The 56929-nt window shown below is 68.1% G+C and carries 50 protein-coding genes; 17 read left to right on the top strand and 33 right to left on the bottom strand.

What is annotated here, in order from left to right; all coding sequences use genetic code 11:
* Window positions 1-132: 132 nt before the first annotated feature.
* The gene (locus AC1PME_RS00250) at window positions 133-810 is read left to right on the top strand and encodes a hypothetical protein (RefSeq protein WP_481096945.1); all 678 of its coding nucleotides are present in this window, start codon (window positions 133-135) and stop codon (window positions 808-810) included.
* A 107-nt stretch (window positions 811-917) separates the two neighbouring features.
* Here the strand turns inward: AC1PME_RS00250 and AC1PME_RS00245 are convergent, their stop codons facing one another.
* The 10 genes from AC1PME_RS00245 to AC1PME_RS00200 all read right to left on the bottom strand — a co-directional run bounded on the left by AC1PME_RS00245 (window position 918) and on the right by AC1PME_RS00200 (window position 13449).
* The gene (locus AC1PME_RS00245; protein ID WP_481096944.1) at window positions 918-1376 is read right to left on the bottom strand and encodes a T6SS immunity protein Tdi1 domain-containing protein; all 459 of its coding nucleotides are present in this window, start codon (window positions 1374-1376) and stop codon (window positions 918-920) included.
* Window positions 1377-1446: 70 nt separating this feature from the next.
* Window positions 1447-1710: a hypothetical protein gene (locus AC1PME_RS00240; protein WP_481096943.1), complete on the bottom strand. Its 264-nt coding sequence runs from the start codon at window positions 1708-1710 to the stop codon at window positions 1447-1449.
* A 91-nt stretch (window positions 1711-1801) separates the two neighbouring features.
* Window positions 1802-2368: a hypothetical protein gene (locus AC1PME_RS00235; protein ID WP_481096942.1), complete on the bottom strand. Its 567-nt coding sequence runs from the start codon at window positions 2366-2368 to the stop codon at window positions 1802-1804.
* A 124-nt stretch (window positions 2369-2492) separates the two neighbouring features.
* Window positions 2493-2729 carry a hypothetical protein gene (locus AC1PME_RS00230; protein WP_481098167.1) on the bottom strand — a complete coding sequence of 79 codons (237 nt, stop codon included), beginning with the start codon at window positions 2727-2729 and terminating at the stop codon, window positions 2493-2495.
* Between the two features lie 231 nt (window positions 2730-2960).
* Entirely contained in the window at window positions 2961-3302 is a 342-nt protein-coding gene (locus AC1PME_RS00225; RefSeq protein ID WP_481096941.1) for a hypothetical protein, read from the bottom strand.
* An 8-nt stretch (window positions 3303-3310) separates the two neighbouring features.
* Window positions 3311-3616 carry a hypothetical protein gene (locus tag AC1PME_RS00220; protein ID WP_481096940.1) on the bottom strand — a complete coding sequence of 102 codons (306 nt, stop codon included), beginning with the start codon at window positions 3614-3616 and terminating at the stop codon, window positions 3311-3313.
* Between the two features lie 166 nt (window positions 3617-3782).
* The gene (locus AC1PME_RS00215) at window positions 3783-4478 is read right to left on the bottom strand and encodes a DUF1963 domain-containing protein (protein WP_481096939.1); all 696 of its coding nucleotides are present in this window, start codon (window positions 4476-4478) and stop codon (window positions 3783-3785) included.
* A 718-nt stretch (window positions 4479-5196) separates the two neighbouring features.
* Window positions 5197-5844 (bottom strand): hypothetical protein, encoded by a 648-nt coding sequence (locus AC1PME_RS00210; protein ID WP_481096938.1) that lies wholly within the window; start codon window positions 5842-5844, stop codon window positions 5197-5199.
* A 598-nt stretch (window positions 5845-6442) separates the two neighbouring features.
* Window positions 6443-10231: a LamG-like jellyroll fold domain-containing protein gene (locus tag AC1PME_RS00205; protein WP_481096937.1), complete on the bottom strand. Its 3789-nt coding sequence runs from the start codon at window positions 10229-10231 to the stop codon at window positions 6443-6445.
* A gap of 443 nt (window positions 10232-10674) precedes the next feature.
* Complete coding sequence (locus AC1PME_RS00200) at window positions 10675-13449, bottom strand: TonB-dependent receptor (protein ID WP_481096936.1); 2775 nt, start codon at window positions 13447-13449, stop codon at window positions 10675-10677.
* A gap of 296 nt (window positions 13450-13745) precedes the next feature.
* Here AC1PME_RS00200 and AC1PME_RS00195 point away from each other — a divergent pair, with 296 nt between their 5' ends.
* Window positions 13746-14768, top strand: coding sequence for a PfkB family carbohydrate kinase (locus AC1PME_RS00195; protein ID WP_481096935.1), 1023 nt, complete (start codon window positions 13746-13748; stop codon window positions 14766-14768).
* Window positions 14769-15372: 604 nt separating this feature from the next.
* Here AC1PME_RS00195 and fabV read toward each other — a convergent pair.
* The 3 genes from fabV to AC1PME_RS00180 form a co-directional block, all read right to left on the bottom strand.
* Window positions 15373-16578 (bottom strand): enoyl-ACP reductase FabV, encoded by a 1206-nt coding sequence (fabV, locus tag AC1PME_RS00190; RefSeq protein WP_481096934.1) that lies wholly within the window; start codon window positions 16576-16578, stop codon window positions 15373-15375.
* Between the two features lie 635 nt (window positions 16579-17213).
* Entirely contained in the window at window positions 17214-17846 is a 633-nt protein-coding gene (locus AC1PME_RS00185) for a response regulator transcription factor (RefSeq protein WP_254459729.1), read from the bottom strand.
* Entirely contained in the window at window positions 17843-18940 is a 1098-nt protein-coding gene (locus tag AC1PME_RS00180) for a sensor histidine kinase (RefSeq protein WP_254459728.1), read from the bottom strand. Before AC1PME_RS00180 ends, AC1PME_RS00185 begins: the two co-directional genes overlap by 4 nt.
* Window positions 18941-19163: 223 nt before the next feature.
* Here AC1PME_RS00180 and AC1PME_RS00175 point away from each other — a divergent pair, with 223 nt between their 5' ends.
* The 3 genes from AC1PME_RS00175 to lldD all read left to right on the top strand — a co-directional run bounded on the left by AC1PME_RS00175 (window position 19164) and on the right by lldD (window position 21858).
* Window positions 19164-19745, top strand: coding sequence for a methyltransferase family protein (locus tag AC1PME_RS00175; RefSeq protein ID WP_254459727.1), 582 nt, complete (start codon window positions 19164-19166; stop codon window positions 19743-19745).
* Window positions 19746-19879: 134 nt separating this feature from the next.
* The gene (gene lldR / locus AC1PME_RS00170) at window positions 19880-20680 is read left to right on the top strand and encodes a transcriptional regulator LldR (protein WP_481096933.1); all 801 of its coding nucleotides are present in this window, start codon (window positions 19880-19882) and stop codon (window positions 20678-20680) included.
* Between the two features lie 14 nt (window positions 20681-20694).
* Window positions 20695-21858 (top strand): FMN-dependent L-lactate dehydrogenase LldD, encoded by a 1164-nt coding sequence (gene lldD / locus AC1PME_RS00165; RefSeq protein ID WP_481096932.1) that lies wholly within the window; start codon window positions 20695-20697, stop codon window positions 21856-21858.
* Window positions 21859-22154: 296 nt separating this feature from the next.
* On the opposite strand, the gene ku is transcribed toward lldD, so the two are convergent.
* Together ku and AC1PME_RS00155 are read right to left on the bottom strand one after the other, a co-directional pair.
* Window positions 22155-23141: a non-homologous end joining protein Ku gene (ku, locus tag AC1PME_RS00160; protein WP_481096931.1), complete on the bottom strand. Its 987-nt coding sequence runs from the start codon at window positions 23139-23141 to the stop codon at window positions 22155-22157.
* Window positions 23141-23536 (bottom strand): hypothetical protein, encoded by a 396-nt coding sequence (locus AC1PME_RS00155; protein WP_254459723.1) that lies wholly within the window; start codon window positions 23534-23536, stop codon window positions 23141-23143. The genes ku and AC1PME_RS00155 overlap by 1 nt, the downstream gene beginning before the upstream one ends.
* A gap of 163 nt (window positions 23537-23699) precedes the next feature.
* Here AC1PME_RS00155 and AC1PME_RS00150 point away from each other — a divergent pair, with 163 nt between their 5' ends.
* Window positions 23700-23996: a hypothetical protein gene (locus tag AC1PME_RS00150; RefSeq protein WP_481096930.1), complete on the top strand. Its 297-nt coding sequence runs from the start codon at window positions 23700-23702 to the stop codon at window positions 23994-23996.
* Between the two features lie 135 nt (window positions 23997-24131).
* Here the strand turns inward: AC1PME_RS00150 and AC1PME_RS00145 are convergent, their stop codons facing one another.
* From AC1PME_RS00145 to adh, 3 genes are all read right to left on the bottom strand, one after another.
* The gene (locus AC1PME_RS00145; RefSeq protein ID WP_481096929.1) at window positions 24132-24521 is read right to left on the bottom strand and encodes a DUF779 domain-containing protein; all 390 of its coding nucleotides are present in this window, start codon (window positions 24519-24521) and stop codon (window positions 24132-24134) included.
* The gene (adhP, locus tag AC1PME_RS00140) at window positions 24521-25549 is read right to left on the bottom strand and encodes an alcohol dehydrogenase AdhP (protein WP_254459720.1); all 1029 of its coding nucleotides are present in this window, start codon (window positions 25547-25549) and stop codon (window positions 24521-24523) included. The genes AC1PME_RS00145 and adhP overlap by 1 nt, the downstream gene beginning before the upstream one ends.
* A gap of 128 nt (window positions 25550-25677) precedes the next feature.
* Window positions 25678-27207, bottom strand: a complete 1530-nt coding sequence (adh, locus tag AC1PME_RS00135) for an aldehyde dehydrogenase (protein WP_254459719.1) — start codon at window positions 27205-27207, stop codon at window positions 25678-25680.
* Between the two features lie 243 nt (window positions 27208-27450).
* Between adh and AC1PME_RS00130 the strand changes: the two genes are divergently transcribed.
* Window positions 27451-29346: a sigma-54-dependent Fis family transcriptional regulator gene (locus tag AC1PME_RS00130; protein WP_481096928.1), complete on the top strand. Its 1896-nt coding sequence runs from the start codon at window positions 27451-27453 to the stop codon at window positions 29344-29346.
* A gap of 299 nt (window positions 29347-29645) precedes the next feature.
* Here the strand turns inward: AC1PME_RS00130 and AC1PME_RS00125 are convergent, their stop codons facing one another.
* Window positions 29646-31772, bottom strand: a complete 2127-nt coding sequence (locus AC1PME_RS00125; protein ID WP_481096927.1) for a TonB-dependent receptor family protein — start codon at window positions 31770-31772, stop codon at window positions 29646-29648.
* A 131-nt stretch (window positions 31773-31903) separates the two neighbouring features.
* Between AC1PME_RS00125 and AC1PME_RS00120 the strand changes: the two genes are divergently transcribed.
* On the top strand, window positions 31904-33106 hold the full coding sequence (locus AC1PME_RS00120) for an amino acid aminotransferase (protein WP_307547475.1): 1203 nt from the start codon (window positions 31904-31906) through the stop codon (window positions 33104-33106).
* Window positions 33107-33319: 213 nt separating this feature from the next.
* On the opposite strand, the gene AC1PME_RS00115 is transcribed toward AC1PME_RS00120, so the two are convergent.
* The gene (locus AC1PME_RS00115) at window positions 33320-34804 is read right to left on the bottom strand and encodes an FAD-dependent oxidoreductase (protein WP_481096926.1); all 1485 of its coding nucleotides are present in this window, start codon (window positions 34802-34804) and stop codon (window positions 33320-33322) included.
* 50 nt (window positions 34805-34854) lie between these two features.
* Here AC1PME_RS00115 and AC1PME_RS00110 point away from each other — a divergent pair, with 50 nt between their 5' ends.
* From AC1PME_RS00110 to AC1PME_RS00085, 6 genes are all read left to right on the top strand, one after another.
* Window positions 34855-35340 carry a MarR family winged helix-turn-helix transcriptional regulator gene (locus AC1PME_RS00110; protein ID WP_307547471.1) on the top strand — a complete coding sequence of 162 codons (486 nt, stop codon included), beginning with the start codon at window positions 34855-34857 and terminating at the stop codon, window positions 35338-35340.
* A 119-nt stretch (window positions 35341-35459) separates the two neighbouring features.
* On the top strand, window positions 35460-36476 hold the full coding sequence (locus AC1PME_RS00105) for a class 1 fructose-bisphosphatase (RefSeq protein ID WP_481096925.1): 1017 nt from the start codon (window positions 35460-35462) through the stop codon (window positions 36474-36476).
* A gap of 281 nt (window positions 36477-36757) precedes the next feature.
* Entirely contained in the window at window positions 36758-37081 is a 324-nt protein-coding gene (locus AC1PME_RS00100; protein ID WP_307547468.1) for a hypothetical protein, read from the top strand.
* An 82-nt stretch (window positions 37082-37163) separates the two neighbouring features.
* The gene (locus tag AC1PME_RS00095) at window positions 37164-37676 is read left to right on the top strand and encodes a hypothetical protein (protein WP_481096924.1); all 513 of its coding nucleotides are present in this window, start codon (window positions 37164-37166) and stop codon (window positions 37674-37676) included.
* A 206-nt stretch (window positions 37677-37882) separates the two neighbouring features.
* Complete coding sequence (locus AC1PME_RS00090; protein WP_254459712.1) at window positions 37883-38146, top strand: hypothetical protein; 264 nt, start codon at window positions 37883-37885, stop codon at window positions 38144-38146.
* 349 nt (window positions 38147-38495) lie between these two features.
* On the top strand, window positions 38496-39203 hold the full coding sequence (locus tag AC1PME_RS00085; RefSeq protein WP_254459711.1) for a 2OG-Fe(II) oxygenase: 708 nt from the start codon (window positions 38496-38498) through the stop codon (window positions 39201-39203).
* Between the two features lie 113 nt (window positions 39204-39316).
* Here AC1PME_RS00085 and AC1PME_RS00080 read toward each other — a convergent pair whose 3' ends face one another.
* Window positions 39317-40402 carry a PA0069 family radical SAM protein gene (locus tag AC1PME_RS00080; protein ID WP_254459710.1) on the bottom strand — a complete coding sequence of 362 codons (1086 nt, stop codon included), beginning with the start codon at window positions 40400-40402 and terminating at the stop codon, window positions 39317-39319.
* 382 nt (window positions 40403-40784) lie between these two features.
* Between AC1PME_RS00080 and cls the strand changes: the two genes are divergently transcribed.
* From cls to AC1PME_RS00065, 3 genes are all read left to right on the top strand, one after another.
* Window positions 40785-42257, top strand: a complete 1473-nt coding sequence (cls, locus tag AC1PME_RS00075; RefSeq protein ID WP_481096923.1) for a cardiolipin synthase — start codon at window positions 40785-40787, stop codon at window positions 42255-42257.
* 99 nt (window positions 42258-42356) lie between these two features.
* Window positions 42357-42623: a hypothetical protein gene (locus AC1PME_RS00070; RefSeq protein WP_010340662.1), complete on the top strand. Its 267-nt coding sequence runs from the start codon at window positions 42357-42359 to the stop codon at window positions 42621-42623.
* 12 nt (window positions 42624-42635) lie between these two features.
* Window positions 42636-43388 carry a pyridoxine 5'-phosphate synthase gene (locus tag AC1PME_RS00065; protein ID WP_481096922.1) on the top strand — a complete coding sequence of 251 codons (753 nt, stop codon included), beginning with the start codon at window positions 42636-42638 and terminating at the stop codon, window positions 43386-43388.
* A 201-nt stretch (window positions 43389-43589) separates the two neighbouring features.
* Here the strand turns inward: AC1PME_RS00065 and AC1PME_RS00060 are convergent, their stop codons facing one another.
* From AC1PME_RS00060 to dnaA, 12 genes are all read right to left on the bottom strand, one after another.
* A complete protein-coding gene (locus tag AC1PME_RS00060; RefSeq protein ID WP_254459707.1) occupies window positions 43590-43997 on the bottom strand; it encodes an ExbD/TolR family protein in 408 nt (135 codons plus the stop codon).
* 311 nt (window positions 43998-44308) lie between these two features.
* Window positions 44309-44722: an ExbD/TolR family protein gene (locus AC1PME_RS00055; protein ID WP_010340665.1), complete on the bottom strand. Its 414-nt coding sequence runs from the start codon at window positions 44720-44722 to the stop codon at window positions 44309-44311.
* Window positions 44723-44725: 3 nt separating this feature from the next.
* A complete protein-coding gene (locus AC1PME_RS00050; protein ID WP_254459706.1) occupies window positions 44726-45151 on the bottom strand; it encodes an ExbD/TolR family protein in 426 nt (141 codons plus the stop codon).
* 40 nt (window positions 45152-45191) lie between these two features.
* Window positions 45192-45956 carry a TonB-system energizer ExbB gene (gene exbB / locus AC1PME_RS00045; RefSeq protein ID WP_254459705.1) on the bottom strand — a complete coding sequence of 255 codons (765 nt, stop codon included), beginning with the start codon at window positions 45954-45956 and terminating at the stop codon, window positions 45192-45194.
* Window positions 45957-46052: 96 nt separating this feature from the next.
* The gene (locus AC1PME_RS00040) at window positions 46053-46727 is read right to left on the bottom strand and encodes an energy transducer TonB (protein ID WP_254459704.1); all 675 of its coding nucleotides are present in this window, start codon (window positions 46725-46727) and stop codon (window positions 46053-46055) included.
* A 152-nt stretch (window positions 46728-46879) separates the two neighbouring features.
* Window positions 46880-48073, bottom strand: a complete 1194-nt coding sequence (locus tag AC1PME_RS00035) for a tetratricopeptide repeat protein (protein ID WP_481096921.1) — start codon at window positions 48071-48073, stop codon at window positions 46880-46882.
* Between the two features lie 159 nt (window positions 48074-48232).
* Entirely contained in the window at window positions 48233-49039 is an 807-nt protein-coding gene (locus AC1PME_RS00030; protein WP_254459702.1) for a M48 family metallopeptidase, read from the bottom strand.
* A 68-nt stretch (window positions 49040-49107) separates the two neighbouring features.
* Window positions 49108-49959 carry a CPBP family intramembrane glutamic endopeptidase gene (locus tag AC1PME_RS00025; protein WP_307547451.1) on the bottom strand — a complete coding sequence of 284 codons (852 nt, stop codon included), beginning with the start codon at window positions 49957-49959 and terminating at the stop codon, window positions 49108-49110.
* Window positions 49960-50037: 78 nt separating this feature from the next.
* On the bottom strand, window positions 50038-52500 hold the full coding sequence (gene gyrB, locus AC1PME_RS00020) for a DNA topoisomerase (ATP-hydrolyzing) subunit B (RefSeq protein WP_254459700.1): 2463 nt from the start codon (window positions 52498-52500) through the stop codon (window positions 50038-50040).
* Window positions 52501-52613: 113 nt separating this feature from the next.
* Window positions 52614-53714 carry a DNA replication/repair protein RecF gene (recF, locus tag AC1PME_RS00015; RefSeq protein ID WP_481096920.1) on the bottom strand — a complete coding sequence of 367 codons (1101 nt, stop codon included), beginning with the start codon at window positions 53712-53714 and terminating at the stop codon, window positions 52614-52616.
* 499 nt (window positions 53715-54213) lie between these two features.
* A complete protein-coding gene (gene dnaN / locus AC1PME_RS00010; RefSeq protein WP_254459698.1) occupies window positions 54214-55314 on the bottom strand; it encodes a DNA polymerase III subunit beta in 1101 nt (366 codons plus the stop codon).
* 274 nt (window positions 55315-55588) lie between these two features.
* Entirely contained in the window at window positions 55589-56929 is a 1341-nt protein-coding gene (gene dnaA / locus AC1PME_RS00005) for a chromosomal replication initiator protein DnaA (RefSeq protein WP_254459697.1), read from the bottom strand.

Here is a 56929-nt window from a genome sequence, read left to right as displayed (position 1 = left end):
CAGCAGTATCGAGCGAGGCCAACACTACGCTCCGCAGCGTGGAAGGCCCGCCACGTCCTCAGCCACCAACTCGCTCGCCACCGGTTCACCCACATTGGCCCACACTGTCGCCCCACCTTTGGAGCGACTCTGATGCACAAGACCTGGCTGCTCGCCTTGTTGGCGGTTCCCGCACTGGCCTACGCGGCACCGGACGAGGACACGGCGATGTGCCGCAATGGCGGCTTCCCCATGAGCACGGCCGGGTTCTCGCTCGCCAAGGTCGTAGTGCCGCGCCTGTACCTGCTCAACGACGACGACGGCTGCCCGGCCAAGGGCGAGGCCGCATGCCGGCAGCGCGCCTATGTGGTCAAGGACGACACGGTGATCCTGGCGCAGCGCCAGGGCGGCTTCGTCTGCGCGTTCTACCCCAACAAGGTCGGCGGCAGCGCCGGCTGGGTGGCGGCGTCCAGCGTGCAGCCACTGCCGGCGACGGCCGCACCGAAGCCGCAGGCCTGGGTCGGCCAGTGGCACGACGGCGACAACGAACTGCAACTGATCGCCAACGGCGACGGCACCCTCACTGCCAACGGCGATGCCTACTGGCCCAGCGCCAACCCGAGCCCCGAGGAAAGGCCCGGCGGCCCCAACCTGGGCGCCGTCACCGCACGCGGCTTTCCGGAAGGCAATCGGCTGGAACTCAGCGAGGACGACTGCAAGGTCCGCCTGCAGCTGGTCGGCGACCTGCTGGTGGTCTCGGACAACCTGCAGTGCGGCGGCGCCAACGTCAGCTTCAATGGTGTGTACCGGCGCAAAGCGGCGAAGCACTAAGGCGCGGCCTCTGCGGTTTTCGCGTTGCGTGTGATCCGGGCGGCGATGTGGTGCCGCCCGGGTTCTCACTTAGAAGATCGCGTCCCGCCGCGTGATTCCAGTTTGCGTCACAGACCCACGCTTTGCGCGACAAGCTCCGCAAAGACCCACACATCGCCCTTGTCATAGGTCTCGGGTGCTTCCGTTCCGCCCAGCGTCGGATACGGTTGCGGGATATAGATCTGCCCGGGCTTCAACGGGCCAAGACGCGCAGCGATCGCGCGGACGTGGTCGCCGCGCAACACGTACTCCTCGAAGCCCGCATCGCGCAGGATGGCCGCCTCGAACGCTGCGGTCGAGGCGTGCGCGCCGTACGACTTGCCCGCGGCCTTGAACGGATGCAGCACCGCGTAATCCTGGCTGGTCGGATCATGCAGAAAGAAGTGGCCGAGACTTGAGTAGCCGACCGCGACGGTATACGCCGGGAACGCGTCCGCCCACGGGCCGAGCACCTCGTGCGATTCCGGCGCAATCAGGTGATACAGCGGGACCTTGGTCGCGTCGGCGCGCTCTGCACTCTGGCTCATTGGAGACCTTGCTGCGATGGCGCGTCAGGATACCAAGCCACGCGCGTTCGCCTGCCGTCATCGTGTTCACCTAGACCTTGGCGACGGCGCCGTAGCACTTGGCCGAGCCATCCAGGAAGAACTGCACGTCGCGCGCCTCGCACCAGGCTTCCAGCTCGGCCTTGAACACCGGCCACAGATCGCGTGCCCATGCAGGTGCACTCTGCGCCCAGGCATGCTCGGTGGGCACGTAGACGGTCGGCACGCCCATCGGGAAGTCCAGCACGAACGCGCCACCCGGCCCGATGCAGACGAGTTCTTCCTTCCAGCGGGGTTGGAATTGGAATGTGGTCATGGGGCAGATGTTGATGGATCGATACCAACAGCGAGTTTGGCGGATCGAGACTATCCGTGCCGACATCTTCATTTTCTAGGCAATGGAGATGTCAGCTTCCACCTCTTGAGAAGATCACGATGTCGCTTGACGTGGCAATGACAAGCGTCTTGCCCGTGTACGAAAATCCACTAGCTCTCAGCTCGTACTCCGCACAGATCTTATGAAAGATCGCTGGCTTGCCGTATCGGGCGCCGTAGAGAGATGAAAAAGGCTCTACGAGAATGATCTCCCTGATGGGCCAGTCGAGGGTTACCAGTTCAATATGCCAACCATCGGATGTGCCTAACGGTAGACCTCCACCCATTAGGCCTGATGTGCGGATTTTCTTTCCCTGAAGTGGGCCAATTCCATTGGCCTCCAGGAACTCCTCTCCCTCATAGTTCTCCTCATAGTCTCGTGACACCTTCTGCCCGGCATCACAGTCGATGACTCCCCGCCCAGCGCTTGAAATGACAAGCAAGTACTCGGAGTCAATATCGAATCCGATGGAGTGCAAACCGCTAACAGCAACGGTCGTCACTTGGCGCCAAGGATGTGGCGGTTGTACTACCTTTAGTTTACGTAGCTGTTCCTTCAGCGCATCGAGATAACTGGTCGAGAGATGACTGGTCGACATGCTGTCTAGCCTTGATGCGAACTCGTACGGAGTACTGTCAGATTGGGGAAGTGTCAGGAGAGAACTGGGGTCAGAGTGCATTTTCAAGACAAGTGCACTCTGACTCTTTTTCCTAGACCGGTGATCAGACTTCTAAAGCATCACCGGAGTCGTTGTGCCAGCAGACGAAAGATGGTGGCTTTCCCGTATCCCGGAAGGAGGCGAGGGCTCGCTCAATCGTTGCGAGCGGCAGCGCCCATGAAGCTGGATATGAATCGACTTGGCCATTGGAAAGCCTGTATTCGATCGTTGCGTCAAGTGGACCCGAATAGGACGGATTGCGAGAACTGAAGCCTGGATCGTCAGGCGAGGGTAAGAACATAAGCCAGCCGATGTCGCCGTTGATGAGGGCGCAAAGAACCGCCCCATTTTGAGTCGATTCCCAGACCTCCCGAAAATTGGTGTGACTCAACATATGAGGGCTAACACCTGATTTTAAGCGTCGCCGCGACGCTGCTTATACTTGAATAAATGGTTACCCCGCAGGGCAGAAACTGGTTCAGAATGAACTTTCAAAGGAATCGCACACAAGAAAGTGCATCCTTCATTCGGATCACAGGTCATATAACGGAGCAGGTTCGACATATTTCCTACATTTCCGTCGATAGACGAGATAGGCCGAACCATTGAGGAACACCCAACACAATGCTGGAAACCAGTCACTGACTGCGACACGCGAGGCCGCCTCTACCCCCTGCGATGTGACCGCGTCCGGTCCCAATCCGTCCCGCAGGAACCAGGCGACGCAAAGCAGGTAGAGAAACGTCGTGGTCGTCGTGAACAGGGACAGCCACAACGCCAGGCGAGATGGGAAGACAATCGCCATGACGAAAGCAATGCCGGCGCACGCAACCAATACGAGCAATGCGATCACAGATACCTGTGCGACATCCATCGCGCCGCTCACCACTTCCCAAAGTAAGACGAAATGTCGAAGTAGACCTCGCGCTCCTCGCCGGAGGGCAGCACGATCGTGATGAGGTCCATGGCCGACGGTTCGAACAACAGCGACTGCGATTTGATGCGCGCGCCGGGGTAGTGCTGATCGAGCCATTTGCGTTGCGCCGCAATGCCTGCGCCTTCGCTATGCGCCGCGGACAGATCGACGGGACGGTCCGGCGACGCGCCGTCCCCATGTGCGACGGCCGGCCGCGGCGAGGGTGCGGATTGACATGCCACAAGACCCGCCAGCAGGACCAAAGAAAGCATTCCACACTTCATGTCACACCCCCTGATGTGATCAACCAAACAACTGGATCAGAGTAGACCTGTAGGCCCATTGCGCACAACAGCGTGCTTTCTGGCTAGGACTTCGCTTGATGCACCACCCGCTCAACTGCGCACTTGGTCCCGCAGCCTTCTCCGCCGAGCATCGCTAGTAGCATTGCCACGCAAGCGCCCACTCGTCCTCCTTCCCGGGCGCTGTCCCGCGGCCGAAGTAGCCGACGCCACCGTCGCCCCACATCCAGCGGCCCTTGTCCGTGGAGTCGATCTGGAAGACAAATTCCGGCGACGCGGGATGGCGCTTGAAAGGCGCCCAGAAGATCTCGGCCTGTATCAGCGTCGGCCATCCTCCCAGCTTGAAGCCATCCAGGTTCCGGAAGAGATCGTGGTAGCGCGCTTCGATGTCTGCTGGCAGATCCATCGGCGCATCCTCCCAGCACGGGTAGTCGTCATGAAAGACATGCGGCCGCATCGGAAATGCGCTGATAGGCGAATCGGTATTCCGTGGCGCCAACGGGACCAGTCCATCGAGGCGCTTGTAGGCCCGCAGACACCACCCTTCCCCGTTGGGCGTATCGACCGGGAGCGTATCGGGACCGATGAACACCGCAATCAGTGCGATATCCGCGAGGCGGGCCGGCCGCAGCGGCAGGTCGCTGACATTGATCTGACACAGCGCATGCATCGGCCGTCCCGCCGTCTCCGGCCATGCCTCGCCCGGCGCGCAGACGTTCACGCGACCGAACCAACTCGCCAGGGGATCGTCGGGCGGCCGGAATCCCCCGATCTCCAGGATGACACCCGAGCGGGCGAGTTGGGCTTTGAGGTCGTCAGCTGTCGTCGTCACGTGTGCGTCTTCCGCAACTCTCCAGGAAGCAGAGCATATGTTTTCGCAATTTCGGGCAGCAACCCTGCTGACGTGATGGGACGAAGAGAGTTTTCCCGATGCAGCTGCGACATCTTCCTCGCGATCACGCTCACCGCGGGGCAAGATCACAACCCGCTCTTCTTCGCGCAAGCAGAAGTGCAGCGTCTGGTCGATAGGAAAAGCCCGGGACTTCAGCCAGCAGCCATACGTGTCAAAAAAGCACGCAGGATTGAATAACAAAACGGTCACTTCCTTCGCGAGAAGCTTCGCAGCAGCGAAGGACTAGAGCTTTGGCTTGATCTGCTTCGATCATTAGATGCCCAACGCCTGAGTGAAGCCGTCTCGCGGAGCGGCATCGGCTTGAACGAACGGTTAGGCGGTGGTGAAGCATGGGCCGCGCTCCCGAGCACTACCGCCGAGAGCCGAGCATGCCATAGATCCCGGTTTGGCGCTTGCCGGAGGTAGTGGCCGATGGATGTGACCGGGGCCGAAGACAATGAGCGCGGTAGGGCAACGAAGCCGGAAGACGAAGCGAGTGGCTATTCGATGGCGGGAAGCGAGGAAGAATTGGGATAGAACTGGGGTCAGAGCGAAATTTAAAAGGTGCCGCACACAAAAAGTTTCCTCTGACCCTTGTTTTTTATTTTTTCCTAATTACCTACATCCCCTTTGTTCGCTCATAGACACAATAGTGATGTTAACCCTTAGCAGAAAGCTTGATTCCCAGTGTAAACGCGCATGCAACGAGCGCCACGATTGCTGTCAGTACGCTCCAAAGCTGAGCTGGCTTGACCGCAGCGAGAATCTGTCCAACCGTCATCTCAGAAGGAGTAATTTTTGCCGAAGCTTTCTTTGGGACGCACGATATTTTTTGTTTCCAACTTGCTAAAACGCCATTGAACTCGTTTGAGTGCAATGATGCAGCTATTGGCGTGACACGTTGTACGTACCAATCATAGCCATACTCAAGCAAACCCTCGCTTTTGATCTCGTGCGCGACAATCACGAACAAGGGGAGTCCCCGGCCATAGGAAAGTGCGGCCTCAATTTGATTCCAAGGAGTAGGCAGACTTATCTCTTTTAACTGCTTCTCCCTTGGACCATTTCGCATTTCAGTTCCATTGGGGAAATAGACGCGCTCAAGTGCAATCACAACCGTACCATGACATTTGTCAAGCAACTCCATGATGGTTTTAAGAGGTGCATCTGAGCCGAATGTGTTCCGACCAACGGTATGAGGGACAAGCCCTTCGCTACGAAGTCGATCTTCTACAGCGCGGACGAAAGCTTCCTGCTCTTCATTGGCAGTACCTCCTACGCTGACAAATATATCTAAACTGGTCATTTCGTAGTCTCCATCTACGAGAACCGGAGAACCGGGATAAGAGTGAATTTTCTAAGCGCCCAACTCAGAGAAGTGCAGTCCGCCCCCTAGATGGCCTATCAATTGCTCTTTGCATGTTTCGGCTTCTAACCTTATAGAAATTAAGACTTATGCCGTCGATATCTATTATTTGTGCTTGGGCTGCGGTAGCTACCACCCTTGTGCGAAGAGCCATGGCCCGACGAGTAATGGCCACCGTGACTGTATGTGTGATGTGCGCCAGACGCTCGAACCCGTGCATCCACGGATGTGACGGCCAGAAACATGGTGATTCCGGCCAGTACCGTGATGATCGAAACTCTGGTTAACATTAATTCCCCCTGAGATAATGTCGAGTTCTAGCTTCCCTGACGCGTAATGAGTATGCGCTGCACACCGCAAGCTCGCTCAGCCGTTTAATAGGGTCAGATGGGAGTCCCTTCCCCCAGATAGACGATCCCGTTGTAGCACGACGCAATCCGGTGCGCGGAGACAAATGTAAATTCTGTCCCGAGGTCGCCTCCTTGCGACAACGCCTGCCGTTATCGAAGGAAGTGCTGTTGGCTTATGCTCCGTTGGATCAGGGCAACTCAATCGCGTTGTTGCGCCGGGTCAGTTCGGCCACGTCGCCCTGGGTGACGATACGCAGCCGATCTCCCTTGGCGCTCTTTCCGCCCGGCACCACCAGCCGCACCACCGCCGTCCTCGGCTCCAGATCGCGCGGCGCGGCCATGGCTGGGAACACCGCCCGCGCCAGTTCCTTGCTACGCGCATCCTCCAGCACCACGAACCCCGCCGGTGCATCCACATGCCCCAGGCTATGCACGGTGACTTCGATAGCGTCCGCGGTCACCCGCACATCCCCACGCCCGATCCCCAAATCCGACCGCTGTTCGACCGGCACCGCAGCCGGCGTGACCAACTCGAACTCCATTACCAACGTCTGCCCGGCCGGGAACTCCACATCCACCGCCCCGCTCTTCTCGAACGCGAACTCGCGCGTGGCAGCCTTGCCATCGATCTTCCCATCGCCATCGCGATCCACACCCGCACGCATGCGCCACTGGCCCGCCGCGACATTCCACCCCGTCATCTGCGCCCGCTGCACCTTGCCACTGGTGTTGTAGCCGATGACGGTAAAGCGATCCTGCCGCGGCTTCGGCAGCAGCAGCGCCACCTGCACCGCACCTTCCGGGTCGGCGAAGCGCCAGCTGACGGTGTGGCCGGGGTAGGTCTGGTTGCGCTTGAGGGCGACGCCGCCGAGGCGGGCGCGCTGCAGGTTCACGGTGGGCGATTCGACGCGGTCGCTCCACCAGTGGCCTTCGGTGTTCATGTAGAAGGTCTGCAGCTTGTCGCGGGTCTCGGCGCGGTACAGGGTCTCCAGCCAGCGCGGGTCGCCGGTCTGTTCCCAGGCGACGTGGTGGGCGAAGTCCGGGACGGCGTCGGGGGCGGCGTCGGCCGCCGCCTTGGTCAGGCTGGCGCCCCAGCTGTCGCGCTTGCCGAGTACGTCGAGGAAGTTCTCGTTGAGCATGGACAGGCCGCCGGGGCCGGCCTTGGCGACGCGGTAGTCGATGGCCTTGAGATAGCGCGCGTCGCCGGTCCAGCGGTAGGCGGCCCAGAAGGTGTGCAGGGTGTCGGGGCCGCCGCTGCCGTCGAACAGGCTGCCGCCGCGGGTCTTGCCGGTGGCCCAGTGGATCTCGTTGGGCAGCGCCCACTGGCCCTGGGCGTCGGTGTAGGCGTGGGCCAGGTAGCCGTCGGCCAAGCCGGTGACGATGCGGCGGCTGTTGGGGTCGGCGTTGTAGCCGCCCAGCAGCAGCGCCGGGTGCAGGATCGGGAACGAGTAGGGTTTCTGCCACTGCCAGTTCGGTTCGCGGTAGACCTTGCGCCCGCCGAACCAGTTGCTGGCGAACAGCAGGTGGCCCTGCGGGTTGACCTGGATGATGGTGTCGAAGGCCTTCACCGTGCGCATCAGCCGCTCCACCGTCAGCGGGTCGCCCCAGTTGAGGTAGAGCATGGCGCTGTTGATGTTGATGCCCTCCTCGTAGGAATGCAGTTCGTCGGTCTCGATGGTGGAGAGGCCGTCGGTGAACATGCCGTTGCGGTAGTTGGCGTCGGACAGTGCGGTGAGCGAGGCGTTGAGCTTGTCCGGGTCCACGCCCATCAGGGCGACGCCGGGCCATTGCTGGGTGAGGTCGGAATCGTCGGAGATGCCGCCGCCGAAGTCGCCGTAATCCACCTGGCGCTGGTCGATCCACCAGTGGATGTAGCGACGCGTGGCCTTGAGGTCTTCCAGCTGCCAGAACGCCCAGCCCGGCACGCCCTTGGGCGGCTGCGGCAGTTGCACCGACAGCGGGCCCTGGTTGCCGTAGCTGATGTCGGCCCAGTACTGGCGGCCCAGCGCGTTGTCCGGGTCCACGCGCAGCAGGTCGTGGATGTCGGCATCCAGGCGCGCGTACAGGCGCTGGCGCTTGGAGGTGGTGTGTTCCTCGACCAGGAAGCCCCAGTTGTCCTTGACCTGGTTGAAGCGGTCGGCGATGTGTTCGGCCTTGGCCTGCTCGCGCGGCTTGAACAGCAGGCGGAGTTGCGCGCCGTCCAGCGCGCGCGCGTCGAAGCCCGGTGCCGCCGAGGCGATGCTGAGCATCAGGCTGTCGTCGCCGAGGATGCGGTCGCGCAGGTCCAGCCACAGCGTGCGCGCCTGTCCCGGCACGACCGAGACCGACACGTCGATCATGTCGCGGCCCGGCCAGATCGGATCCTTGACGCGGATGTTGAGCGGGATCAGGCCGTTGTGCGTGGCCTGCAGCTGCAGCGCGGGCAGGTCGATGGCGATGCCGTCCAGGCCGTCGTGCATGTTCTCCCAGCCGTACGACCAGCTGCGCATCAGCGGCTGCGCGGCCGGCGCATCGCCGAGATTGGAGGGAATGAGCACGTGCACGATGGGCAGCGGCGGCACCGCGGTCTTGTCGTCGGCGCGCTTTCGTTGCGGTGCCTTGGTCGGCAGCGCGACCACGGTGCTGCGCTCATCCGGCGGGTAGCGCCCGGCGATGTAGGCGCGCAACGCGGCGAGGTTGGCGTAGTCCGGGGCGATGTCGCTGCGCACGGTGTAGCGCAGCGTGGCGCTGGGGGTGGCCGGCTCGGCGCCGGCGCCGACGTCGTAGGCCCAGATTTCCTGGATCGGGGTTTCCTGGGCGACGTTGGTGAAGCGCAGGTGGCCGCCGCGGCGGCGCTCGAACTGATCGACGCTGCGTACGGTGCCCTGGGCGCGCGTGAACAACGGCGCAGGCGTGGCGCCATCGGCGGCATAGGTGGCCTGACCATAAGCGGCGCCGCGCAGTTCGATGCGGTTGAACGGTTCGTCGGGCAGGGCCAGGTCCAGCGCCTTGCCGCCTTCGACGTAGACGTTCCAGTCGGGCAGCTGAAAGTAGTCGTTGCGGCCGGGCAGGCGCGAGCGGTTGTAGACGCCGGGCCAGGTGGTCTCGGCGATGCCGTCGGTCGCCTTCCACATCCATTCCTTCAGGTCCTTGGCATCGGCGAACTCGACCTTGCGGATGCGCGTGGAGGGCGCATCCAGCGCCGGCGGGGCGCGGCCGTGGTCCCAGCCGAAGCGGTGCAGCCAGGCGCTGCGCGCGGCGCTGTCGGGCACGGCCTCGGCGCTGCGCGGTTCCTGTTGCCGGGCCAGCGCGGCGATGCCGGCCGCGTCGAGCATGCGGTCGTAGATGCGGATCTCGTCGAGGTCGCTGCCGCGCAGGAAGTTGTAGCGGCTCTGCACCTGGTGCGGCGCCAGCACGCGTGCGGCCAGGCCGAGCTGGTCCAGCGCGGCGTCGAAGTCGAGCGAGCCGCCGTCGGCGCAGGCCTGCGTGCAGTCCACGCGTGCGGCTTCCTTGCCGTCCACGTACAGGCGCACGCCGCGGGTCTCGTCCCAGGCGAACGCCAGGTGGGTCCAGGCGCTGGGCGCGGGGTTCTTGTCGAGCGTGAAGGAGACGCGGGTGCGCGCCAGGTTGGCGTCGGTGACGAAGGCATCGAAGCCGTGGCCGTTCCAGTCGATGCGCAGCCAGGCCATGTCCCAGCTGGTGTGGTCGGCGTAGCCGACGCGGAAGATCACGAACGGCGCTTCGCCCACCGGGGTGCGCGAACGCCAGAAGAACGACAACGTGCCGCGCTGGGTGTAGACGTTGCCGGGGGCGTTCCAGGACAACACGCCATCGTCGGCCCATTCGATCGCCTGGCCGGACACGCCGGTGGGGACCAGGGTGATCTTGTCGCGGAAGTTGGGCTGCGGGTCGCCGTGGGCGACGTCGGCGTCCAGGCCTTTGTCGGCGGAGACGCGGAAGAGGAGTTCGGGGGTGGCGGCTGTGGCGATCGCTGGCAAAGCGAGGGAGCACAGCAGGATGAAGCGGTGTGCAATGCGGCGCGTGCACTGCGTGTTGGAGGCGTATGAAGTAAAGCCTTGCCTTGTCGAACTGTGTCGGTGCAGCGCGTCGCGGCTAAAGCCGCTCCCACAGTGCAGTACCGCACATGTGGGAGCGGCTTTAGCCGCGACGCGCGGTGCCCGCACATGCGATGACGTGCGTACGAAGTCGATGGCTGTCAGGCATCGCATCGCATTTGCCTCCAGGGCTGCCATGCCCAGACACCCATTGCTGCCACACCACGCGCAGCGCGCATGGCGCTGCGGCACATTGCCTGTTTCATCTCGCTCCTTTGCGATCGGCGCGCACCATGCAGCGCGCGGCGATCTCCCTCCCCGGCCCGCGAGTATGCGGGCAGCGCGGGGTTGCCGATGCCGCAGCGCGGCACCGGCGAACGCACGCCTCAGAACTTGTAGCGCACCCCGATCGCGTACTGGCGGCCGGTCTCGCTGTAGGTCAGCGGCAGCTGCGCGCCGCCCGCGCTGGTCTGCACCCACTCGTAGTACGGCACGTTGGTCAGGTTCTGCCCTTCCAGGCTGATGTCGATCTTCTCGTCGATCTTGTAGGTCAGCTTGGCGTCGACGACATTGGTGCCGCGCATGCCGTGCATGTCGAAGCCGGTCTCGGTGGCCGGCACCTGGGTCAGGTAGCCGTCGCGGTGGGTCAGCGACACGCGGCCGCTGAAGCGCTCGCCTTCGTAGAACAGCGTGGCGTTGTACGCATTCTTCGACAGGCCGGTGAGGTCGGTGTTGAACGACAGCGCGCCGCTGCCGGTGACGTACTGGATCTTCGACTGCACGTAGGTGTAATTGAGCTGGGTGCCGAAATTGGCCCACTTGCCCGGCAGGAAGCTGAAGGGCTGGATGTAGTTGAACTCGGCGCCCTTCAACTTGCCGCCCGGCGTGTTGAGCGGCACGCTGAAGACGAAGTCGTCGCTGGCCGCCGCGCCGGTGCCGTCGAGCAGGCTGACCGGCAGGCCGCTGCTGGAATACGGGGCGATGGTGCGCGCGGTCTGCACGAAGCTGTCGATGTCCTTGTAGAACAGCGCCAGGCCCAGCATCGCGCCTTCCTGCAGGTACCACTCGAAGCCGAGGTCGGCGGTCTTGGCGCGGATCGGATCCAGGTTCGGGTTGCCGCCGCTGACCGTGCGCGCGCCGCCGGCCACGGCGACGGTCACGCCCGGGGTCAGGCTGCCCAGGCCCGGCCGCGTCATCACCTTGGCGGCGCCGAAGCGGATCAGGAAGTCCGGGGTGATCTCGGCGACCAGGTTCAACGACGGCAGGGTGTCACTGTAGTCGCGCTCGACCGTGGTGTTGATCAGGTTCGCGCCGACCAGGGCGTAGCCGGTGGAGGACTGGTTGGTCTTCACGTAGCGCACGCCGATGTTGCCGGAGAACGGGATCGCGCCGATGTCGAAGGCGAAGTCGCCCATCAACCACGCGCCGCGGTCCTTCTCTTCCACGCTGCGGGTGTTGACCGCGCGCTCGGCCAACGCCCAGGTGCCGTTGCCGCTGTAGATGTCCAGCGCATCGGCGATGCCGTTGAGGTCGGGCACGGCCCAGTTCGACGGCGTGCCCTCGATGCCCTTCAGCCCGGCCAGCGCGACCAGGTCGGTGGGCACGATGCGGTTGCCGGTGGCGAAGGCCGGCACGCTGGTCTCGGAGGCGCGGCGGAACTCCTTGGTGTCGAAGCCGTAGTTCTTGGCCAGCACGCCGCCCTTGAGGGTGAAGTTCGGGCCCAGGTTCCACTCGAAGTTCAGCGAGCCGGTGTCGAAGTCGTTGTTGGCCGACTGCGGGCGCATGCGCACTTCGGCCAGGGTCCAGCCGGTGGCGGCGGTCGGGTCGATGCCGTAGTTGAACACCGGCGAGGTGTAGCTGTTGCGGTAGTCGTAGCTGTAGCCGGCGACGTTGTTCTTGTCCATGATCACCGTGGTCTGGATCGGGTTCCGGTGCTTGGAACTGGAGGTGCCGATCTCGCCGGTGATCTTGAAGGTGTCGCTGAAACGGTGCTCGCCGCTCAGGGTGAGCTGCTTGAAGACCGTGTTCCACTCGTCGTGGCGGTTCTCCGAGCGGATGTCGACGTTGTCGAAGCGGCCGTACAGCAGCGCGCCGGAGGCCGGATCGACGTAGCCGTCGCGCACGATCATCTCCGGCTTGCCGTTCTGCGAGCGGCCGCGGCTGAAGCTGATCGCCTCGATGTAGTGCTCGTCGCGCTTGGCGTCGATCTTCGAGTACAGCCCGTCCAGCGAGAACTCGGTGCTGTCGCTGGGCTTCCACTGCAGCGAGCCGGTCACGCCCAGGCGGTTCTGCTTGTGCTCCATCTGCGTGTAGCGCGGGATGCGCGGGCTGAACACGTTGGCGCTGTTGGCCGCGGCGAACGGCGAGGTGGGGCTGTAGCCGTTGTTGCTGGGGCCGTTGGCCCAGCGCGTGGTGCCGCTGCCCTCTTCCAGCACCTGGCGCTCGGAATAGGCCACCGACATCAACGCGCCGAAGGTGCCGTCGGCCCAGGTGTTGGCGACCAGCGCGGCGATGCGCGGGTCGGCCTTCTCCGACATGCCGTTGTAGGTGGCCTGGCCGTTGGCGGCGAAGGTGAAGCCGTCGTAGTCGAACGGCCGCGCGGTGCGCAGGTCCACGGTGGCGCCCAGCGAGCCTTCTTCGACGTCGGCCGAGGCGGTCTTGCGCACCACCATCTGGGTGAACAGGTCCGAGGCGAACACGTTGAAGTCGAAGCCGCGGCCGCGGTTGGTGCCGCCGCTCTGGTCGCTGGCGCCAACCGTGGTCAGCGCCTCCATGCCGTTGATGCGCACGCGGGTGAAGTCCGGGCCGAGGCCGCGCACGGAGATGTTGCGGCCTTCGCCGGCGTCGCGGGTGATGACCACGCCGGGGATGCGCTGCAGCGACTCGGCCAGGTTGGTGTCGGGGAACTTGCCCACGTCCTCGGCGACGATGGCGTCGACCATGCTCTTCTCGGCGCGCTTGATGTCCAGCGCCTTCTCCACGCTGGCGCGGTAGCCGGTGACGACGACGGTATCGAGCTCGGTGGTGGCATCGGCGGAGGCCGTGGCCGGCGCCTGCGCCGGGGCTTCCTGCGCCTGCAGGGCGCCGGCCTGCAGGGCCAGGCCGATCGACAGCGCGAGCAAGGTAACCGGTGTCTTCCGGCGTTCGGTACGTGATTGCATGTCCTCCCCTCCCAAGGGTTACATGACGGCGTGGAACTGCGGGCGTTGTCGCGAATGACACCGCTAGTCAAAAACAACGTTAACAGTTGCGAAACATCGCGGCATCTTGCAGCGCAACAGAGTACCAACTCGCCCAAGGGTCTTTTTAGTCAATGACATAGCGCAGGATCGCGACCGCGGACAGTGGCGAAAGGCCTGGCTGCGCACAAAATGACACCGATGGTCAGTTCATCTGGCCGACGCGCGCGTTTCACGGCATGCTTGGCGTCCCTTCGGCCGCCCGGACCCGCCCCGCCATGACCGCATCCCGCTTCGTCTGCTTCGGCGAACTGTTGCTGCGCCTGGGCGCGCCCGGCCACGAACGGCTGCTGCAGACGCCGCGGCTGGAGGTGCAGGTGGGCGGTGCCGAGGCCAACGTCGGCGTGGCGCTGGCGCATTTCGGCCATGCCGTCTCCGTGGTCAGCGTGCTGCCGGACAACCCGCTGGGCCAGGCCGCGGCCGGCGAACTGCGGCGGCATGGCGTGGACACCGGCGGCATCCGCTTCGTGCCCGGGCGCATGGGCCTGTATTTCCTCAGCACCGGCGCCGGGCACCGGCCCAGCGAAGTCACCTACGACCGCGCAGGCTCGGCCTTCGCGCAGGATGCCGGCGACCGCCACGACTGGCCGACGCTGCTGCAGGGCGCGCAGTGGCTGCACCTGTCCGGGGTGACCCCGGCGCTGGGCGAGCCCGGCGCGGCGGCGGCGCTGGCCGCGGCGCAGGCGGCGCGCACGGCCGGGGTGCGGGTGTCGTTCGACGGCAACTACCGTCCCAAGCTGTGGGAGGCCTGGCACGGCGACGCGCCGGGCATCCTGCGACAGCTGCTGGCCCAGGCGGACGTGCTGTTCGCCGACCACCGCGACCTGGAGGTGGTGCTGGGCCACCGCTATCCGCAGGACAGCGTGCAGGCGCGGGTGGAGGCCGGCGCGCGCGACGCCTTTGCCGCGTTCCCGCAGCTGCAGACGATGGCCTGCACCCAGCGCGTGGCGCACAGCGTGGACCGGCACAGCCTGGGCGCGATGCTGCTGCGCCGCGACGGCGGCGTCGCGCACGCGCCGGCCGAGGAGCTGAGCGGCATCGTCGACCGCATCGGCGGCGGCGACGCCTTCGCCGCCGGCGTGCTGCACGGGTTGAGCCAGGGGTGGGACGACACCGCCACGATCCGCTTCGGCCTGGCCGCCGGCTGCCTCAAGCACTCGCTGCCCGGCGACGTGCTGGCGCTGAGCGAGGCCGAGGTGCAGGCCTGCGTGGGGGCGACGCGGTTCGATGTGAGGCGGTGAAAGGCCGGGATTGGGGAATGGGGAGTGGGGAATCGTAAAGGCGCTGGCGCTGCGGGTTTCGCGGCGCGGGGCAGCGCTGCGGTATGGAACCGACTCATTTCCCGACGCGGGTTTTGTCAACGCACGCATCGCCGCTTCGCTTGTCGCGGCTGAAGCCGCTCCTACAAGCAAAAGCTGCTGCAGGGATGGCTGGGGTCTTTGTGGGAGGGACTTCAGTCCCGACGCGGTTCGGTCAACGCGCGCATTGCCGCTTCGCCTGTCGCGGCTGAAGCCCTCGCCTACAGGGGAAGCCGCCGCACGGATGGCTGGGGTCTTTGTGGGAGGGACTTCAGTCCCGACGCGGTCTCGGCCAACGCACGCATCGCCGCTTCACCCGCGACCGGCAATCGAACGTTGGCGATGCGCGGGGCGAGCGCTATGGCACACATGTCGCTGCTTCGGTGGTGCGGACAGCGTCGCTAATCCACGGTACGGCCTTGGTCTGCCTCAACTGCACAGCCCTCGCCTGCCATCGCTTCGGCCACCACCAGAAAAGAAAACGGCCGACATCGCTGCCGGCCGCATCTTCTGTGCGGGATCAACACGACTCCCGAATCCCCGCCCCTCAGAGCTCCACGCAATCGAAGGTCACGTCCGGATCGACGTCGGCGTCGTAGTCCACGTCCTGGCGTTCGAAGCCGAACAGCTTGAGGAATTCGTGCTTGTAGCCGGCGTAGTCGGTGAGCTGGAACAGGTTCTCGGTGGTCACCTGCGGCCACAGCGCCTTGCAGGCGTCCTGCACGTCGTCGCGCAGTTCCCAGTCGTCCAGGCGCAGGCGGTTCTCGTCGTCGGTGGCGGCCGGCTGGCCGTCCTCGCGGTACAGGCGCTCGCGGAACAGGCGGTCGGCCTGTTCGATGGTGCCTTCGTGCAGGCCCTTTTCCTTCATGATCTTGTAGACCATGGAGATGTACAGCGGCATCACCGGGATCGCGGCGCTGGCCTGGGTCACCACCGATTTCAGCACCGCCACGTTGGCCGTGCCGCCCTGCGGCTGCAGGCGCGCGTGCAGGCGCTGCGCGGTCTGGTCGAGGTCGACCTTGGCCTTGCCCAACGCGCCGTGCCAGTAGATCGGCCAGGTGATCTCGGTGCCGATGTAGCTGAAGGCGACGGTGCGCGCGCCCGGGGCGAGCACGCCGGCGGCGTCCAGCGCATCGATCCACAGCTCCCAGTCCTGCCCGCCCATCACGGTGACGGTGTCGGCGATCTCCTGCTCGGTGGCCGGCTCGATCGAGGCTTCGATGATGGTGTCCTTGTTGGTGTCGATGGCGGTGGCGGTGTAGGTCTGGCCGATCGGCTTGAGCGCCGAACGCTTCACTTCGCCGGTGCTCGGCAGCTTGCGCACCGGCGAGGCCAGCGAATACACCACCAGGTCGACCTGGCCGCCCATGTCCTGCTGGATCAGCTCGATCACCTTCTCGCGCGCCTGATCGGAGAACGCGTCGCCGTTGATCGACTTGCTGTACAGGCCGGCAGCCTTGGCCTGCTTGTCGAAGGCGGCGGCGTTGTACCAACCGGCGGTGCCGGCCTTCTTGTCGCTGCCGGGCTTTTCGAAGAACACGCCGAGGGTGGCGGCGCCGAAGCCGAACGCGGCGGTGATGCGCGAGGCCAGGCCGTAGCCGCTGGACGCGCCGATCACCAGCACATTCTTCGGGCCATCGTGGCGCACGCCGCGCGCGCGCGTGGCGGCGATCTGCTCGAGCACGTTGCGCTCGCAGCCGAGCGGGTGCGTGGTGGTGCAGATGAAACCGCGGACTTTCGGATGGATGATCAACGTGAATTCCTCGTCGGCACAATGCCCGCGGCATCTTAATGTCTGCGGCGGGCATGCAGAAGTCCCGGCGGCAGCACACGGCAGGGTATGGAGCGTGTTTTGGGGGTAAGCGCGCGCGTTGGGGTGGCGTCGCGTCGCGACTGAAGTCGCTCCCACAAAGGGCGGCGTCGCGGCGGCGGAGGTGGTGCTAGCGCGAGGGGAGTGGCGCTGATCGGCGAGCCGCGCGCCGCGGCATCGGCTGTCGCGGCTGAAGCCGCTCCTACGAGCCATGCAACAACGCTGGCGTGGGGGATCGGCTCGTGTGGGAGGGACTTCAGTCCCGACGCGCTGTCGGTGATGGAGCGTGGTGTGGGGGTAAGCGCGCGCGCGTTCGGAGGGTGTCGCGTCGCGACTGAAGTCGCTCCCACAAAAGGCGGCATCGCGGTGGCGGATGCTGTGCTGGCGGGAGGGGGAAGAGCGCTGATCGGCGAGCCGCGCACCGCGACGTCGGTTGTCGCGGCTGAAGCCGCTCCTACGGTATGGGTACGGTGCCGCCGGTAAGACGGTGCCGCCATGTCGGATGGAGGCAGTGTGGGAGGGACTTCAGTCCCGACGCGCTGACGGCGGATGTCTCCGCGATACCGCCTGCGGGCGCATCAGATGATGCGCAAGGTGATCGCCTTGAGCACGGCGCGGGTGCGGTCGCGGGTGCCGAGCTTGTCGAGGATGGTGGAGACGTAGTTCTTCACCGTGCCCTCGGCCAGGAACACGCTGCGCGCGATCTCCTTGTTGGAGTAGCCGCCGGCAAGCAGGCGCAGGATCGCCACTTCGCGTTCGTTGAAGGTGTCGCGCGGGGCATCCTCGTCGCGGTAACGGTAGCGCGCGCGCACCGGGTCGGTGCTGACCGGCTGCAGCAGGGTCTCGCCGGCGGCCACGCGCGCGATCGCTTCGCGCAGATCCTCCGGCGCGGCGTCCTTCAGCAGGAAGCCCTGCGCGCCGGCGGCGGTGGCGCGCAGCAGCAGGTCGGACTCGTCGAAGGTGGTGAGCAGCAGCACCGGCGTGCGGTCGCCCCGCGCGCGCAGCTGCTGCAACGCCTGGATGCCGTCCATGCCCGGCATGCGGATGTCGCTGAGCACCACGTCCACCGGCGTCGCCGCCACCGCGTCGAGCAAGGCCTGGCCGTCGTCGGCCTCGCAGGCGACGGCGATGCCCTGGGTCTGCAGCAGCGCGCGCAGGCCGGCACGCACCAACACCTGGTCGTCGGCCAGGGCGATCCGCAGCGCGCTCACAGCGGCAGCCTCGCGCTCAACTGCATGCCGCCGTGCGGCGTGCGGCCCAGTTCCAGGCGCCCGTGCAGCGCCGCCAGGCGTTCGCGCATGCCGGCGATGCCGTTGCCTTCGCGGATGCGCTCGGCGCGGTGGCCGTCGTCCTCGATATCCAGGCACAGCTGCTGCCGGTCCTGGCCCAGGCGTACCCGCACGTGCGCGGCATCGGCATGCCGCGCGGCGTTGGTCAGCGCTTCCTGCACCAGCCGCAGCAGGGTCTCGGCCAGGTGCGGATCGGTGATGCGCAGCGCCGGGTCGATCTGCACCTGCAACTGCGGCCGCGGGAACGGCGCGGCCAGGGCGCACAGCGCCGTCTCCAGGTCCACGCCACGTTCGTCGCGCAGCGACTGCACCACCGCGCGGATGTCGGCCAGCAGCTCGCCGGACAGCCGCTCCACCGTCGCCACCTCGGCGCGTGGCGCCAGCGCCGGATCGGCCAGCAGCAGGCGCAACTGGATGCGCATGGCAGTGAGCTTGTGCCCGGCCACGTCGTGCAGTTCGCGCGCCAGGCGCAGGCGCTCGGCATCGCGGGTGCTGTCGGCGAGCAGCGCGCGGGTGGCCAACAGGTCGGCGTTGACCCGCGCCAGCGCCTCGCGCGCCAGCTCGGCGGTGCGCGCGTAGTGCGCGCTCAGGCCGGCGAAGGCATGGAAGCCGGCGTAGATCAGCGTGGTCAGCAGCGGGTGCCGGATCCCGGCGGCGGACAGCGCCAGGAACGTGCCCAGGTTGGCCAGCACGGCCAACAGCAGCACCTGCCGCGGCGGCCATTGCAGCGCCACCTGCGCGACCACCACCACCAGCAACACCGGCGCGGTGCCGACCTGCGGCTCCAGCCAGACCAGGGCCATCGCCGCGACGGCTTCGAGCCACAGCGCGGCATCGCGCCAGCGCGCGGGCAGATAGTGCGCGCCGAGCAGCGGCAGCAGGAACAGCGTCGCCGCGATCCAGCGCCAGGCCGCCTGGGCATGCGGCGCGAACTGGAACGACCACAGCACCGTGGCCACGGTCAGCAGCCCGGCCAGGCGCTTGGGCTCGATCAGGTCGCGCAGGAATCGGTTCATGCGGCCGATGCTGACCGCCGGCCAACCCCGCGGCAATGGGGCGGGCAAAGAAAGTGACTTCCGGCAGGCCGACGCGGTGACCAGCGGCCACTGCCGCGCCACCACGATGGCGGCACACTGCGTCCATGCCCTGCTGCGTCCCCGCCGATCGGCGCGCAGGATGGGCCCGGTTCATCCGCCCTGCCACGCAATGCGGCGTACCTGCCGCCACGAGGACGTCGCCATGCCCCTGACCCTGCACCATCCGGATCTGTTGTTCCTGCTGCTCGGCCTGGGCTGGGGCGCCTACGAACTGCTGCTCAGCCACCGCCGCCGCGCCGCCGACGGCGGCGCCCGCGACCAGGGCACGCTGCGCCTGCTGTGGCGCGTGCTGTACGCCGCGGTGGCGCTGGGCGTGCTGCTGTCGATGCTCGGCGTGTGGCGCTATGCGCCGCACCTGCGCGAACCGCTGCGCTGGCTGGCCTGTGCACTGCTGGCCGGCGGGCTGGCGCTGCGGCTGTGGTCGATCCGCGTGCTGGCGCGCTGGTTCACCGTCGACGTGACCATCCAGGAAGGCCACCGCCTGGTCCGCCACGGGCCGTACCGCTATCTGCGGCACCCCTCCTACACCGGCGCGCTGCTGGCGTTCTACGGGCTGGCGCTGGGCATGGGCAACGTGCTGTCGCTGCTGGTGATCGTGCTGCCGGTGACCTGGGCGTTCCTGCGCCGCATCCGCGTCGAGGAGGCGATGCTGACCCAGGCCTTTCCCGAGGAGTACCCGGACTACGCCGCGCACAGCTGGCGGCTGTTGCCGTGGGTGTGGTGAGTCCGCGCCGCTCGCCGCAGCCGTTAACTCCAATTGGTATTACCAATAATCGCAAGCATCGCGTTGAAGTGATTGACGTCGTCTGAGTTCAGGCGCCTAATGCCGCTGCATCGCTTCCCCCTCCGCGAATTGGTATGACCAAACGTTCCATCGCCACCAGCGCGCCGGCGGCCGCCGAGCCCCCTGCCCGGCTCAGCGACCGGGTCGCCGCGCAACTGCGCACGCTGATCGCGCAACGCGGCCTGGCGGTCGACGCGCGCCTGCCCGCCGAGCGCACCCTGGCCGCGGAACTGGGGGTCTCCCGCCCGGTGCTGCGCGAAGCCATCGCCCAACTCGCCAGCCAGGGGCTGCTGCGCGCGCGCGCGGGCGGCGGCACCTACGTGCAACGGCCGCCGACCCCGGAGGACCAGGTGGTGGCGCCGCTGCAGCCGTTCCTGCCGCTGCTGCACGCCGACCCGGAATACCGCTTCGACGTGCTGGAGGCCCGCCACGCCCTGGAAGGCGCCACCGCCTGGCACGCGGCGCTGCGCGCCACCGACGAGGACCGCGCGCGCATCGACGCGGCGTTCGAGGCGCTGCTGCAGACCCATGCGCAGGCCGATGCGGCGGCCCAGGCGCACGCCGACGCCGATTTCCACCTGGCGATCGCCGAAGCCACCCACAACCGCGTGCTGCTGCAGGTGATGCGCGGCCTGTTCGACCTGCTGCAGGCCAACATCTCGCAGAGCCGGCAGCAGCTGTTCGCCTCGCCGCGCATCTTCGCCGCCCTGCACGCCCAGCACCGCGCGCTGCGCGACGCGATCCTGGCCGGCGACCCCGAGCGCGCCCGCGCCGCCGCGCACGCCCACCTGGAATTCGTGCACAGCGCGCTGCGCACCCTCGACGAGGACGATGCGCGCCGCGCCCGCGCCTCGCGCCTGCCCTCCTCTCCCTGACCGGCCTGCCCCGCATGATCATTTCCGCTTCCACCGACTACCGTGCCGCCGCGCAGCGCCGGCTGCCGCCGTTCCTGTTCCACTACATCGACGGCGGCGCCTATGCCGAGCACACCCTGCGCCACAACGTGTCCGACCTGAGCGACATCGCCCTGCGCCAACGCGTGTTGCGCGAGGACATGTCGGCGCTGGACCTGCGCACCGAGCTGTTCGGCGAACCCCTGGCGTTGCCGGTGGCGCTGGGGCCGGTGGGCCTGACCGGCATGTACGCGCGCCGCGGCGAGGTGCAGGCGGCGAAGGCGGCGGCAGCCAAGGGCGTGCCGTTCACCCTGTCCACGGTGTCGGTGTGCCCGATCGAGGAAGTGGCGCCGGCGATCGACCGGCCGATGTGGTTCCAGCTCTATGTGCTGCGCGACCGCGGCTTCATGCGCAATGCGCTGGAGCGGGCCAAGGCGGCCGGCGTCACCACCCTGGTTTTCACCGTGGACATGCCGGTGCCCGGCGCGCGCTACCGCGATGCGCACTCGGGCATGAGCGGCCCCAATGCGCCGCTGCGGCGCATGCTGCAGGCCGTCACCCACCCGCGCTGGGCCTGGGACGTGGGCCTGCGCGGGCGTCCGCACGACCTGGGCAACATCTCCACCTACCGCGGCCATCCCACCGGACTGGCCGACTACATCGGCTGGCTCGGCGCCAACTTCGACCCGTCGATCACCTGGAAGGACCTGGAATGGATCCGCGAATTCTGGTCCGGGCCGATGGTGATCAAGGGCATCCTCGACCCGGCCGACGCGCGCGATGCGGTGCGCTTCGGCGCCGACGGCATCGTCGTTTCCAACCACGGCGGGCGCCAGCTCGACGGCGTGCTGTCCAGCGCGCGGGCGCTGCCGGCGATCGCCGATGCGGTGAAGGGCGAGCTGAAGATCCTGGCCGACTCCGGCGTGCGCAACGGCCTGGACGTGGTGCGCATGCTGGCGCTGGGTGCCGACGCGGTGCTGCTCGGCCGCGCCTTCGTCTACGCGCTGGCCGCGGCCGGCCAGGCCGGGGTGGAGCATCTGCTGACGCTGATCGAGAAGGAGATGCAGGTGGCCATGACCCTGACCGGCGCCAAGTCGATCGCGGCGATCTCGCGCGATTCGCTGGCGCAGGTGACGCGCGAGGCGATGGTCTCGGCGTAGGCCGCCGCTCTTCCTGAGCGGCGCGGCGCTGGCGTGTGCGGGTGGCAAGCGCGCGCAAGGAAGCAGGCGACCATCCCCGCCCTGGCTGTGACGCGACGGTGTCGAAGACGGGGCCATAGGCGCGCAACCATGGCTCCCGGGATTGGCATCGGCCCATTCACCGCCGATGCCGCACGGCGTGGCCCCGACGTCGCGTCAGGCGCCGCGCAACGCCACGGCAGCGGCGCGGCGGGCGAACACGACACGGCTGCCTGGGACAAGACGACGCACCCGGGCGCCGCCGTGACCCGCCTGCCCTACCCCGCCTTGCGCCGCGCCGGCGCCTTGCGCGCGGCCGGCTTGGCCTTGGTCGCCGCCGGCTTCGCGCGCGTGGCCTTCTTCGCCTTGCCGGCCGCCGCCTTGGCCGGCTTGGCCGGCTTGGCCGCCTTCTTCGCGGTCTTGCGCACCGGCACGCTGGCGTCCTGCCTGGCCGGCGTGCGCTTCTTGGCATCCAGGCTCTTCTGCAACAGCGACATGAAGTCGACCACGTTGGTGGCGGCGTCCTCGCGCTGCGGCGCCTCGGCGTCCTCGTCGACCTGGGTGGTGCCCTCCTGCGCCTCGATCCGCTTCTGGATCACCGCATGCAGGCGCTCGCGGAACTCGTCGTGGTAGGCATCGGGATCCCAGCGCCCGGACATCGAGTCGATCAGCTGCGCCGCCATCTCGGTTTCCTTGGCGCTGATCCGATAATCGGCGGCCTTGCCGCTGGGCAGCGTGTAGTCGTCCAGCTCCACCAGTTCCTGCGGATAGCGCAGCAGGATCAGCACCAGCGCGTCCTGCAGCGGCATCACCGCGGACAGATACTCGCGGGTGCGGATCACCACCCGCGCGATGCCGACCTTGCCGGTGTTGCGCAGGGTCTCGCGCAGCAGCACGTAGCCCTTCTCGGCCTTCTTGCCCGGCACCAGCACGTAGGGCTTCTCGAAGTAGCGCAGGTCGATCTCGGCGGCATCGACGAAGGCCTCCACTTCCACCGTCTCGTGGCTTTCCGGCGCGGCCGAGGCGATGTCCTGCTGCTCGACCACCACGTAGTTGCCCTTGCTGTATTCGTAGGCCTTGACGATGTCCTTCCACGGCACTTCCTCGCCGGTGTCGGCATTGACCCGCTCGAAGCGGATCGGGCGCTTGTCGCGCGCGTCGAGCATGCGGAAGTGCAGGTCGATCCGGCGTTCGCCGGACATCAGCGACACCGGCACGTTGAGCAGGCCGAAGGACAGCGTGCCGGTCCAGATCGGGCGCGGCATCAGTGCGGCTCCGCGCCGGTCGCCTGCGCCGGCAAGTGGTCCAGTGCCTGCCAGGCGTCCTCGACCACCTGCCGCGCCTGATCCCAGTCCAGCCGCGAGTCGCCGCGCACCAGGTCCCAGTGCGCGGCCAGCTCGCCATCGGTCTCGGCCTGCGGCCCGCGCGGCCAGCCGCTGGCGTGGGTCTGCAGGGCGAAGGCGTAGGCCGGGCACAGGTCGCGCCACGGCGTGCGATGGCGGGCACGGCGCTGGCGGTAGTCGGCCAGGCTGTAGCGGCGGTAGTCCGGCGCATCGTGCGGGCGCGGCGCCGCGCCACGGCGATGAGGCGGCGGGACGCTCGGCAACGGATCCAGATGGGCGTTGAACAGCAGCGGGTCGGGGCGGTCGCTGGGGCGCATGGCAAGGCTCCGGGCGGCAACGGCGGCGGGGGGGGATCGGCAGCAGTAGCGCCGGGGCCGTTAGCGATGCGTGACCGCGCCGTGCAGGGTGCGCGATTCGCAGTGGCTTCACCGCTGCGGGGGTGAACTGGACCTCCGCCGTACTTCCCTGGAGGAACCGGACATGTCCACGCCCACCGATCCGCTGCGCCACGCGGCGCCCATCCCCGGCGAACAGCGCGGCAAGCGCGAGACCCAGCGCAACGAAGACCGCGGCGCCGGCGACCGCCCCGAGACCATCGTCGAGCAGGAACCGCGCACCGGCGAAAACCGTCCTGCCCCGCAGGACACGCCGGTGCATTCCACCCCCGACACCGCGCACGCGCGGCACGCCGACGCCAACCAGGACGAAGCGCTGGAAGAGACCTTCCCCGCCAGCGACCCGGTCTCGCCGTTCGTGCCGGCGAAGCCGCCAAAGTGAGGCGACGGTATCGCCGCTGCGCGAAACACCTCCCCTGCCCTAGGAGCGGCTTCAGCCGCGACCGCGTCGCCACCGGGGCCACCCGTCGCGGCTGAAGCCGCTGCTGCGGCTGCATGCAGCCACCTGCGTCCGCGACTACACCTTCCCCGCCGCCTCCAGCGCGGCGTACTCGCTGTCCTCGAACAACCGCGAACGCACCAGGAAGCGCACGCCCTCGCCGTTCTCCAGCGAGAACATGCCGCCGCGGCCGGGCACGACGTCGATGATCAGCTGGGTGTGCTTCCAATAGGCGAACTGCGACGGGCTGATGTAGAACGGCGCCTGGCCGATCTCGCCCAGCAGCACGTCGCGGTCGCCGACGATGAAGTCGCCCTGCGGGTAGCACATCGGCGAGGAACCGTCGCAGCAGCCGCCGGACTGGTGGAACAGCAGCGGCCCATGCCGCGCCCGCAGCCGCGCGATCAGCTGCAGGGCCGGCAACGTCGCCAGCACCTGCGGCGGCGGTGCGGCAGCGGGCGCGTCCATCAGGCGGCCATGTCCAGCACGATGCGGCCTTCGATCTTGCCGGCATGCATGCGCGCGAACACATCGTTGATGTTGTCCAGGGTGTCGGTGGCCACCGTCGCGGCGACCTTGCCCTGCTCGGCGAACTCCAGCGACTCCTGCAGGTCCAGGCGGGTGCCGACGATGGAGCCACGCACAGTCACGCCGTTGAGCACCATGCCGAAGATGTCCAGCGGGAACTGGCCCGGCGGCAGGCCGTTGAGCGAGACGGTGCCGCCGCGGCGGACCATGCCGATGGCCTGCTCGAACGCCTTCGGCGAGACCGCGGTGACCAGCGCGCCGTGCGCACCGCCGATTTCCTTCTTCAAGTACGCCACCGGGTCGGTGGTGCGCGCATTCACCGTCACCGTCGCGCCCAGGCGCGTGGCCAGCGCCAGCTTGGCGTCGTCCACGTCCACCGCGGCCACGTTCATGCCCATCGCCTTGGCGTACTGCACCGCCATGTGGCCGAGGCCGCCGATGCCCGAGATCACCACCCAGTTGCCGGGCTTGGTGTCGGTGACCTTCAGGCCCTTGTACACGGTGACGCCGGCGCACAGGATCGGCGCGACCTCGACGAAGCCGATGTGCTTCGGCAGATGGCCGACGTAATTGGCGTTGGCCAGCGCGTACTCGGCGAAGCCGCCGTTGACCGAGTAGCCGGTGTTCTGCTGCGTCTCGCACAGGGTTTCCCAGCCGCCCAGGCAATGCTCGCAATGGCCGCAGGCCGAGTACAGCCACGGAATGCCGACGCGGTCGCCCTCCTTCACATGGTCCACGCCGGCGCCGACCGCCACCACATGGCCCACGCCCTCGTGGCCGGGAATGAACGGCGGGTTCGGCTTCACCGGCCAGTCGCCTTCGGCCGCGTGCAGGTCGGTGTGGCACACGCCGCAGGCCTCGATCTTGACCAGGATGTCGCCGGCCTGGGGCCGCGGCACCGTCACTTCCTCGATCGCCAGCGGCTTGCCGAACTCACGTACCACGGCGGCTTTCATCGTCTTGTCCATTGCAACGCTCCTGAGAGAAAACGGGTGATGTCACCATCGCGCGACCGGCGACGGATTGCCTTGATCCAGATCAGTTGCCGGGCCAGGCGGGGACACGCCGCAGGCGTGCCGCCGCCCCGCCCCGCGCGTCAGAAAAAGCCCAGCGCCTTCGGCGAGTAGCTGACCAGCAGGTTCTTGGTCTGCTGGTAGTGGTCGAGCATCATCTTGTGGTTCTCGCGGCCGATGCCCGACTGCTTGTAGCCGCCGAACGCGGCATGCGCCGGATAGGCGTGATAGCAGTTGGTCCACACCCGCCCGGCCTGGATCGCACGGCCCATGCGGTACAGCCGCGCGGCATCGCGGCTCCACACGCCCGCGCCCAGCCCGTACAGCGTGTCGTTGGCGATCGCCAGCGCCTCGGCCTCGTCCTTGAAGGTGGTCACCGACACCACCGGCCCGAAGATCTCCTCCTGGAAGATGCGCATCTTGTTGTGGCCCTTGAACACCGTCGGCTTGACGTAGAAGCCGCCGGCCAGCTCGCCATCCAGCGCGTTGCGCTCGCCGCCGATCAGCACCTGCGCGCCTTCCTGCTTGCCGATGTCGATGTAGGACAGGATCTTCTCCAGCTGCTCGCTGGAGGCCTGCGCGCCGACCATGGTGTTGGGATCGAGCGGGTTGCCCTGCTTGATCGCCGCCACCCGCTTGAGCACCTTCTCCATGAAGCGCTCGTAGATCGATTCCTGGATCAGCGCGCGCGACGGACAGGTGCATACCTCGCCCTGGTTGAAGGCGAACAGCACGAAGCCTTCCACCGCCTTGTCCAGGAAGTCGTCGTCCTCGGCCATCACGTCGGCGAAGAAGATGTTGGGCGACTTGCCGCCCAGTTCCAGCGTCACCGGGATCAGGTTCTGGCTGGCGTACTGCATGATCAGCCGGCCGGTGGTGGTCTCGCCGGTGAAGGCGATCTTGGCGATGCGCGGGTTGCTGGCCAGCGGCTTGCCCGCTTCCAGGCCGAAGCCGTTGACCACGTTGAGCACGCCCGGCGGCAGCAGGTCGCCGATGACCTCCATCAGCACCAGGATCGAGGCCGGGGTCTGCTCGGCCGGCTTCATCACCACGCAGTTGCCGGCGGCCAGCGCCGGCGCCAGCTTCCAGCACGCCATCAGCAGCGGGAAGTTCCACGGGATGATCTGCCCGACCACGCCGAGCGGCTCGTGGAAGTGGTAGGCGATGGTGTCGTGGTCGATCTCGGAGATGCCGCCTTCCTGCGCGCGCACCGCGCCGGCGAAGTAGCGGAAGTGGTCCACGCACAGCGGCACGTCGGCGTTGAGCGTCTCGCGCACCGGCTTGCCGTTGTCCCAGGTCTCGGCATAGGCCAGCAGTTCCAGGTTCTGCTCGATGCGGTCGGCGATCTTCAGCAGCACGTTGCTGCGCTCGGTGCTGGAGGCCTTGCCCCAGGCGTCCTTGGCCGCGTGCGCGGCGTCGAGCGCGGCCTCGATGTCCTCGGCGTTGGAGCGCGCCACCGAGGTGAACACCTTGCCGGTGATCGGCGTGCTGTTGTCGAAGTACTGCCCGCTCTTCGGCTCCACCCACTTGCCGCCGATGAAGTTGCCGTAGCGCGACTTGAAGATGGACTGCGGATCGGTGGCGTGCGGCTTGGCGGTGCTGACGGCGTTCATCGTGTTCTCCTTCGACGGTCGGAAAGGACGGGCAGGGCCGTCCGGTAGCGGCATATGCGCAAGTCCGATGCCAGGTTTTGCGTGCTGCGCCGCGTCACGCGGTCGCACCGCGACACGCCGTCGCACCCCTGCCCGTTTTGCTGCGTCGCATCACATCTTTCGATTGCACCGCGCCAACGGATGTGCTGTTTATCGGAACACCCGTATCAACAGGTGTCGCAATCTGCGACAGCGGAGCCGGACATGGCGCAGCAACCTTCCCAACATCAACTCGGCCTGGCCCGCCGCGCGTTCTTCGAACGCGGCGGCGCGCCGGTGGGGCAGGTGCCCGACACCATCCTGCAGTCGTGGCAGCGCTGCCAACGGCTGGGCCTGGCCGCGGACGCGAAGCCGGCGATCGAGCCGCTGGAAGCCTCGCGCCTGCGCGCCCTGCGCGAGGCGCACGAGCGCCTGTGGCGGCTGGCCCGCGCCGAGTTGGAAGGCCTGGCCGGCGACGCCGCGGCCACCGGCAGCATCGTGCTGCTCACCGACGAGGCCGGTTGGATCCTCGACGCCGAAGGCAGCCCGCGCTTCCTCGACAAGGCGGGCAGGGTGGCGCTGATGCCCGGAGCGTGCTGGAGCGAAACCCAGGTGGGCACCAACGCGATCGGCACCGCCATCGTCGAAAGCCGCTCGGTGGAAGTGCGCGGCGGCGAACACTACTTCGCCCCGCACCAGATCCTCAGTTGCGCGGCGGCGCCGATCTTCGATCCGTACGGGCACCTGGCCGGCGTGCTCGACATCTCCGGCGACGCCAGCGTGCAGCACATGCATGCGCTGGCGCTGGCGCGGATGGCGGTGGCCAACATCGAACATCGCTACTTCGACGACGGCATTCCCGGTTGCGAGCTGCTGCGCGTGCACCACGACCCGGCGCTGCTCGGCACCGCGCGCGAAGCGCTGCTGGCGTTCCGCAACGGCCGCCTGGTGGCGGCCAACCAGGCCGGGCTGCGCCTGTTCGGGCTGGAGCGCCACGAACTCGGCCGCGCGCCCTACGAAGCGCTGTTCGAGGAACCGCTGTCGCGGCTGCGCCAGCAGGGCAGCGTGTTCGACCTGCAGGGGCGGGCGCTGCACGGACGCATCGACAGCCCGGCCGACGACCGCCCGCGGCGGCGCCCGCAACAGGCGCCGATCACCGTCACCGCGTCGCGATCCTCCGCGGCGGCGGCATCCGACGCACCGCTGTTCGACGCCGCACAGGAGCTGGCGCTGGAGCGCGCGTGCCGCGTGCTCGACGCGCAACTGCCGGTGCTGGTGCAGGGCGAGACCGGCACCGGCAAGGAAGTGTTCGCGCGCGAACTGCACCGGCGCAGCGCGCGCGCCGGGCGCCCGTTCGTGGCGGTCAACTGCGCGGCGCTGCCGGAAGGGCTGATCGAGGCGGAACTGTTCGGCTACGAGGACGGCGCCTTCACCGGCGCGCGCAAGCACGGCAACCCGGGCCTGCTGCGCCAGGCCGACGGCGGCGTGCTGTTCCTGGACGAGATCGGCGACATGCCGCTGGCCCTGCAACCGCGACTGCTGCGCGTGCTGCAGGAACGCGAACTGCTGCCGCTGGGCGGCGGCAAACCGGTGAAACTGGATTTCGCGCTGATCTGCGCCACCCACCGCGACCTGGACGCGGCGATGGCCGAACAGCGCTTCCGGCCCGACCTGTACTACCGCATCGCCCATCACTGCGTGCAGGTGCCGCCGCTGCGCGCGCACCCGGACCGGCGGGCGCTGGTCGGCGAGCTGTGGGCGCGGCTGGGGCAGGGCAGGCGCCTGACCGAGGCGGCCCTGGCGACGCTGAGCGCCTACCCCTGGCCGGGCAACCTGCGCCAGCTGGTGGCCTGCCTGCGCACGCTGGTGGCGCTGAGCGAAGCGGATGCGCTGGTCGATGCCGACGCCCTGCCGGCCTATCTGCCCGGCATCCGCGTGGCGGAGCAGGGCGGCAACGGCGGCGCGGTGATGCCGTTGCCCGATGCCGACCTCGACAGCCTGGCGCTCGGCGCCATGCGCCAGGCATTGGATGCCTGCGACGGCAATGTGTCGCAGGCCGCGCGCCGGCTGGGCATCAGCCGCAGCACGCTGTATCGGCGGCTGCAGTTGGGGACGCACTAACGGGGCGCGACGCCACGCTGGTTCCGGCGTTGGTGCGCGGCAAGCGGTCTCTGCCGATCTCCGACACTCTGGGCGTCAGCTGTCCTGCAGCCGCGACGAACAGCGCTTGCTGCTACCCGACCCTGTAAGGCGTCGGGACTGAAGTCCCTCCCACAGTGCACCCAGCCACGTATCGCAAGTCCCGGCTGAAGCCGCGTGTGTCGAAGCGGGTCTAGCGTTGTAGGTGAGAGCGGAGTGCGGCAGGTCGTGACGCGGACGAATGCAGCCCCTACAACGAACCGCCCGCGCGGACTTGCCGCTCAGTGCGGCAAGTCCCACTGCAACCCGACCGTGTAGCTGCGGTCGGGGCCGGGCTCGTAGTAGCGGCCGTTGCCGTCGTTGACGATGACCGAGCCGATGTAGCGGCGGTCGAACGCATTGTCGATGCGCGCGAAGGCGCGCAGGCTGCCGTGCGCGGTGGTCCAGCGCCGCGCCGCTTCCAGGTTGAGCAGCGCATAGCCGGGCGCGGCCTCGCTGGCCAGGTCGTTGACCACGGTGTCGCCGGCGGCCACGCCTTCCACCGCGAACTGCCAGGCGCGCGGCTGCCACTGCCAGCGCGCGAACAGTTGCTGCTGCGGCACGCCGGGCAGGCGCGTGCCGGCGGCCACCACCGCGGTGGGCGTGGCGCAGCCGCTGCTGGCGCAGGTCAGGTAGGCCTGGCGCACCGTCGCCTGCAGCCAGGTGTAGGCCAGTTGCAGTTGTGCGCTGTCGCCCAGCGGCAGGGTCAGGCTGGTCTCGGCGCCCTGGCGGCGGGTGCGGCCGATGTTGCGGTAGGTGCTGCGGCCGTTGGTGTTGCTGGCCACCGCCAGTTCGTCGTCGGTGCTGGCGCGGAACAGCGCCGCGTCCCAGCTGGCGCCGGCGGCGTTGCGCCACTTCGCGCCCAGTTCCAGGTTCTGGCTGCGCGCCGCGGCCAGGTCCAGCGCCAGGCCGGCGCCGCCGTCGCGGCGATAGCCCAGTTCGTTGAAGGTCGGCGTCTCGAAGCCGCGCCCGGCCGAGGCGTAGAGCCGCAGGTCGTCGGCGACGCGGAACACCAGCCCGGCCACCGGCGTGGTCGCGGCATAGTCGGTGCGGCCGCTGTCGTCGGGATTGCGGCCGACGATGTAGGCGTCTTCCGAACGGAAGCGCACCTGGCTGTGGCGCAGCCCGGCCAGCAGCGACCAGCGCTCGGCGAACTGCCACCAGGCCTGGGCGAACTGGTCCACGTTCTCCACCCGGTCCTGCTGGTCGCGGCGCAGGCGGCCCTTCACCCCGAGCGTGCTGCCGACGAAGTTCTCGTAGCCGGTGCGGTGCTGTTGCTGGCGGTCGGCATTGGCGCCGACGGTGAACTGGAACGGGCGGCCGCCCAGCTGGCCCTGCCAGGCCCAGCGCGCGTCGAGGCCGCCATAGTCGCCGTCCAGGTCGATCACGCCGCCGGCGTTGAGCGGATTGCTCTGCGCGCCCACCGGCACCGAGAGGTATTGGGTGACATCGCGGCGCCCGGCGTAGCCCATCAGCCGCCAGGTCTGCTGCTCCACCTGCTGGGTGAAGATGGCGCCGGCCTGCACCTGGCGGGTGGACTTGCGGGTGTCGAACTGGCTGGCCGCGGCGGTGGCCTGGCGCGGGTCGGCGGCGGCCTGGGCGCGGCTCAGGCCCAGCGGATCCTGCGCATCGGGCGCCTCCAGCGCGTTGAGCAGCAGGTCCAGGCGCCGCCCGGGCGCCAGGTCGATGCCGATCTTGGCGTTGAAGGTGGTGCGCTGCGCGTGGCTGTGGTCGCGGTAGCCGTCGGTGCTGAAATGGGTGGCAGCAAGGTTGTAGTGGACATCGCCCTGCTGGCCCAGCGCCTGCGCGCTGAGGACCGCGGTGCCGTGACTGCCGATCGCGCTGCGCAGCCGCCACGGATCGCCAGGCTGGCCGTCGGCGCTCCACAGCTGCACCACGCCGCCGGAGGAGTTGCCGTACAGCGCCGAGAACGGCCCGCGCAGCACCTCGACCCGCTCGCTGCCGAACAGGTTGAAGTTGGACAGCTGGCCCTGGCCGTCCGGCATCGTCGCCGGGATCCCGTCCAGCAGCAGGCGCACGCCACGCACGCCGAACGCCGAGCGCGCGCCGAAGCCGCGGATCGACAGCTGGGTGTCCTGCGCATAGTTCTGGCGGTCGCGCGCGAGCAGGCCGGGCACCCCGACCAGGGCCTCGGACGCCTGCGCGCCGAGGCGGTCGCTATCGCCCAGGTCGGTGCTGGTCAGCGACGCCGGCAGGTCGAAATCGGCCAGGCCGCCGACGCGGGCGGCCTGGACCTGCAGCGCCGGCAGGGTGGTCGCGGGTTCATCGGCGGGGGCGGCGCGGAGCAGGGGCGGCAGCGCCAGGGCGCAGGCCCCGCAGAGCAGGGCGGAGAGCAGGGGAGCAGACATGCGCCATCATCGCCGATGTGGCGCCGGGCCGCACCCGGCCAAGCGCGACAGCGTTTGTTACGATGAGGCGTTTGACCGCGCCGGCTCCGGTCCCCCCGGCCCCCACCCACCGCCACCGAACGAGTACCGCCGTGTCCTTCTTTGCAAACGTAGAACAGGTCCCAGGCGACCCGATCCTGGGCCTGACCGAGGCCTACAACGCCGACTCCCGCCCGACCAAGGTCAACCTGGGCGTGGGCATCTACTACGACGAAAACGGCCGCATCCCGCTGCTGCGCGCCGTGCAGCAGATCGAACAGCAGCTGGCGCAGGACGCCAAGCCGCGCGGTTACCTGCCGATCGACGGCCTGCCCGCCTACGACCTGGCCACCCAGAAACTGCTGTTCGGCGCCGAGTCGCCGCTGCTGGCCGCCGGCCGCGTCGCCACCTCGCAGACCATCGGCGGCAGCGGCGCGCTGCGCGTGGGCGCGGACCTGCTGAAGAAGCTGCTGTCCACCTCGACCATCGCCATCAGCAACCCGAGCTGGGAGAACCACCGCGCGGTGTTCACCGCCGCCGGCTTCGACGTGGTCGACTACACCTATTTCGATCCGGCCAGCCACGGCCTGAACTTCGACGGCATGCTCGCCGACCTGCGCGCGCTCACGCCCGGCAGCGTGGTGCTGCTGCACGCCTGCTGCCACAACCCGACCGGCGCCGACCTGAGCCAGGCGCAGTGGCGCACCGTGGCCGAGCTGCTGAAGGAACGCAACCTGTTCCCGTTCGTGGACATCGCCTACCAGGGCTTCGACAAGGGCATCGACGCCGACGCCTACGCGGTGCGCCTGCTGGCCGAGGTCGGCATCGACAACTACGTGGTCGCCAGCTCGTACTCCAAGTCGTTCTCGCTGTACGGCGAGCGCGTCGGCGCGCTGTCGGTGGTCTCGGCCAACGCGGCCGAGAGCAAGGCGGTGCAGTCGCAGGTCAAGCGCATCATCCGCACCATCTACTCCAGCCCGTCCACGCACGGCGCCGCGCTGGTCGCCGGGGTGCTCAACAGCCCGGAACTGCGCGCGATGTGGGAGCAGGAACTGACCGAGATGCGCGAGCGCATCCACGCCCTGCGCGCCGGCATGGTGCAGAAGCTGGCCGCCCTGGGCGCGCCGGAGTTCGGCTTCATCCAGCAGCAGGCCGGCATGTTCTCGTACTCGGGCCTGAGCAAGGCGCAGGTGGACCGGCTGCGCGAGGAGTTCGGCATCTACGCGGTCGGCACCGGCCGCATCTGCGTGGCCGCGCTGAGCCAGAAGAACCTGGACTACGTGACCCAGGCCGTGGCCACCGTGCACAAGGGCTGAGTGCCGCAGGCGAGGCCGCCGTCTGGCGGCCTGGATGCGGTCCGGCCAGGCCATCGCACCGGGAGCGCGCAAGCCTCCCGGTTTTTTGATGCCCGGCGGCCGGCGCGGCCGGCGGCTGGATCGCGCAGGCGGCGCTGTGCCGTAGGGCGCGCGATCGGCGATCGGGGCGCCGCGCGGCATGCTGTGCCACCTGCGCAGGCATGCCAGCGCAGATCACCCCGCGTGCCGTTGGAAATGGCCGATCAGCGCCGCCAGGTGCGGGGTCGCCACCCGTGCGGCGACATAGCCGTCCGGCCGCACCAACAGCCACTCGCCCGGGTGCGGTGCGTAGGCGTCGGCGAAGTGACCGTGCGCATCGCGCAGTTCCGCGGCGGAACCGATGATGTGCACGTGCAGGTCACGGCACGCGGGAGCGAGAGCGCGATCGGCGACATAGCCGAGCAGGGTCCAGTGGGTACCGCGCAGGACGTCGAACAGCCGCAGCGGCTGCCCGCCCGCACCGCGCAGGGGCGCGTCCGGCGCACGGTCGCCGGGCTGAATCCTGCGCTCGCCCGCGTCGGCCTGCAGCGACAACGACGAATCGCGGTAGTGCAGGTCGAGCTGCTGCACCTCGCGACCGCGCCGCTGGTCGCCGTGGCGGGCGCGATCGAGCAACCGCGTGGACAGGCCCAGCATCGCGGCGGCGATCGGCCGCCGCTCTTCTTCGTAGGTGTCGAGCAGGGCGGCCGGCGCGCCGCGCAGCACCGCGGCCAGCTTCCAGCCCAGGTTGTACGCATCCTGCGCGCTGGTGTTCAGCCCCTGGCCGCCGGTCGGCGGATGGATGTGCGCCGCATCGCCGACCAGGAACACGCGCCCGGCGCGGTAGCGATCGGCCAGGCGCGCGTTCATCTGGTACACCGAGGCCCAGCAGACGCGTTCGATCACAAGGTCCTCGCGGCCGGTGCGCGCGCGCAGCATGGCCGCCAGACCCGCGACCGACAGGTCCACCTCGTCGTCGGGCGGCACCGGCGCCTGCAGCTGGAACAGCGCTGTGCCCATCAGCGGGCACAGCGAAATGCGCCGCGCCGTGTCGTCCTCGTGGAAGGAATGCCAGGCCTCGCGCGGCAGCCCGTGCAGCACGATGTCGGCGACGACGGCGCGCGCGCCCAGAGTCTGGCCGGGAAAGCCGATGTCCAGCGTGCGGCGCACCGCACTGCGGCCGCCGTCGGCGCCGATCAGGTAGCGCGTTGCGATGGTCTGCTCGCCGGCCGGCGTGGCCACGCGCACGGCGACGCCCTCGGCGTCCTGCGCGACATCGAGCAAGGCGTGGCCGAACTCCACCTGGCGCCCCAGTTCCGACAGGCGCGCGCGCAGCACCGCTTCGGTCAGGAACTGCGGCACCATCAACGGGCTGCGGTACGGTTCGGCCGGGGTGGCGGGACCGCCTTCCACCACGACCGTGTCGACCCAGCTGCCGTCGGCGCGATGGGTGCGCAAGACCGGGTAGAGGCCGCCGGCGGCGAACAGTCGGTGGATCAGGCCCATGTCCTCGAACATCTCCTGGCTGCGCGGCTGGATGCCCTTGCCGCGAGAGCCGGGGAAGGGCTGGTCGCGCTGTTCCAGCAGCCGGAACGCGACACCGCGGCGGGCCAGTTCGATCGCCAGGGTCAAACCGGCCGCGCCGGCACCGCAGATCACCACCTCGGGGGACATCGTCATCGCTGCAGGCTCCAAAAATGTGCAAAATGCACTCAACTGGAGAGAACGATATGCCCACCGATAAGAAGGTGCAAGATACACATATTTCGCCCGAACTGAAGTCGCTGCACCTGTCCATGGTCGGCATCGCCAGCGTGATGAACCGCCCGCGCAACGACGCGCGGCTGCTGGAAGAAGCCGGCGTGACCCTGGACCAGGCGCTGTTCCGGCTGCTGGTGGTGATCGAGCGGTTCGGGCCGATCGGGGTGGTGGACCTGGCCGAGCGCCTGGGCCGCGACTACACCACCATCAGCCGCCAGGTCGCCAAGCTGGCGGCGATGGCGCTGGTCGAGCGCCGCGGCAACGCGCAGGACCGGCGCCTGCGCGAGGCCACGGTCACCCCCAAGGGCAAGGACATGACCGACCGTCTGGATGCGGCGCGCGAGCGCATCGGCCGGCGGATCTTCGCCTCCTGGGCGCCGCAGGACGTGACGGATCTGGTGCGGCTGATGGCGAAGTTCGCCGCCGCCCTCGAAGCCGGCGAGCGCACGCCATAGCGGCACGCGCGCGTCGGCCGCTACGCGGCGTTTCGACGCGCGCGCATCACGGCGCATCGAAATCCGCGGCGCAACCCGCGACAATGGCGGTCCCCTTCTCACGCAAGGCCGTCCTGCCCATGTCGCGAACGTCGCTGACCCGCTTCCTGATCGAAGAACAGCATGCCGGGCGTATCGGCCCGGAACTGCGCCAGCTCATCACGATCGTGTCCCGCGCCTGCAAGCGCATCTCCATCGCGGTCAGCAAGGGCGCGCTGGGCGGCGTGCTCGGCGATGCCGGCACCGGCAACGTGCAGGGCGAGGCGCAGAAGAAGCTGGACGTGCTCAGCAACGACATCCTGCTCGAGGCCAACGCCTGGGGCGGCCACCTCGCCGCCTGCGCCTCGGAAGAGATGGACCACAGCCAGCCGGTACCCGACAAGTACCCCAGCGGCGATTTCCTGCTGCTGTTCGATCCGCTGGACGGCAGCTCCAACATCGACGTCAACGTCTCGGTCGGCACCATCTTCTCGGTGCTGCGCGCGCCGCCGGGCACCGACAAGCCCGGCGATGAGCACTTCCTGCAGCCGGGCACCGCGCAGGTCGCCGCCGGCTACTGCATCTACGGCCCCAGCACGATGCTGGTGCTGACCCTGGGTCACGGCACCCACGCCTTCACCCTGGAGCGCGAGGAGGGCAGCTTCCTGCTGACCCAGGCCGACATGCGCATCCCCGAGGACACCGCCGAGTTCGCGATCAACATGTCCAACCAGCGCCATTGGGAAGCGCCGATGCAGCAGTACGTGGCCGACCTGCTCGCCGGCAGCGAAGGCGTGCGCGGCAAGAACTTCAACATGCGCTGGATTGCCAGCATGGTCGCCGACGTGCACCGCATCCTCACCCGCGGCGGCATCTTCATCTACCCGTGGGACAAGAAGGACCCGGGCAAGGCCGGCAAGCTGCGGCTGATGTACGAAGCCAACCCGATGGGCATGCTGGTGGAGCAGGCCGGCGGCGCCGCCAGCACCGGCCGCGCACGCATCCTCGGCCTGCAGCCGGAACAGCTGCACCAGCGCGTGCCGGTGTTCCTCGGCTCCAGGAACGAAGTGGCCGAGGCGGTGCGGTATCACCTGGAGCACGACAGCCGCCAAGGCTGAGTGTGCGGTGGTGCGACAGTCGTGCGTCCGGGCGATCCCGGACGATGACGGCTGTCGCCAGCGCTGCCGTATAGTCGGCGTGGCATCGCCGCATCGCCGCATCGCCGCATCGCCGCATCGCCGCGGTGGGTGCAAAGGGGAGGCCGCTGCAGGCGGCGTGGTGCGACTCGGCGAGATCGTTCTGGAACGGCAACCGTCGCTCCAGGGTGGCGTCTCGGCTCGAGCGTTGCGTTGTCGCGATGGCGCCGATGCCGGTAAAGAACTCAAACAGGGAAAGTGCAATGAAACGTGTCTTCGGGCTGCTGCTGCTGCTCGTCTCGGGTGTCGCCTGTGCCGACACCACGCAACAAGGGAAGATCACCCGCGTCGTGGTCGAATCCAACTACGCCTCGGTCTGGCTGGAGAACCAGCCGACCAACAACGAGTGCGCCTCGGACGGGCGCTGGGTGATCGATTTTTCCGCGGATACCATCGCCAAGGAGAAGTACTCGGCCATCCTCTCCGCCGCCACGTCCAGGACCCAGGTCGTGCTGCAGTTCACGACCAGCGAGGGCTGTGGCGGCTTCGGCGCGAAAAAGATCCACTACGTCGATCTGCTGTACTGATCGCGCACGCTCGCCGCGCCCCTGGGCGGGTGCGCGGCGATACGGCAGGATGCGACGACCGCGCCGAACAAGGAGGTTCCCGATGCGTTGGTGCCTGATGCTGGTGGTGGTGGTGTGGAGCGGCCTGCTGTCGGCGGCCGAACCCTTTCGCATGCAGAACCTGAGGCTGCTGCAGCCCGACTCGGTGATGCGCGAGCGTGCCGAGAACGTCGAAGCGCTGGCGGCGTATGTGAAGGCGCTGAACGCCGCGGCGTCGCGCGAACTGGCGCGGGTCGGCACGCCCCGGCCTGCCGCCGGCTTCGTGGCGGTGGCCGTCCGCCCCGGAGGCCGTTCCAGGATCTGGCTGGATCTGGCACCCGCACTTCCCGATGCGGCGGCGAACACGTTGGTCACGGCACTGGAGCGCGTGCCGCCGTTCCAGGCCAAGGGCGGTGTGGTGGTGTTCGCGCTCGACGTCACCCTGTGGGACGCGCCGCCGACCGAGCGCCAAGGTCCATCGCCAGCGGCCTGGCAGCGTGCCGCCGAAGGCGAGCAGTCGCCGATGGAGGTCGGCGCCCTGGTCGATCGGGTCTGGCCAGCGAGTGCGGCGCACTGAGGTCGCCTCCAGGCCTTCGCTTGCATCCTGTTGGATGACAGATCCGTCCGCCGCGACGTCCCCCTGATGTGCACCGCCGCCGCTGCGTCCGCGGTTGCCTGGCGCAGTGGCTGCGGTAGGGTAGCGGCAGTGTGGCGGCCCGCGCGAGCGCGACGACCGCCGGCGGTCGTCGCGTGCACCTGGTCGTACCGGGCGGGAGGAACCCCATGAACCAGACCCTCGTCGTGCTGTTCTTCTTCGCCACCGCCCCGGTCGCGCTGATGCCTACCGTCATCGCGCTGTTCACCCGTCACCGCTGGCGGCGGCGGATCGTGCTGATCAACCTGGCGCTGTGGACGCTGCTGTTCTTCGCCGCCCGCAGTTTCACCCTGTACAACTCCAGCCGCTTCGAACTGCCCACGCTGCTGGCGCTGGCGGTATGGCTGGTGCTGCTGGGCATCGCGATCCGCGGCAACCCTGCGCCCCCGTAGCCACCGGCACCACCCGCGCGGGCGATCTGGTCGACGCGCGATCGCGGGTCAGGGCAGATTCCAGTGGCGGCGTTCTGCCGAGGATCCCGAAAAGGCGTGCCGGCACCCTCCAGACCGCCGCCAGCAGGGCCGTGATCTGTGCAAGGTCAATCCGTCCGCGCCGCCGCGGCCCTGATCATGATCGCCGTGGGACGCGCCGGGCGCGACCGCGGCGGGCGAACGAATACCCCCGCGACGACGCGCCCGGATGCATCGCCTCCCGCACACGCTGGCATCGACGCGACGCCCGCTGTCGCATCCGGCGTCGCCCATGGCTGCGGCGGCGCGGAATCGCTGGTAAGGTCGCGCGATGTCCGACACGCATCCCGATTTCATCGAAGTATTCGAGGGCGCCATGTCCCGTGAGGACTGTGCGGTCATCCTGCGGCGCCTGCGCGGCAGCACCCAGTTGCGGCCCGGCGAGGTCGGCAGCGGTGTGTTTCCCGAGCTCAAGCGCAGCCGCGACCTGCGCATCAGCGGCCTGGAGCCGTGGCGCGACGTGGAGGAGCGATTGCAGCAAGCGGTGTTCGGCGGGCTGCTCGGCTACCTGCGCAAGTACCCGCAGACGCTGATCTCGCCGCTGATGCTGCAGGTGCCTGGCGCCGACGGCCAGCCGCACCGGCTCAGCGCCGAGGATTTCGCCCTGCTCGACGACGCGGCGCTGTCCAACCTGGTGCGCACCTGCCTGCGTCCGGGCGCGATCAACCTGCAGTGGTACCAGGCGGGCGAGGGCGGCTATCCGTACTGGCACTGCGAACTGTACCCGCGCGATCCCGGTGCCGAGACCCTGCACCGGCACCTGCTGTGGACCCTGTACCTCAATGACGATTTCGAGGAAGGCGAAACCGAGTTCCTGTTCCAGCGCCGCAAGATCGCCCCACGCGCCGGCAGCCTGCTGATCGCCCCGACCGCCTTCACCCACACCCACCGCGGCAACCGCCCGCAACGCGGCGACAAGTTCATCGCCACCAGCTGGATCCTGTTCCAGTCGGCGCAGGCGCTGTACGGCCGGGAGTAGGGAATGGGGAATGGGGAGTCGTCAAAGCGGCGTTCCTGACAGTTGGAGTGCGATGGCGGCGGGCGCGCCGTGCCGCGTTTACGACTCCCCAATCCCGACTCCCCAATCCCCGCTCAAAACAACTCGCCCTGCGGCGATGGCGGTCGTGGCGGCAGCGGTTTGACGAAGCGGCTGCAGTCCAGTTGCCGGCGTGAGAACGCGGCGTAGCCCAGCCGCTTGTGCGCCAGCGCGAAGCGCCGCGCCAGCAGGTCGGCGTACACGCCTTCGCCGCGCATGCGCTTGCCGAAGGTACTGTCGTAGTCCTTGCCGCCGCGCAGTTGCTGCACCGTGCTCATCACGTGCGCGGCGCGGTCGGGATGGTGCGCCTGCAGCCAATCGCGGAACAGCGGCGCCACTTCGTGCGGCAGGCGCAGCAGCACGTAGCCGGCCGATTCGGCGCCGGCGTCGCGGGCCGCCTCCAGCACCGCTTCCAGCGCGTGGTCGTTGATCCAGGGGATCACCGGCGCCACCATCACCCCGACCGGCACCCCGGCTTCGTGCAGGGTGCGCATGGCGCGCAGCCGCGCATGCGGGGCCGACGCGCGCGGCTCCAGCCGGGCCGACAGCCGCGGGTCCAGCGAGGTCACCGAGAAATGCACGCTGACCAGGTTGTCGCGGGCCAGCGGCGCCAGCAGGTCCAGGTCGCGCTCGACCAGCGCGTTCTTGGTGATCAGCGAGAACGGGTGGCGGGTCTCGGCGAACACCTCGATCAGGCGCCGGGTCAGCTGCAGCTTGCGTTCGATCGGCTGGTAGGCGTCGGTGTTGATGCCCAGCGCGATCGGGCTGGGCACGTAGCCCGGCTTGGCCAGTTCGCGGCGCAACAGTTCCGGCGCATTGGTCTTGGCGAACAGCCGCGTCTCGAAGTCCAGCCCCGGCGACAGGTTCAGATAGGCGTGGCTGGGACGGGCGAAGCAGTAGCTGCAGCCGTGCTCGCAGCCGCGGTAGGGGTTCACCGACTGCGAGAAGCCCACGTCCGGCGACTGGTTGCGGCTGATGATGCTGCGCGCGGTCTCCTCGCTCACCTGCGTGCGCAGGCGCGGTTCGGCGAATTCCTCGCTGTCGTCGGGATGCCAGCCGTCGTCCTCGGCCTGGCTGACGGTGCGTTCGAAGCGGCCGGGCAGATGGCTGCCGGCGCCGCGGCCCTTGATGGCGGTGCTCATCGGCATAGGCTACGCGCCGACCGTCTCGGCGGATGCGACGGCGCCTGCCGCCGCACTGAATCTTTCAGGCCGACGCATGCGGCATCGCCGGGGCCGCAGCGGACGCAGGCAGCGAACGCGTCGGCAGCGCCGCCGCCCGCCGCGCCACATCGCCGCCGCGGCTTGTCGAATCGGAATCTCGCCACGGGCGCGCGCGAACGCCGACACCTTGGCGTCACGCGGTTGCCGCCAACGCGTGTCATACCCCTTGCATTCCTGCGCTGGTCGGCGGTGCGGGTCGCGTCGGCACGCTAGGCAGCTGCGCGGGCGATCCGACCGGTCACGGACGCCGGGCCGGCAGCGCGTTCGCCGCAATCGCCACGCCACCCTCTAGAATCCGTCGATGCTCGTGATCGCAACTCTGCAGAACACCTGGGACCGGCTGACCGGCATCCCGCACATCGGCGCCTATCTCACCGCCGCCTACCTGCTGTACATCCTGTGGCTGAGCGGCTGGATCGTGCTGCAGAAGCGCGAACCGGCGGCGACGCTGAGCTGGGTGCTGTCGCTGGCCGCCTTGCCCTACCTGGGCTTCATCATCTACTACCTGCTGGGCCCGCAGAAGGTGAAGCGGCAGCGCCTGCGCCGCGGCCGCTCGCGCTCGGGCATGGAGCACTACAGCAGCGTGTGCCCGCCGGACGCCGACTGCACGGAGCTGGCCAAGATCGCCCAGGCCACCACCGGCCTGGCGCCGAGTTCGGCCACCGCCGTGCAGTGGCTGGTCGACGGCGCGGCCACCTACGAGGCGATCGTGCGCGACATCGGCGCCGCGCAGCACCACGTGCATCTGGAGTACTACATCTTCAATCCCGACCGCACCGGCACGCGCATCCGCGACGCGCTGGTCGAACGCGCCCGCGCCGGCGTGCGGGTGCGCCTGCTGCTGGACGCGGTCGGCTCCTCGCAGGTGCGCAAGCGCTTCCTGCGGCCGCTGCTGGAGGCCGGCGCCGAGGTGGCCTGGTTCCATCCCACCCAGTTGCTGCGGCCGTTCAAGTTCAAGCGGCCCTGGGTCAACTTGCGCACCCACCGCAAGATCGTGGTGATCGACGGCCGCATCGCCTTCACCGGCGGCATCAACGTCACCGACGAAGAGAACGAGGCACTGCGCGCCGATGCCTACCGCGACCTGCACCTGCGCTGCGAAGGCCACGTGGTGCGCAGCCTGCAACTGGTGTTCGTGGAAGACTGGCTGTACGCCACCCGGCAGGGCCGCGACGCCTTCGACATGGCGCGGATCTGGCCCAGCGACATGCCCAGCCGCGCCGACGGCACGATCCAGGCGCAGGTGCTGGTGTCGGGGCCGGATTCGTCGTGGGAGAGCATCCACCGGCTGCAGGTGGCGGCGATCTACGAGGCGCAGCGGCGGGTGTGGCTGGTCACGCCGTACTTCGTGCCTGGCGAGGCCGCGCGCATGGCGCTGACCTCGGCGGCGCTGGGCGGGCTGGACGTGCGCCTGCTGGTGCCCAAGCGCAGCGACTCGCGGCTGGTGACGCTGGCCGCGCGCTCGTACTTCGACGAACTGCTGCAGGCCGGGGTCCGGATCTACGAGTACGGCCCGCGCATGCTGCACACCAAGGCGCTGGTCACCGACGAGGACCTGTGCCTGGTCGGCAGCGCCAACTTCGACAACCGCAGTTTCCGGCTCAATTTCGAAGTGGCCACGCTGTTCCGCGACCGTGGGCTGACCCGGCAACTGACCGAGTTGCTGGAGGGCGAGATGGCCAACGCGGTGCGCGTGCGCGACGACCGCAAGCGCTCGCTGTGGCGCTACCGGCTGCCGGAGGCGGTGGCGCGGCTGACCTCGCCGCTGCTGTAGCCGCGGCCGGCGCGGCGCCCCTGCACCCGGGCTGCGCGGCGCCACGTGGAACCGGCACGCCCGCCGGCGCTACACTGCGCCATCCTTGGGGAGATCGTCATGTACTGGCTCTTTCTGCCGCTCGCGCTGGGTGCGTTCGTTCTGGCGTTCACGACGCCGCACATGTGGTTGCTGGTGGTGAGCCTGCTGGCCGCCCTGGCCTTCCTGCTGGCCTGGGCGCGCGGCTGGTACGTGGCCAAGATCGGCGACGCCAGCCAGCGCGACGCGATGCCGATGATCGATCCGGCCGAACTGCGCCGGCTGCGCGAGCAGGCCGAGGCGCGCCGCGCCGCGGCCGCCGCCAGCGACGACGCCGCGGCGCCGTAAGCGGCGCCGGCGATGACCAAGCTCAGCGTCAACGTCAACAAGATCGCGGTGCTGCGCAATTCGCGCGGCGGCGACCTGCCCAGCGTGCTCGAGGCCGCGCGCGCCTGCCTGGACGCCGGCGCGCACGGCATCACCGTGCACCCGCGCCCGGACCGGCGCCACATCCATGCCGAGGACGTGCTGGCGCTGGCCGCATTGACCGGCGAGCGCGGCGTCGAATTCAACATCGAGGGCAACCCGTTCGCGCCGCCGCGGCCCGGCTATCCGGGGCTGATCGCCCTGTGCGCGCAGGCGCGCCCGGCGCAGGCCACCCTGGTCCCGGACAGCGACGGCCAACTGACCTCCGACCACGGCTTCGACTTCGGCCGCGACAGTGCGCGCCTGCGCCCGCTGATCGCCGAACTGAAGGCGCTGGGCTGCCGGGTCAGCCTGTTCGTGGATGCCGACAATCCCGACCTGGCGGTGGCGGCCGAACTGGGCGCCGACCGCATCGAGCTCTACACCGGCCCCTATGCCGCCGCGTGGGAGCAGGGCGACAGCGCCGCGGCAGCGCCGTTCGCCGCCGCCGCACGCCGCGCGCAGGCGGCCGGGCTCGGCGTCAACGCCGGCCACGACCTGGCCCAGGCCAATCTCGGCGCGTTCCTGGCGACGGTGCCGCAGGTGCTGGAAGTGTCGATCGGCCACGCACTGATCAGCGAAGCCCTGTACGCCGGGCTCGATGCCACGGTGAAGGCGTATCTGGCGGTGCTGGCCGGCGTCCGCTGAGCGAAGCCGACAGCGCGGGGCAGGCGCTCCCCTGGGAATCCTGCGCTCTTCGCAGGCGCAGCGGTCGCGATCCGCGAGGGGGGCCGCGATCCGCGCAATCCGATCAACGTGCGTCTTGCGCCCTCCCAAGCGGAGCGACGCGAGCAGTGCCTGTGCGCACGACGCCACCGGCGACGATGGCGTCGCATCGCGGGGCGCCTGTTACTGCACGAAGCCGATGCGCTGTACGTCGGCGTTCTTCGCCGCCGCCAGCACCTTGGCCATGGCATCGTAGTCCGCATCCGGGCTGGCATCGATGCGCAACTCAGGCGGATTGTCGCTGGCCTGCGCCATCGCCTCCTGCAGGCGTGGCTGCAGATCGCGCAAGGGCAACGGCGCGGCGTTCCAGAACAACTGACCCGAGGCGTCCAGGCGCAGCTGGATCGGGTCGGGCGGCGGCAACGGCCGCGATGGCGCGGTGGTGTGCTGCGGCAGGTCCATGGTGATCGTCCGCGTCAGCATCGGTGCGGTGACGATGAAAATGATCAACAGCACCAGCATCACATCGACCAGCGGGGTGACATTGATCTCCGCCAGCGGTCCCCGATTCCCTGCAGCACTGAACGCCATGGCCAGCCTCCTGTGGGTGTGGTGTCGCGCCACCAGCCTACACCCGTGCCGCAGCGGTGCGCGAGGGGCGGCGACGAGGATGGCGTCGGCTCGCAGGCTCGCGGCGGCGGGGAACGGGCAGGGCCGCCCGGTCGGAGGACATCCGCGGATCCGGCGGATCGGGCGGTGCGTCGCTCCGCCGCGTTCGACCGCAGGCGTACCGGGCAAATGCAGCCGCACCCACGCGTGCATAAAAAAACGCCACCGTTGCCGGTGGCGTTTGCAGTCGCGTCATGACTGAGGTATTGCGGTAAAGCGTATTGCGTTGAAGCTTATTGCTGCACGAAGCCGATCTTCTTCATGTCCGAGTTCTTGGCGGCGGCCAGCACCTTGGCCATCACTTCGTACTCGGAATCCGGATTGGCGTCGATGCGCAGTTCCGGCTGGTTGGTCGGATCGCGCTGGACTTCGTTTTCCATCATCTGCGGGAGCGCACTCACCGCCACCGGGCTGTTGTTCCAGAACACCTGGTTCGACGCATCGATCCGCAGATCGATCGGCGGCGGCGGATCGCGCAACTGCGGCGGCGGGTTGATGACCCGCTGCGGCAGATCCACGTCGATCGGGTAGGTCATGATCGGCGCGGTCACGATGAAGATGATCAACAGCACCAGCATCACGTCGACCAGCGGCGTGACGTTGATGTCGGCCATGGGACCACGGCCGCCTCCTGAGCTGAACGCCATGGCTCAGTTCCCCTTCTCTTTGGTCGCAACGAAGCCGACGTCCAGCATGCCCTGACCCTGCGCGATCTTGGTGATCTCGTTGATCGTGCGCATCTTGGTGGTGCGGTCGCCACGCAGGTTGAGCGGCGGCTGCGGGGTCTGCTGTGCAGCGGTCGAGAAGCGCGACTCCAGGGTTTCCTTGGAGATCGGCTCATCGTTCCAGTACAGCGACCCGTCTTCCTTGACCGCCAGCGTGATCGGATTCGAACGCTTGTCGTCCTTGTCCGGATCCTGCTTCAAGTTGGCTTGGGGCAGATCCACCTTGACCTTGTGGGACATCAGCGGTGCCGTGATGATGAAGATGATCAGCAGCACCAGCATCACGTCCACGAGGGGCGTGACGTTGATGTCGGCCATGGGGCCGCCGCTGTTTCCACTACTGAAAGCCATAACGGGCTCCGTTAACGTTGCGTGGACGACTTAGCCGGGATCAGCGAACGCGCGAGCCGGTGGCGAAGAAGTCGTGCAGGTCGTGCGCGAAGGTGTCGAACTTGGCGATCACCGAGCTGTTGACCTTGCTGAAGAAGTTGAAGGCGAACACGGCCGGGATCGCGACGAACAGACCGATCGCGGTCATGATCAGCGCTTCACCCACCGGGCCGGCCACGGCGTCGATCGAGGCGGAGCCGGTGGCACCGATCTTGATCAGCGCGCCGTAGATGCCCCACACGGTACCCAGCAGACCGACGAACGGCGCGGTCGCACCGACGGTCGCCAGCAGGGTCATGCCCGACTGCAGCTTGGTGCTTTCGCGGGTCACGGCCTGACGCAGGGCGCGGTCGACGAACTCCGAACGGCTCAGGCTCTCGCCCAGGCCGGTGCCGGTGCCGGCTTCGGCGCGCTGGTGGTGCGCGGCGGCCTGCGCAGCGTCCAGGGCGATCTTCGAGAACGGCTCGGAGGCCGGCTGCTCTTCCATCGCACGGATGGCGTCCTGCGCGTTCGGGGTGTCCCAGAACAGGCTGGTGACGCGGTCGGCCTGGCTCTTCAGGCGGGTGGCGCGGAAGATGTTGATGATCGTCCAGTACCAGGACGAGGCGGACATGATGATCAGGGTGATGAGCACCACCCAGGAGACGGCGAAGTCACCCGGCTTGGAGGTCATTTCGGTGATCAGGTGCTCGAAGCCCATCTGCGACAGGGCGTTCGATGCGTTGTTGCCCCCCGCAGCAGCGGCGATGAAAATTTCCTGCAGCATGACGCTTACCTTTGTTGTGTGTGGTGGTGATGAGGGTGGTGCAAAGAGTAGACAGGCCGTGCGGACCGGCGGTGCGCCGGCCCGCGGACCTTTGTATCAGTTCAGCGCGAAGTTGACCGGGACGCGGACGCGGCCGGCGGTCTTCTGTCCATTGACGACAGCGGCATTGAACCGCCACTTGCGCGCTGCTTCCATGGCGGCGCGGTCCAGGTCGCGGTTGCGGCTGGATTTCTCGACGGCAACGTTCGTGACGTTACCACTGGCATCGACATCGATGATCAAGATCACTTCACCCTGCGCGCCCGACCGGAATGCAGCCGGCGGGTACTTCGGCGGGTTCATGTTCTTCGACGAGATATCGACGCTAGCGCTGATGTCGGACGGTGCGGCCGGCGGCGCGGGCGGCGACGGCGGCGTGGCGATGTCGTTCGGGCGCGGCTCCGGCACGTCGATCACCGGGGCTTCCGGCGGCGGCGGCAGCGGGGTCGGCTTCGGCGGCGCCAGGTTCTTCACCGGCGGCGGCGGGGTCTCCGGCGGCTTCGGCGGCGGCGGCGGCGGCGGGGGAGGCGGCGGCGGTGCGTCCACCAGGGTGACCATGATGTTGCGTTCCTTCTCCGCGACCGCCTTGGGCGCCACGGCCGGAATCAGCAGCAACATCAGCGCTGCGAGGTGCAGCGCGATTACGAAGGCAATACCGATGATGCGCGGCCAGCTGAGGCCGGAGGCGTCATCTTTGTCGTAATGCCGATGGATGACCAATTGTTCCGTCATGCGCCAATGACTCGATTAAAGGGGGGCGGATTTCGCTGGGGAGCGGAACCCAAGTTCACGCGGTGATGACACCGCAGGAACCTCCAAGCTTATACCAATCCCTGTTACCTGCACTACTTTCAGCACTGGTCTTCGGGGGCTTTTTTTGCGTGCTACTTCAGGTTGATGATCTTATTCGCGTCTTCGGGCTTTTTGACGCCCTTGGCCAGCGCCTGCTGGGCCGCCTGCTTGGCTTCGGCGACACGGCCTTCCGAATGCAGCACCTTGGCCAGGTTGAGATAGGTCTCGCCGTCCTTGGACAGCGGCGCGGCCTTCTGCCAGTTCTCGATCGCCTGCGGCAGCTGGTCGGTGTAGTAGTACGACTGCGCCAGCGCCAGGTAGGTCTGGTAGTCCGGCTTCAGAATGCCCTTCTGCATGCCTTCGTTGATGACCGCGATGACGTCCTTCTCGTGGCCCTCGGTGTTGGCGTAGATCGAGTACAGCTGCTTGTATTCCTTCTCGTCGGTCAGCTGACCGGCAGCACGCAGCTTGTCCATCACCGCCGCGGCCTTGTCCATCTGGTCGGCCTGCATGTACATACTGGCCAGGTTGAGCTGGGCCTTCTTGTCGTTGGGCGACTTGGCGGCCAGCGCCTCGGCGGCCTTGACCGCTTCGCCGGTCTGGCCGGCTTCGGCGTAGGACGCCATCAGCAGCTGGTTCCAGCTGTCCTTCGGATCCGGCGATGCGGCGATCGCCTGCTTCAGCGCCGGGATCGCTTCCTGGTAGCGCTGCGCCTGGTACAGCGCCTGGCCCTTGAGGATCAGGTCTTCCGGGCGAGTCGACTTGGACTCGGCGAGGAACTTGTCCAGCGTGGCCAGGCCTTCGGCGGTCTGGTCGTCCTGCAGCTGCAGCTGCGCCAGCATCAGCATCGACTGGAAGTGGCCGTTGTTGTCCAGGCCGTTGAGCTGGATCGCCTGCTTCAGGTACGCCTGCGCGGCCTTGCTGTCGTCGAGGTTGTAGGCGGCCTGCGCGGCCAGCTGCGCGGCGACCGACTTGTCGTAGTCGTTGGCACCGCCGTTGGCCAGGATCTCGTCGGCCTGGGCGCGCACCGACGCGTAGTCCTCGCCCTTGTTGTAGGTGTCGATCAGCTTCTGCAGCTTGCTGCCCACCTTGGAGGACGGCTTGCCGTTGGGCTCCTTGCGGTCGGCATTCGGAAACAGCACCGCCGCCTTCTCGTTCTTCGCGTTGCGCGAGGAGCGATGGTCGGTGCGATCGCTCTGCGCAGCGGCATCGGTCACCACCGCGCCACCGAGGGCGGAGGCGATCACCAGGGACAACAACGCTTGCTTGCGGATGCGGAATTTCATGGGTCACCTCGGTGGAAACCGCCCGGAGCGGCACGGAAGACGGAGCGGCCATCCCTCGGCCGAGCCAGCAAACCTATCAGAAACCTGTACGCCGTGAAAACGTTTTTGGATGCGTTTTCTGTGACAGTGCCGACGACAGGCGCGGGGACGACGGCCGGCTCAGCCGCACTTGGGCGTCCTGCCGGCGCTGCGCGCCTGCGCGTACACCGGTTCGAGCGCGGCGACGTCGCGCTGCAGCTCGCCGATGCGGGCACTGGGATCGGGGTGGGTGGAGAGCCATTGCGGCGGACGTTGGCCGCCGGCGGCCATCATGTTCTTCCACAGGTCCACCGCCTGCGCCGGATCGAAACCGGCCTGCGCCATCAGACGCTGGCCGACCACGTCCGCCTCGGTTTCCTGCTGGCGCGAACCCGGCAGCAGGAACAGCGTCTGCGCGGTCATGCCGCCGACCTGGCCGATGGTGTCGGCCGCGCCCTGGCCATAGCGTGCGCCGGCCAGGGCGCCGATCACGCTCAGCCCCGCCTGCGCGCCGAGCTGGCGGGTGATGCGTTCTTCGTGATGGCGCGAGATGACGTGGCCGATTTCGTGGCCAAGCACGGCGGCGAGCTGGTCCTGGTTCTTGGCCACGCTGAAGATGCCGCTGTTGACCCCGACCTTGCCGCCGGGCAGGGCGAACGCGTTGGGTTCCTTGTCGTTGAACAGCGCGGTTTCCCAGCCGGTGCCGCGCCATTGCGCGGGCAGCTGCGCGACCAGCGCGTTGACCACGCAGCGCACGTAGGCATTGCGCTTGGGATCGGTGTCCAGCGGTTCCTTGGCCTTGGCTTCGGCGAACGCCTGCGCGCCCATCTGGTCGAGTTGTTGCTGCGAAATGCCCCCCACGACCTGGGTGCGCCCGGTTGGCGACGTCGTCGTCGCACATGCTGCCAGCAGCATCGCGAGCGATGCGCCAAGTACCCCTTGCTTCATACGGTCCCCCCTCCTAACACGCGTCGCAGTGTGGGGTGACGCGTCTTAACATTTCGTCAAACAAACCTTCAGGTTGCGCCAAACCAGTACAGTCCGGCGACCGCGATGGCATTGTTGAGCCCGTGCGCGGCGATCGGCGCCCACAAGGTGCCGGTGCGCTTGTACAGCCAGGCGAACGCGACGCCCATGCCGCCGTAGACCAGCCACAGCTGCGCGGTCTCGGCCAGGCCGTTGCCGGTGGTCCCGGGCACCTCGTGCACCAGGGCGAAGGCGGCGCCGCTGAGTAGCATGCCCAGCCGCGGCCGGCCCGCATCCCACAGCCGCCCGAACAGCACGCGGCGGAACAGCAGTTCCTCGTAGGCCGGCGCGATCAGCACCGCGAACACGCACAGGAACAGCGGCATCTGCGCCATCGCCTCCTGCATCAGCGGCAGGTTGGTCGGCACCGGCTTGACGCCGATCTGCGCCGACACCGCGGAGATCGCCGCGCTGCCGACGAACACCCCGACCGCGACCAGCAGCACCCAGCCCCAGGTCGACGGCGTGCGCGCGGCCTGCCACGAGGCACGGCGCTCGGCGGCGCTGGCCGGACGCCGCAGGAAGTACAGCAGCAGTGCCGCGGACAGGGTACTGACCAGCGCGATCAGCAGTTGCGCCAGCGCCCCGGGCTGGCCGACCTGCTGCGCGACCAGCGTGGCGAGGCGATCGGCGGGAATGCCCTGCGCCTTCAGCTGCATGGCCAGCTGGAAGCCGCGCAGCACGCCCCAGACCAGGCCGCACAGCACGCTCACCGCCAGCAGCACCACCGCCGCCAGCAGCACGTCGAGGAAGAAACCGAGGATCGGCCGGCGCGGACGGGTCGGCGCCGGCGGGGAGGACAAAGACAGCGGAGCGGCGGGCAACGGCGGCGGTGCGGTCATCGCGGTCCTGCGCGGAAGCGGGCGGAAGGCACGGAGGGCAGCCGGCCCCGGCACGGGCCGGGGCGGCCGCCGCCGCGGTCAGATGTCGAGGTTGGCGACCTTCAGCGCGTTCTCCTCGATGAAGTCGCGGCGCGGTTCGACCACGTCGCCCATCAAGGTGCTGAAGATCTGGTCGGCGGCAACCGCGTCCTCGATGCGCACCTGCAGCAGGCGGCGCGTATCGGGATTCACCGTGGTCTCCCACAGCTGCTCGGCGTTCATTTCGCCCAGGCCCTTGAAGCGCTGGATCTGGCGGCCCTTCTTGGCCTCCTCGAACAGCCAGGCGTAGGCCTGGGCGAAGCTGGTGATCGCCTGGGTCTTGTTGCCGCGCACGATCTGCGCGCCCTCGCGCACCAGCCCGTTCAGCGCCAGCGCGACCTCGCGCAGCGGCCGCAGCTCGCCGCTCTCGAACACCGCCATCGGCAACACGTAGGTGGTTTCCTCGCCCATGTGCCGGCGCTCGACCAGCAGGGTGGCCGGGCGCTGCGCGTTGGCCGGCTGGAAACGCAGGCTGTAGCGGGCCGAGCCCAGGCTGCCGCGGTTGAGCACCGCCTGCAGCGCCTCCAGGCTCGGATGCGCCTCGCCCTCGGCCTCGAGCTGGGCCACGTCCAGCGGCGGCAGGTCGATCAGCGCGCTCAGCAGCGCCGGGTCGTAGCGGTGCGCATTGCGCGCCACCGCCTCGTTGGCGCTGGCGAACAGCAGCAGCAGCTTCTCCAGCGCTGCGCCGGTGATCGGCGGCTCGTTGCTGGCCGGGACCAGCGCCGCGCCTTCGACCGCGCTGCTGGCCAGGTAGGCGTTGAGCGCGTTGTCGTCCTTCAGGTACAGCTCCTGCTTGCCCTGCTTGAGCCGGTACAGCGGCGGCAGGCCGATGTAGACGTAGCCGCGCTCGATCAGCTCCGGCATCTGCCGGTAGAAGAAGGTCAGCAGCAGGGTGCGGATGTGCGCGCCGTCGACGTCGGCGTCGGTCATGATGATGATGCGGTGGTAGCGCAGCTTGTCCGGGTTGTACTCGTCGCGGCCGATGCCGGTGCCCAGCGCGGTGATCAGCGTGCCGACCTGGTCGGAGGACAGCATGCGGTCGAAGCGCGCGCGCTCGACGTTGAGGATCTTGCCGCGCAGCGGCAGCACCGCCTGGTTCTTGCGGTTGCGGCCCTGCTTGGCCGAGCCGCCCGCCGAGTCACCCTCGACGATGAACAGCTCCGACAGCGCCGGGTCCTTTTCCTGGCAGTCGGCCAGCTTGCCGGGCAGGCCGGCGATGTCCAGCGCGCCCTTGCGGCGGGTCAGGTCGCGCGCCTTGCGCGCGGCCTCGCGGGCACGGGCGGCATCGACGATCTTGCCGGCGATGGCCTTGGCCTCGTTGGGGTTCTCCTGCAGGAACTCCTCCAGACGCGCGCCGAAGGCGTTTTCCACCGCCGGGCGCACGTCGGAACTGACCAGCTTCTCCTTGGTCTGGCTGGAGAAGCTCGGATCCGGCACCTTGACCGACAGCACCGCGATCATGCCTTCGCGCATGTCGTCGCCGGTCAGGTTGATCTTGGCCTGCTTGGCGATGCCGTTCTGTTCGATGTAGGTGTTGAGCACGCGGGTCAGCGCGCCGCGGAAGCCGGCCAGGTGGGTGCCGCCGTCCTTCTGCGGGATGTTGTTGGTGAAGCAGTACATCGTCTCCTGGTAGGAGTCGGTCCACTGCAGCGCCACGTCCACGGTGATGCCGTTGTGCTCGCCGGTGACCGAGATCACGTTCGGGTGCAGCGGGGTCTTCAGCTGCGCCAGGTGCTCGACGAAGCTGCGGATGCCGCCCTCGTAGTGGAAGTCGTCGCGGCGGCCCTCGCCGCGCTCGTCGGCGAGCACGATCTTGACCCCGGAATTGAGGAAGGACAGCTCGCGCAGGCGCCGGGCCAGGATGTCGTAGTGGAATTCCACGTTGTTGTGGAAGGCCACCACCGACGGCCAGAAGCGCACGGTGGTGCCGCGCTGGGTGGTCTCGCCCAGTTGCTTGAGCGGCGCCACAGCCGCGCCGTTGCTGAATTCCTGCTGGTAGTGGAAGCCGCCCTGGAACACGTCCAGCAGCAGCTTCTCCGAGAGCGCATTGACCACGCTGACGCCCACGCCGTGCAGGCCGCCGGACACCTTGTAGCTGTTGTCGTCGAACTTGCCGCCGGCATGCAGCACGGTCATCACCACCTCGGCCGCCGAGACCTCGCGGCCGAGCTTGGCGCTCATCTGCGCGTGCTTGCCGACCGGGATGCCGCGGCCGTTGTCGGACACCGACACCGAACCGTCGGCGTGGATGGTCACCGTGACATGGTCGGCGTGCCCGGCCAGGGCTTCGTCGATGGAGTTGTCGACGACCTCGAACACCATGTGATGCAGGCCGGTGCCGTCATGGACGTCGCCGATGTACATGCCGGGCCGCTTGCGGACCGCCTCCAGCCCTTCCAGGGCGGTGATGCTGTTGGCGTCGTAGTTGCCGTTGCTTGCCGGGGTGTTCTGTTCGTCGGTCATTGCGCGTGCCGTAGGCTCCACGAGGCGGCGAAGACGGGCCGGGGCCGGTTCGCGCCGCTGGATAGGGGATTGGTGGAAATTATAGCAGCCCGGGCCGCCCGGCCCGCGGCGGCCTAGGAAACGGCCAGGATCTGGCCATGTTCCACGTGGAACCGAGCGATCGGCAGCGTGGTATCGGCCAGCGCCTGCGGGGTTTCGGTGGCGGTGACGAAGACCTGCGCCGGCCCGGCACGCAGCCGCTCCAGCACCCGGCCCTGATGGTGGCGGTCCAGTTCAGAGGCCAGGTCGTCCAGGGCGATCACCGGCCATTCGCCGCGTTGTTCGGCGTAGTCCTCGGCCTGGGCCAGCAGGCAGGCCAGGGCGGTGAGCTTGGCCTGGCCGCGGGACAGGGCGTCGCGGCCGGGAATCTCGGCGAAACTCAGGCTCCAGTCGGCACGATGCGGGCCGGCCGAGGTATAGCCCAGCTGCCGGTCGCGCTCGCGGTTGAGCAACAGCGCATCGGCCAGGGACACCTCCTGGCGGCGCCAGCCGGGCGCGAACTGCAGATGGGAGATGCCTAGCGCCGGCGCCAGACCCGGGGCGAGCGCGAGCAGGCGGTGCAGCAGCCGATCCAGGTAGTCCTGGCGCCGCGAGGTCAGCGGCTCGCCGGACTCGGCCAGTTCGTGATCCCAGGCGTCGAGCGCCGCGCCGCTGCCGCCGCTCTTGAGCAGGGCGTTACGCTGCTTGAGCGCGCGGGCATAGCGCCGCCACAGCGACAGGAAATCAGGTTCCACGTGGAACAAGCCCCAATCGATGAAGCGGCGGCGGGGCTCGCCACCGCCGCTGACCAGCAGATGGCTGCCCGGCTCGAAGGTGACCACCGCGAGCGCTGCGCACAGCGTGCCGAGATGCGCGACGTCTTGGCCATCGAGACGTCCACGCCAGTCTTGGCCGCTGTGGCGCAGTCCGGCGCGACGCCGACGCGGCGTGCCTGCGTCGCCCGCCTGTTCCTGCCATTCGACGAAGACGTCCAGCGCTTCCTGACCCTGGCTGACCAGTCCATCGCGCACACGACCGCGGAAGCTGCGGCCGTAGGCCATCAGGTGCATGGCTTCGAGGACGGTGGTCTTGCCGGCGCCGTTGTCGCCGGTGATCAGGTTCAGCCCGGGCGCGGGCGCCAGCTCGAGCGACGCGAACCGGCGAAGGTGATGGAAATCGAGGCGGGAGACGTGCATGCGGGGATAGAGGCGAAGGCGCTCGCACCGGGCGCACGCAGATCGGGGTTGAGGGCAGGGCGGCAGCATACTCAAAACGACCGTCAGGCGTTGGTAGGGCAGCCATGTTCGGGACCCAGCCACTGCGTGGCCTGCCGCGATGCCTACGGAGGCGGCCGGGCGGGCCATCGGACGCGGGCGGAAGACGTGCGCGAAAGCAGAGGACGCCGGGGAGTAAAGGCGCGCTGCGTCGCGGCTTCTTCCCGTCGATCGTCAGCCCGAGGCCCCTGGCGGCTCGAATGCCACTCGCTTCGCGGGCGATGCTGCGGCCATCCGGGGCGCGGTGGGCTTCCCTCGACGGCATATCCGTGCCTGTTGGATCTGCATCAACCGTCCTAGCCGGCATGAACTTGCGTACTGCGGCGGTTTCCAGGCTTCCTGGCACGGCAAAAAAAGAAAACCCGGCACAAGGCCGGGTCGCTTTTCGCGCGTGTTCCACGTGGAACACGAAACGAGGATGTCAGAGACGCAGCGGCATCACGACGTGGCGCGAGCGGGCGCTGCTGGCTTCGCGAACGAGGGCGGAGGAGTTGGCGTCGCGCAACTGGATCACCACGAACTCCTCGCGCAGCGCGGACAGCGCGTCGAGCAGGTAGTTCACATTGAAGCCGATCGCCAGGTCGCTGACCTTGGTGTCCGCTTCGACTTCTTCCTGCGCTTCTTCCTGCTCCGGGTTGTGCGCGCTGATCTTCAGCTGGCCCGGGGAGACTTCCACGCGCACGCCGCGGTACTTCTCGTTGGACAGGATCGCCGCACGCTGCAACGCCGCGCGCAGGATTTCGCGATCCAGCTTGACCTCACGGTCGGCCCCGATCGGGATCACCGCTTCGTAATCGGGGAAGCGACCGTCGATCAGCTTGGAGGTGAAGGTGACATCGTCGCGCTTGACCCGCACGTGCGCGCGGCCGACTTCCAGCTCCACTTCGCGCTCGCCGCCCTCCAGCAGGCGCTGCAGCTCGGTCACGCCCTTGCGCGGCACGATGATCTGGCGCTTGGCGCCGCCGGCGTTCTCCAGCTCGGTCTCGCACAGCGCCAGGCGATGGCCGTCGGTGGCCACGCAGCGCAGGGTCTGGTCGCGCAGGTCGAACAGCAGGCCGTTGAGGTAGTAGCGCACGTCCTGCTGCGCCATCGCGAAGGCGGTGCGCTCGATCAGTTCCTTCAATGCGGCTTCCGGCACCACCACGCGCTCGGTGGCTTCCACTTCGTCGACGGACGGGAAGTCGTTGGCGGGCAGCGTGGCCAGGGTGAAGCGGCTGCGCCCGGCCTGCACGGTGATCTTGTCGCCGGACTGGGACACGGTGACCTTGCTGCCGTCGGGCAGGGCACGCACGATCTCGAACAGCTTGCGCGCCGGGATCGTGGTTTCGCCGTCCTGGGCATCGTCGACCGCAATGCGCGAGACCATTTCCACTTCCAGGTCGGTACCGGTCAGCGACAGCTGGCCGCCGTGCACCTGCACCAGGAAGTTGGCCAGAACCGGCAAGGTCTGGCGGCGTTCGACCACATTGACGACTTGCGCCAATGGCTTGAGGAAGGCTTCGCGCTGCAGTGTGAAACGCATGTGGTTCCGTGCCCCTATGCTTTAAAAGATGTGGAATAAATCAAAAGCTTGGTGGTGATGGTAGAGCGAAATTCGGTGCAAATGTAGCTCAAGCCACTGAAAACAAAGAATTTTTAACGCTCCCAATCCCGTGTACTACTTCCCCGGAACTGGTGGGGAAACCTGTGGATAGTTTTGCCGTCGCCGCCGCGTCGCGCGTTATCCACAGTTTCTCCCGGATTTGTCGCGAAGTCATGCACCGATTTATCCGGCGCCCTCCGCAGCGGCCGTCGCACTACTCGCTGAGCTTGCGGATCAGCTTGTCCCAGTCCTCGCGCAGCTTGCCGTCGGTCTCCATCAGATGCTTGATCTGCCGGCAGGCGTGCAGCACGGTGGTGTGGTCGCGCCCGGCGAACGCGTCGCCGATTTCCGGCAGGCTGTGTTCGGTCAGCTCCTTGGTCAGCGCCATCGCCACCTGCCGCGGCCGTGCCAGCGAGCGCGTGCGCCGCTTGGACAGCAGGTCCTTGATCTGCAGGCCGTAGTAGTCGGCCACGGTCTTCTGGATGTTGGGGATGCCGATCGCCTGCTGCTGGGCGCGCAGCAGGTCGCGCAGGGTCTCCTGGGCGAACTCGGTGGTGATCGCGCGGCCAGTGAAGTTGGCGCGCGCCGCCAGCGTGTTGAGCGCCCCTTCCAGGTCGCGCACGTTCGAGCGCATCTTCTTGGCGATCAGGAACGCCACGTCGTCGGGGATCTCGGCACCGCGCTCGCGCGCCTTGGCCAGCACGATCGCCGCGCGCGTCTCGAAATCCGGCGGGTCGATCGCCACCGACAGGCCCCAGGCCAGGCGCGACTTCAGCCGCGGCTCCAGGCCCTCGACCTCGCGCGGATAACGGTCGCAGGTCAGGATGATCTGCTGGCGGCCGTCGAACAGCGCGTTGAAGGTGTGGAAGAACTCTTCCTGGGTGCGGTCCTTGCCGGCGAAGAACTGGATGTCGTCGATCAGCAGCGCGTCCACCTGCTGGAACTGGCGCTTGAACTGGTCCATGGTCTTGTCCTGCAGCGCACGGATCATCGCGCTGAAGAACTGTTCCGAGCGCAGGTACATCACCCGCGCGTTCGGATTCTGCTCGCGCATGGCATTGCCGGCGGCGAACATCAGGTGGGTCTTGCCCAGGCCGGTGCCGCCGTACAGCAGCAGCGGGTTGTGCGCACGGTCGCCGGGCTTCTGCGCGGCCTGCACCGCCGCGGCCAGGCCGAGCTGGTTGCTGCGGCCTTCGACGAAGTTGGCGAAGGTGTAGTGCGAATCGAGGTTGCCGGCGAACGGCTCCAGCAACGGCGGCGCCGGCGTGCGCGCGGCCGCCGGATCGCTGGCGGGTGCCGCGGCCGGTTCCGGCGCGCGCGGGCGCGAGCCGACCTGCAGCAGCACCTCGCCGCTGCCGGCGAAGTAGGTCAGCAGCTCGCGGATGCGCGGCAGGTAGCGATCGCGTACCTGCTCGACGATGAAGGCGTTCGGGGCGTAGAGCACCATGCTGTTGTCATGGCGCTGTTCGGCTTGCAGCGGTTTCAACCAAGTGTGAACGTCCTCGGCTGGAAATTCGGCTTCCAGACGTTCCAGGCAACGGGGCCAAGCATCCAT

It is taken from the genome of Xanthomonas sp. NCPPB 901 (assembly GCF_056725085.1).
The sequence above is the reverse complement of the archived record's forward strand: the minus strand, read 5'-3'. Positions and strand labels throughout refer to the sequence as shown.

Coding starts and splice junctions, on each gene's coding strand:
- AC1PME_RS00240 (WP_481096943.1), bottom strand. CDS start 1,710: ATGACCACATTCCAATTCCAACCCCGCTGGAAGGAAGAACTCGTCTGC.
- AC1PME_RS00050 (WP_254459706.1), bottom strand. CDS start 45,151: ATGGCTTTCAGTAGTGGAAACAGCGGCGGCCCCATGGCCGACATCAAC.
- AC1PME_RS00145 (WP_481096929.1), bottom strand. CDS start 24,521: ATGGACGCGCCCGCTGCCGCACCGCCGCCGCAGGTGCTGGCGACGTTG.
- AC1PME_RS00210 (WP_481096938.1), bottom strand. CDS start 5,844: ATGACCAGTTTAGATATATTTGTCAGCGTAGGAGGTACTGCCAATGAA.
- lldR (WP_481096933.1), top strand. CDS start 19,880: ATGACCAAACGTTCCATCGCCACCAGCGCGCCGGCGGCCGCCGAGCCC.
- AC1PME_RS00235 (WP_481096942.1), bottom strand. CDS start 2,368: ATGTCGACCAGTCATCTCTCGACCAGTTATCTCGATGCGCTGAAGGAA.
- AC1PME_RS00175 (WP_254459727.1), top strand. CDS start 19,164: ATGCCCCTGACCCTGCACCATCCGGATCTGTTGTTCCTGCTGCTCGGC.
- AC1PME_RS00040 (WP_254459704.1), bottom strand. CDS start 46,727: ATGACGGAACAATTGGTCATCCATCGGCATTACGACAAAGATGACGCC.
- AC1PME_RS00110 (WP_307547471.1), top strand. CDS start 34,855: ATGCCCACCGATAAGAAGGTGCAAGATACACATATTTCGCCCGAACTG.
- AC1PME_RS00200 (WP_481096936.1), bottom strand. CDS start 13,449: ATGCAATCACGTACCGAACGCCGGAAGACACCGGTTACCTTGCTCGCG.
- exbB (WP_254459705.1), bottom strand. CDS start 45,956: ATGCTGCAGGAAATTTTCATCGCCGCTGCTGCGGGGGGCAACAACGCA.
- AC1PME_RS00095 (WP_481096924.1), top strand. CDS start 37,164: ATGCGTTGGTGCCTGATGCTGGTGGTGGTGGTGTGGAGCGGCCTGCTG.
- AC1PME_RS00055 (WP_010340665.1), bottom strand. CDS start 44,722: ATGGCGTTCAGCTCAGGAGGCGGCCGTGGTCCCATGGCCGACATCAAC.
- cls (WP_481096923.1), top strand. CDS start 40,785: ATGCTCGTGATCGCAACTCTGCAGAACACCTGGGACCGGCTGACCGGC.
- AC1PME_RS00125 (WP_481096927.1), bottom strand. CDS start 31,772: ATGTCTGCTCCCCTGCTCTCCGCCCTGCTCTGCGGGGCCTGCGCCCTG.
- AC1PME_RS00220 (WP_481096940.1), bottom strand. CDS start 3,616: ATGCTTTCTTTGGTCCTGCTGGCGGGTCTTGTGGCATGTCAATCCGCA.
- recF (WP_481096920.1), bottom strand. CDS start 53,714: ATGCACGTCTCCCGCCTCGATTTCCATCACCTTCGCCGGTTCGCGTCG.
- AC1PME_RS00085 (WP_254459711.1), top strand. CDS start 38,496: ATGTCCGACACGCATCCCGATTTCATCGAAGTATTCGAGGGCGCCATG.
- adhP (WP_254459720.1), bottom strand. CDS start 25,549: ATGGACAAGACGATGAAAGCCGCCGTGGTACGTGAGTTCGGCAAGCCG.
- AC1PME_RS00225 (WP_481096941.1), bottom strand. CDS start 3,302: ATGGATGTCGCACAGGTATCTGTGATCGCATTGCTCGTATTGGTTGCG.
- AC1PME_RS00130 (WP_481096928.1), top strand. CDS start 27,451: ATGGCGCAGCAACCTTCCCAACATCAACTCGGCCTGGCCCGCCGCGCG.
- dnaA (WP_254459697.1), bottom strand. CDS start 56,929: ATGGATGCTTGGCCCCGTTGCCTGGAACGTCTGGAAGCCGAATTTCCA.
- AC1PME_RS00080 (WP_254459710.1), bottom strand. CDS start 40,402: ATGAGCACCGCCATCAAGGGCCGCGGCGCCGGCAGCCATCTGCCCGGC.
- AC1PME_RS00030 (WP_254459702.1), bottom strand. CDS start 49,039: ATGAAGCAAGGGGTACTTGGCGCATCGCTCGCGATGCTGCTGGCAGCA.
- AC1PME_RS00065 (WP_481096922.1), top strand. CDS start 42,636: ATGACCAAGCTCAGCGTCAACGTCAACAAGATCGCGGTGCTGCGCAAT.
- adh (WP_254459719.1), bottom strand. CDS start 27,207: ATGAACGCCGTCAGCACCGCCAAGCCGCACGCCACCGATCCGCAGTCC.
- AC1PME_RS00150 (WP_481096930.1), top strand. CDS start 23,700: ATGTCCACGCCCACCGATCCGCTGCGCCACGCGGCGCCCATCCCCGGC.
- lldD (WP_481096932.1), top strand. CDS start 20,695: ATGATCATTTCCGCTTCCACCGACTACCGTGCCGCCGCGCAGCGCCGG.
- AC1PME_RS00090 (WP_254459712.1), top strand. CDS start 37,883: ATGAACCAGACCCTCGTCGTGCTGTTCTTCTTCGCCACCGCCCCGGTC.
- AC1PME_RS00195 (WP_481096935.1), top strand. CDS start 13,746: ATGACCGCATCCCGCTTCGTCTGCTTCGGCGAACTGTTGCTGCGCCTG.
- AC1PME_RS00025 (WP_307547451.1), bottom strand. CDS start 49,959: ATGACCGCACCGCCGCCGTTGCCCGCCGCTCCGCTGTCTTTGTCCTCC.
- gyrB (WP_254459700.1), bottom strand. CDS start 52,500: ATGACCGACGAACAGAACACCCCGGCAAGCAACGGCAACTACGACGCC.
- AC1PME_RS00155 (WP_254459723.1), bottom strand. CDS start 23,536: ATGCGCCCCAGCGACCGCCCCGACCCGCTGCTGTTCAACGCCCATCTG.
- AC1PME_RS00230 (WP_481098167.1), bottom strand. CDS start 2,729: ATGTTCTTACCCTCGCCTGACGATCCAGGCTTCAGTTCTCGCAATCCG.
- ku (WP_481096931.1), bottom strand. CDS start 23,141: ATGCCGCGCCCGATCTGGACCGGCACGCTGTCCTTCGGCCTGCTCAAC.
- AC1PME_RS00250 (WP_481096945.1), top strand. CDS start 133: ATGCACAAGACCTGGCTGCTCGCCTTGTTGGCGGTTCCCGCACTGGCC.
- AC1PME_RS00245 (WP_481096944.1), bottom strand. CDS start 1,376: ATGAGCCAGAGTGCAGAGCGCGCCGACGCGACCAAGGTCCCGCTGTAT.
- AC1PME_RS00070 (WP_010340662.1), top strand. CDS start 42,357: ATGTACTGGCTCTTTCTGCCGCTCGCGCTGGGTGCGTTCGTTCTGGCG.
- AC1PME_RS00100 (WP_307547468.1), top strand. CDS start 36,758: ATGAAACGTGTCTTCGGGCTGCTGCTGCTGCTCGTCTCGGGTGTCGCC.
- AC1PME_RS00115 (WP_481096926.1), bottom strand. CDS start 34,804: ATGACGATGTCCCCCGAGGTGGTGATCTGCGGTGCCGGCGCGGCCGGT.
- AC1PME_RS00105 (WP_481096925.1), top strand. CDS start 35,460: ATGTCGCGAACGTCGCTGACCCGCTTCCTGATCGAAGAACAGCATGCC.
- AC1PME_RS00180 (WP_254459728.1), bottom strand. CDS start 18,940: ATGAACCGATTCCTGCGCGACCTGATCGAGCCCAAGCGCCTGGCCGGG.
- AC1PME_RS00060 (WP_254459707.1), bottom strand. CDS start 43,997: ATGGCGTTCAGTGCTGCAGGGAATCGGGGACCGCTGGCGGAGATCAAT.
- AC1PME_RS00035 (WP_481096921.1), bottom strand. CDS start 48,073: ATGAAATTCCGCATCCGCAAGCAAGCGTTGTTGTCCCTGGTGATCGCC.
- dnaN (WP_254459698.1), bottom strand. CDS start 55,314: ATGCGTTTCACACTGCAGCGCGAAGCCTTCCTCAAGCCATTGGCGCAA.